Origin of the sequence: Pseudomonas rustica (genome assembly GCF_018336155.1) — a bacterium.
GTDB lineage: Bacteria > Pseudomonadota > Gammaproteobacteria > Pseudomonadales > Pseudomonadaceae > Aquipseudomonas > Aquipseudomonas rustica.
The window spans coordinates 168568-224450 of record NZ_JAGYHF010000012.1 but is presented as its reverse complement, the minus strand read 5'-3'; the positions used below and the strand labels follow the sequence as shown (position 1 = coordinate 224450).

At 59.7% G+C, this 55883-nt stretch carries 53 protein-coding genes and 1 pseudogene (2 of these 54 only partly in view); 25 read left to right on the top strand and 29 right to left on the bottom strand.

Going from position 1 to position 55883, the window contains the following annotated elements; translation table 11 throughout:
- Positions 1–692 carry the 3' portion of a class I SAM-dependent methyltransferase gene (locus tag KFS80_RS22640; protein WP_212545984.1) on the top strand. The gene continues 121 nt to the left of window position 1, outside the view, so the window shows 692 of its 813 coding nt (coding positions 122–813); its start codon lies beyond the left edge, outside the window; its stop codon occupies positions 690–692.
- A gap of 152 nt (positions 693–844) precedes the next feature.
- On the opposite strand, the gene pcsA is transcribed toward KFS80_RS22640, so the two are convergent.
- Entirely contained in the window at positions 845–1567 is a 723-nt protein-coding gene (gene pcsA, locus KFS80_RS22635; protein WP_053119275.1) for a phosphatidylcholine synthase, read from the bottom strand.
- A 260-nt stretch (positions 1568–1827) separates the two neighbouring features.
- On the opposite strand from pcsA, the gene KFS80_RS22630 reads away from it, so the two are divergent.
- Positions 1828–2589 carry a tellurite resistance TerB family protein gene (locus KFS80_RS22630; protein WP_212545983.1) on the top strand — a complete coding sequence of 254 codons (762 nt, stop codon included), beginning with the start codon at positions 1828–1830 and terminating at the stop codon, positions 2587–2589.
- An 81-nt stretch (positions 2590–2670) separates the two neighbouring features.
- On the opposite strand, the gene KFS80_RS22625 is transcribed toward KFS80_RS22630, so the two are convergent.
- Both KFS80_RS22625 and KFS80_RS22620 read right to left on the bottom strand, forming a co-directional pair.
- A complete protein-coding gene (locus KFS80_RS22625) occupies positions 2671–3129 on the bottom strand; it encodes an REP-associated tyrosine transposase (protein WP_212545982.1) in 459 nt (152 codons plus the stop codon).
- Positions 3099–3533 carry a hypothetical protein gene (locus tag KFS80_RS22620; RefSeq protein WP_212545981.1) on the bottom strand — a complete coding sequence of 145 codons (435 nt, stop codon included), beginning with the start codon at positions 3531–3533 and terminating at the stop codon, positions 3099–3101. The genes KFS80_RS22625 and KFS80_RS22620 overlap by 31 nt, the downstream gene beginning before the upstream one ends.
- 68 nt (positions 3534–3601) lie before the next feature.
- Here KFS80_RS22620 and KFS80_RS22615 point away from each other — a divergent pair, with 68 nt between their 5' ends.
- The 3 genes from KFS80_RS22615 to ligD are packed head-to-tail and all read left to right on the top strand — an operon-like array spanning position 3602 to position 8564.
- Complete coding sequence (locus KFS80_RS22615) at positions 3602–4978, top strand: iron-containing redox enzyme family protein (RefSeq protein ID WP_212545980.1); 1377 nt, start codon at positions 3602–3604, stop codon at positions 4976–4978.
- A gap of 11 nt (positions 4979–4989) precedes the next feature.
- On the top strand, positions 4990–5943 hold the full coding sequence (locus tag KFS80_RS22610) for a methyltransferase (protein WP_212545979.1): 954 nt from the start codon (positions 4990–4992) through the stop codon (positions 5941–5943).
- 17 nt (positions 5944–5960) lie between these two features.
- Complete coding sequence (ligD, locus tag KFS80_RS22605; RefSeq protein WP_212545978.1) at positions 5961–8564, top strand: DNA ligase D; 2604 nt, start codon at positions 5961–5963, stop codon at positions 8562–8564.
- Here ligD and KFS80_RS22600 read toward each other — a convergent pair whose 3' ends face one another.
- The 3 genes from KFS80_RS22600 to sodC form a co-directional block, all read right to left on the bottom strand.
- On the bottom strand, positions 8565–8966 hold the full coding sequence (locus KFS80_RS22600; protein ID WP_212545977.1) for a hypothetical protein: 402 nt from the start codon (positions 8964–8966) through the stop codon (positions 8565–8567).
- Positions 8967–9046: 80 nt separating this feature from the next.
- Positions 9047–9361 (bottom strand): DUF2388 domain-containing protein, encoded by a 315-nt coding sequence (locus KFS80_RS22595; RefSeq protein WP_053119287.1) that lies wholly within the window; start codon positions 9359–9361, stop codon positions 9047–9049.
- Positions 9362–9504: 143 nt separating this feature from the next.
- A complete protein-coding gene (gene sodC / locus KFS80_RS22590; RefSeq protein WP_212545976.1) occupies positions 9505–10026 on the bottom strand; it encodes a superoxide dismutase family protein in 522 nt (173 codons plus the stop codon).
- Positions 10027–10123: 97 nt separating this feature from the next.
- Between sodC and KFS80_RS27365 the strand changes: the two are divergent.
- The 3 genes and pseudogenes from KFS80_RS27365 to mqo form a co-directional block, all read left to right on the top strand.
- Positions 10124–11029: pseudogene (locus tag KFS80_RS27365) on the top strand (MCP four helix bundle domain-containing protein); the annotation flags it as partial.
- Entirely contained in the window at positions 11024–11887 is an 864-nt protein-coding gene (locus KFS80_RS27360; RefSeq protein WP_420851068.1) for a methyl-accepting chemotaxis protein, read from the top strand. The pseudogene KFS80_RS27365 and the gene KFS80_RS27360, both read left to right, overlap by 6 nt.
- A gap of 509 nt (positions 11888–12396) precedes the next feature.
- The gene (gene mqo, locus KFS80_RS22580) at positions 12397–14043 is read left to right on the top strand and encodes a malate dehydrogenase (quinone) (protein WP_212545974.1); all 1647 of its coding nucleotides are present in this window, start codon (positions 12397–12399) and stop codon (positions 14041–14043) included.
- A 215-nt stretch (positions 14044–14258) separates the two neighbouring features.
- Here mqo and KFS80_RS22575 read toward each other — a convergent pair whose 3' ends face one another.
- Complete coding sequence (locus tag KFS80_RS22575; protein ID WP_053119294.1) at positions 14259–14687, bottom strand: nuclear transport factor 2 family protein; 429 nt, start codon at positions 14685–14687, stop codon at positions 14259–14261.
- Positions 14688–15377: 690 nt separating this feature from the next.
- Here KFS80_RS22575 and KFS80_RS22570 point away from each other — a divergent pair.
- Positions 15378–16589: a helix-turn-helix domain-containing protein gene (locus KFS80_RS22570; RefSeq protein ID WP_212545973.1), complete on the top strand. Its 1212-nt coding sequence runs from the start codon at positions 15378–15380 to the stop codon at positions 16587–16589.
- Between the two features lie 30 nt (positions 16590–16619).
- Positions 16620–17252 (top strand): Vgb family protein, encoded by a 633-nt coding sequence (locus KFS80_RS22565; RefSeq protein ID WP_212545972.1) that lies wholly within the window; start codon positions 16620–16622, stop codon positions 17250–17252.
- A 121-nt stretch (positions 17253–17373) separates the two neighbouring features.
- On the opposite strand, the gene KFS80_RS22560 is transcribed toward KFS80_RS22565, so the two are convergent.
- Positions 17374–18237, bottom strand: a complete 864-nt coding sequence (locus KFS80_RS22560) for a CAP domain-containing protein (RefSeq protein WP_212545971.1) — start codon at positions 18235–18237, stop codon at positions 17374–17376.
- Positions 18238–18452: 215 nt separating this feature from the next.
- The gene (locus KFS80_RS22555) at positions 18453–19223 is read right to left on the bottom strand and encodes an alpha/beta hydrolase (protein WP_212545970.1); all 771 of its coding nucleotides are present in this window, start codon (positions 19221–19223) and stop codon (positions 18453–18455) included.
- Positions 19224–19335: 112 nt separating this feature from the next.
- On the opposite strand from KFS80_RS22555, the gene KFS80_RS22550 reads away from it, so the two are divergent.
- Entirely contained in the window at positions 19336–20280 is a 945-nt protein-coding gene (locus KFS80_RS22550) for an aldo/keto reductase (RefSeq protein ID WP_212545969.1), read from the top strand.
- A gap of 331 nt (positions 20281–20611) precedes the next feature.
- Positions 20612–20815, top strand: coding sequence for a hypothetical protein (locus KFS80_RS22545; protein WP_212545968.1), 204 nt, complete (start codon positions 20612–20614; stop codon positions 20813–20815).
- A gap of 9 nt (positions 20816–20824) precedes the next feature.
- On the opposite strand, the gene KFS80_RS22540 is transcribed toward KFS80_RS22545, so the two are convergent.
- On the bottom strand, positions 20825–21718 hold the full coding sequence (locus KFS80_RS22540; protein ID WP_212545967.1) for a LysR family transcriptional regulator: 894 nt from the start codon (positions 21716–21718) through the stop codon (positions 20825–20827).
- 98 nt (positions 21719–21816) lie between these two features.
- Between KFS80_RS22540 and KFS80_RS22535 the strand changes: the two genes are divergently transcribed.
- Complete coding sequence (locus KFS80_RS22535; RefSeq protein WP_212545966.1) at positions 21817–22293, top strand: (R)-mandelonitrile lyase; 477 nt, start codon at positions 21817–21819, stop codon at positions 22291–22293.
- Positions 22294–22405: 112 nt separating this feature from the next.
- On the opposite strand, the gene paoC is transcribed toward KFS80_RS22535, so the two are convergent.
- The 3 genes from paoC to paoA are packed head-to-tail and all read right to left on the bottom strand — an operon-like array spanning position 22406 to position 26174.
- On the bottom strand, positions 22406–24604 hold the full coding sequence (gene paoC / locus KFS80_RS22530) for an aldehyde oxidoreductase molybdenum-binding subunit PaoC (protein WP_053119311.1): 2199 nt from the start codon (positions 24602–24604) through the stop codon (positions 22406–22408).
- Entirely contained in the window at positions 24601–25554 is a 954-nt protein-coding gene (locus KFS80_RS22525; RefSeq protein ID WP_212545965.1) for an FAD binding domain-containing protein, read from the bottom strand. The genes paoC and KFS80_RS22525 overlap by 4 nt, the downstream gene beginning before the upstream one ends.
- A complete protein-coding gene (gene paoA / locus KFS80_RS22520) occupies positions 25551–26174 on the bottom strand; it encodes an aldehyde dehydrogenase iron-sulfur subunit PaoA (protein ID WP_159812444.1) in 624 nt (207 codons plus the stop codon). Before paoA ends, KFS80_RS22525 begins: the two co-directional genes overlap by 4 nt.
- A gap of 511 nt (positions 26175–26685) precedes the next feature.
- Between paoA and KFS80_RS27115 the strand changes: the two genes are divergently transcribed.
- Positions 26686–26817 (top strand): hypothetical protein, encoded by a 132-nt coding sequence (locus KFS80_RS27115; RefSeq protein ID WP_276516108.1) that lies wholly within the window; start codon positions 26686–26688, stop codon positions 26815–26817.
- Between the two features lie 33 nt (positions 26818–26850).
- Here the strand turns inward: KFS80_RS27115 and KFS80_RS22510 are convergent, their stop codons facing one another.
- A complete protein-coding gene (locus KFS80_RS22510; RefSeq protein ID WP_159812442.1) occupies positions 26851–27123 on the bottom strand; it encodes a hypothetical protein in 273 nt (90 codons plus the stop codon).
- Positions 27124–27479: 356 nt separating this feature from the next.
- On the opposite strand from KFS80_RS22510, the gene KFS80_RS22505 reads away from it, so the two are divergent.
- Together KFS80_RS22505 and KFS80_RS22500 are read left to right on the top strand one after the other, a co-directional pair.
- Positions 27480–28562, top strand: coding sequence for a hypothetical protein (locus KFS80_RS22505; protein WP_053119323.1), 1083 nt, complete (start codon positions 27480–27482; stop codon positions 28560–28562).
- 2 nt (positions 28563–28564) lie between these two features.
- Positions 28565–28918 (top strand): DUF1428 domain-containing protein, encoded by a 354-nt coding sequence (locus KFS80_RS22500; protein WP_053119325.1) that lies wholly within the window; start codon positions 28565–28567, stop codon positions 28916–28918.
- 108 nt (positions 28919–29026) lie between these two features.
- Here KFS80_RS22500 and KFS80_RS22495 read toward each other — a convergent pair whose 3' ends face one another.
- Positions 29027–29221: a hypothetical protein gene (locus KFS80_RS22495; protein ID WP_212545964.1), complete on the bottom strand. Its 195-nt coding sequence runs from the start codon at positions 29219–29221 to the stop codon at positions 29027–29029.
- A 106-nt stretch (positions 29222–29327) separates the two neighbouring features.
- On the opposite strand from KFS80_RS22495, the gene thpR reads away from it, so the two are divergent.
- Positions 29328–29849: an RNA 2',3'-cyclic phosphodiesterase gene (gene thpR, locus KFS80_RS22490; RefSeq protein WP_212545963.1), complete on the top strand. Its 522-nt coding sequence runs from the start codon at positions 29328–29330 to the stop codon at positions 29847–29849.
- A gap of 245 nt (positions 29850–30094) precedes the next feature.
- Here the strand turns inward: thpR and KFS80_RS22485 are convergent, their stop codons facing one another.
- The 5 genes from KFS80_RS22485 to KFS80_RS22465 all read right to left on the bottom strand — a co-directional run bounded on the left by KFS80_RS22485 (position 30095) and on the right by KFS80_RS22465 (position 35462).
- Positions 30095–31192 carry a polyamine ABC transporter substrate-binding protein gene (locus KFS80_RS22485; RefSeq protein WP_159812438.1) on the bottom strand — a complete coding sequence of 366 codons (1098 nt, stop codon included), beginning with the start codon at positions 31190–31192 and terminating at the stop codon, positions 30095–30097.
- A gap of 320 nt (positions 31193–31512) precedes the next feature.
- Positions 31513–32385: an ABC transporter permease subunit gene (locus KFS80_RS22480; protein ID WP_212545962.1), complete on the bottom strand. Its 873-nt coding sequence runs from the start codon at positions 32383–32385 to the stop codon at positions 31513–31515.
- Positions 32382–33263, bottom strand: coding sequence for an ABC transporter permease subunit (locus KFS80_RS22475; RefSeq protein ID WP_163005261.1), 882 nt, complete (start codon positions 33261–33263; stop codon positions 32382–32384). The genes KFS80_RS22480 and KFS80_RS22475 overlap by 4 nt, the downstream gene beginning before the upstream one ends.
- A 29-nt stretch (positions 33264–33292) precedes the next feature.
- Complete coding sequence (locus KFS80_RS22470) at positions 33293–34435, bottom strand: ABC transporter ATP-binding protein (RefSeq protein WP_053121089.1); 1143 nt, start codon at positions 34433–34435, stop codon at positions 33293–33295.
- Between the two features lie 265 nt (positions 34436–34700).
- Positions 34701–35462: a gamma-glutamyl-gamma-aminobutyrate hydrolase family protein gene (locus tag KFS80_RS22465; RefSeq protein WP_212545961.1), complete on the bottom strand. Its 762-nt coding sequence runs from the start codon at positions 35460–35462 to the stop codon at positions 34701–34703.
- A gap of 282 nt (positions 35463–35744) precedes the next feature.
- Here KFS80_RS22465 and KFS80_RS22460 point away from each other — a divergent pair, with 282 nt between their 5' ends.
- The 4 genes from KFS80_RS22460 (at position 35745) to KFS80_RS22445 (ending at position 41109) form a co-directional block, all read left to right on the top strand.
- A complete protein-coding gene (locus tag KFS80_RS22460) occupies positions 35745–37121 on the top strand; it encodes a glutamine synthetase family protein (protein WP_159812436.1) in 1377 nt (458 codons plus the stop codon).
- A gap of 247 nt (positions 37122–37368) precedes the next feature.
- Positions 37369–38859 (top strand): aldehyde dehydrogenase, encoded by a 1491-nt coding sequence (locus KFS80_RS22455; RefSeq protein ID WP_212545960.1) that lies wholly within the window; start codon positions 37369–37371, stop codon positions 38857–38859.
- 53 nt (positions 38860–38912) lie between these two features.
- Positions 38913–40196 (top strand): NAD(P)/FAD-dependent oxidoreductase, encoded by a 1284-nt coding sequence (locus tag KFS80_RS22450; protein WP_053121085.1) that lies wholly within the window; start codon positions 38913–38915, stop codon positions 40194–40196.
- Positions 40197–40560: 364 nt separating this feature from the next.
- The gene (locus KFS80_RS22445; RefSeq protein WP_053121083.1) at positions 40561–41109 is read left to right on the top strand and encodes a cupin domain-containing protein; all 549 of its coding nucleotides are present in this window, start codon (positions 40561–40563) and stop codon (positions 41107–41109) included.
- 85 nt (positions 41110–41194) lie between these two features.
- On the opposite strand, the gene KFS80_RS22440 is transcribed toward KFS80_RS22445, so the two are convergent.
- Both KFS80_RS22440 and KFS80_RS22435 read right to left on the bottom strand, forming a co-directional pair.
- Positions 41195–41626, bottom strand: coding sequence for a hypothetical protein (locus KFS80_RS22440; protein WP_159812434.1), 432 nt, complete (start codon positions 41624–41626; stop codon positions 41195–41197).
- Between the two features lie 254 nt (positions 41627–41880).
- On the bottom strand, positions 41881–42657 hold the full coding sequence (locus tag KFS80_RS22435) for an NAD(P)H-dependent oxidoreductase (protein WP_212545959.1): 777 nt from the start codon (positions 42655–42657) through the stop codon (positions 41881–41883).
- Between the two features lie 85 nt (positions 42658–42742).
- On the opposite strand from KFS80_RS22435, the gene KFS80_RS22430 reads away from it, so the two are divergent.
- Positions 42743–43636, top strand: a complete 894-nt coding sequence (locus KFS80_RS22430; RefSeq protein ID WP_212545958.1) for a LysR family transcriptional regulator — start codon at positions 42743–42745, stop codon at positions 43634–43636.
- Positions 43637–43890: 254 nt separating this feature from the next.
- Positions 43891–44676: a DeoR/GlpR family DNA-binding transcription regulator gene (locus KFS80_RS22425; protein WP_053121058.1), complete on the top strand. Its 786-nt coding sequence runs from the start codon at positions 43891–43893 to the stop codon at positions 44674–44676.
- A gap of 109 nt (positions 44677–44785) precedes the next feature.
- Here the strand turns inward: KFS80_RS22425 and KFS80_RS22420 are convergent, their stop codons facing one another.
- From KFS80_RS22420 to KFS80_RS22400, 5 genes are all read right to left on the bottom strand, one after another.
- Complete coding sequence (locus KFS80_RS22420) at positions 44786–46069, bottom strand: NAD(P)/FAD-dependent oxidoreductase (RefSeq protein ID WP_212545957.1); 1284 nt, start codon at positions 46067–46069, stop codon at positions 44786–44788.
- 155 nt (positions 46070–46224) lie between these two features.
- On the bottom strand, positions 46225–47589 hold the full coding sequence (locus KFS80_RS22415; RefSeq protein ID WP_212545956.1) for a glutamine synthetase family protein: 1365 nt from the start codon (positions 47587–47589) through the stop codon (positions 46225–46227).
- A gap of 545 nt (positions 47590–48134) precedes the next feature.
- The gene (locus tag KFS80_RS22410) at positions 48135–49031 is read right to left on the bottom strand and encodes a LysR family transcriptional regulator (protein ID WP_212545995.1); all 897 of its coding nucleotides are present in this window, start codon (positions 49029–49031) and stop codon (positions 48135–48137) included.
- 343 nt (positions 49032–49374) lie between these two features.
- Complete coding sequence (locus tag KFS80_RS22405; RefSeq protein WP_212545955.1) at positions 49375–50271, bottom strand: bestrophin family protein; 897 nt, start codon at positions 50269–50271, stop codon at positions 49375–49377.
- A gap of 291 nt (positions 50272–50562) precedes the next feature.
- Positions 50563–51405, bottom strand: a complete 843-nt coding sequence (locus KFS80_RS22400) for a CAP domain-containing protein (RefSeq protein WP_420851067.1) — start codon at positions 51403–51405, stop codon at positions 50563–50565.
- Positions 51406–51613: 208 nt separating this feature from the next.
- Between KFS80_RS22400 and KFS80_RS22395 the strand changes: the two genes are divergently transcribed.
- Positions 51614–52234 (top strand): cell wall hydrolase, encoded by a 621-nt coding sequence (locus KFS80_RS22395; RefSeq protein WP_212545953.1) that lies wholly within the window; start codon positions 51614–51616, stop codon positions 52232–52234.
- Here KFS80_RS22395 and KFS80_RS22390 read toward each other — a convergent pair.
- Entirely contained in the window at positions 52231–53118 is an 888-nt protein-coding gene (locus KFS80_RS22390) for a LysR family transcriptional regulator (protein ID WP_212545952.1), read from the bottom strand. The genes KFS80_RS22395 and KFS80_RS22390 overlap by 4 nt on opposite strands.
- A gap of 103 nt (positions 53119–53221) precedes the next feature.
- On the opposite strand from KFS80_RS22390, the gene KFS80_RS22385 reads away from it, so the two are divergent.
- Entirely contained in the window at positions 53222–54688 is a 1467-nt protein-coding gene (locus tag KFS80_RS22385) for an MFS transporter (protein ID WP_212545951.1), read from the top strand.
- Here KFS80_RS22385 and KFS80_RS22380 read toward each other — a convergent pair.
- A protein-coding gene (locus KFS80_RS22380) for a heavy metal sensor histidine kinase (protein ID WP_212545950.1) crosses the window boundary here: on the bottom strand, positions 54685–55883 show its 3' portion. It continues 208 nt past the right edge of the window; 1199 of the gene's 1407 nt are visible here — the last part of the coding sequence; its start codon lies beyond the right edge, outside the window — the gene reads right to left on this strand; its stop codon occupies positions 54685–54687. The two genes, KFS80_RS22385 and KFS80_RS22380, sit on opposite strands and share 4 nt — an antisense overlap.

Sequence of the window (55883 nt, the reverse complement as noted above, 5' to 3'; positions counted from 1 at the left end):
GTGATCTACGTTGCGATGAAGAGGTGCTGGACGTCGCTGCCGGCAATGGCAATGCCACACTGGCGGCGGCGCGGCGGGGTGCGTTGGTGACGTCCACCGATTACGTCGCAGCGCTGTTGGAACGTGGACAGGATCGGGCGCGCGCCGAACATCTTGACGTGACTTTTCAAGTCGCCGACGCCGAGGATCTGCCGTTCGAAGATGAGAGTTACGACGCGGTGCTGTCGACGTTCGGCGTGATGTTTGCTCCGGATCAGGACAAAGCGGCCGCTGAGCTGGGTCGGGTCTGTCGCCGAGGTGGACGGATCGGTCTGGCCAACTGGACGCCGGAAGGTTTCGTCGGCCAGATGTTCAAAACCCTCGGCCGGCATGTGCCGCCCCCAGCGATCGCCCAGCCACCGTCGAACTGGGGCACGGAAGCGTGGCTGCATGAGCATTTCGATGATCACGATTTTGTCGTGCAGGTAACACGCCGCGAGTTCAATTTCCGCTATCGCTCGGCGGCGCACTTTATCGATATCTTCCGCCATTGGTACGGGCCGGTGCACAAAGCGTTCGCCGCGCTGCCGCCGGAGAGTGGGCAGGCGCTGGAAAGTGATCTGGCGGATTTGCTCAATCGTATGAATCGAGCAGGAGAGGATTCGCTGGTGGTGCCGAGTGAGTATCTGGAGGTGGTGATCAGCAAACGCTGACCCGCACCCTCATTCAGAGACCCATGGAGATCAAAGTGTGGGAGCGGGCTTGCTCGCGAAGGCGGCGAATCAGTCTCCACATCAGTCGACTGAAACACCGCTTTCGCGAGCAAGCCCGCTCCCACATTTGGATTTGTGATGGTCTGCAATATCTACTTCTGATGCGCCCGATCAAACCATTCCAGCGCCGTGCGCCAGATGCAGATCCCCAGAAAGTAAGCCGACATCAGCAACCACAACCCCATCACCAACGGGTTGATCACCGGGTGATTGAGCACCAGCGACAAGCTGCACAGCAGCCAGATCGCCGTCACCGCAATGTTGATCGGCATAAACCGGCGCACGCGGAATGGATGCAAAAACTTCATCCGAGTCACCGTCAACAGCGCCAGCCCGATCACCGTCAAAAACGTGATCCAAGGCCCCGGGCCGATGATGTACAAACACAACGCAACCACATTCCACGCTGCCGGAAACCCGACAAAGTAGTTGTCTTTGCTCTTCATATTGACGTTGCAGAAGCAGAACAGCGATGACACGAGAATCAGCGACACGGTCAGCAGCAGGGTGTAATCCGGCAGCGGAATGTAGCGATAGATGAACAGCGCCGGGATAAACACGTAGGTCAGGTAATCGATCACCAGATCAAGGATCGAGCCGTCGAAACTCGGCAGCACCGATTGCACATTAACCTTGCGCGCGAGGGCGCCGTCGAGGCCGTCGACGATCAGCGCCACGCCCAGCCACATCAGGCAATGGGTCGGCTGGTTTTCCAGCAGGGCGAGGGTGGCAAGAAAAGCAGTGACCACGCCGGTCGCGGTAAAACCATGGGCGCCCCATGCTTTGAGCCTGGCGATGTGTACGGTCGATATCACGGGGGCGTTCTCCAGAAAGTGAAGCAAGCCGGGTATCACCCTTGAGTGGCAAGGGCGCCGGCAAACCGGGTCGGGGTTGCAGCTATCGACCGGTCTGGCCGGGATAAGGTTCACCACCCTTGAATCTTAGCTGGCCGATGGAAAAATTCCCGGGGCAAACCGGCGAGGGCCTTGAGTGTCGGCCAAACGGTGCTGGCGCTATGGCCGCAGGGGTCTAGAGTTGCCAGACGCAGTCACTGCCAATGTCTGAGGATGACGCCATGAACACCACTGATTTACTCGAACAACTGCTGCGAGGCCAGGCCTCGGCGGGACAACAAAGTAACGCCTCGGCCGGTGGCGGTCTGGGCGGGCTCGGGGGCTTGCTGGGTGGTCTGCTTGGTGGCGGCTCGGGCGCGGCCAGCGGCGGCGGGTCTGCCGGTGGTCTAGGCGGACTGGGCGGTTTGCTCGGTGGATTACTCGGCGGCGGTTCGGCTGGCGGTGGTGGGTTGGGTGGCGCGCTGGGTGGCGGCACGCAAAGTCGTTCCGGCGGCGGCACCAATTACGCGGCACTGGCGTCGCTGGGGATGATGGCGTACCAGGCGTATCAAGCCTGGCAACGCAGCCAGGCCAGCACGGCGCCACAACAGATTCCACAAACGGCCAACCTGCTCGCGGGGCCGGACGTCGAAGAACACAGCCACGCAGTGCTGCGCGCCTTGATCGCAGCGGCCAAGGCAGACGGGCGTATCGATGAATCGGAAAAACACCTGATCAGCGCAGAAATCGGCAAGCACACCGACGATCCACAATTGCAGCAATGGCTCGACGCCGAAGTCGCCAAACCGCTGGACGCCAGTGAAGTCGCCCAGTCGGCAAACGGTGACCCCGCCATCGCGGCCGAAATGTATTTGTCCAGCGTATTGCTCGTGGATGACCAGCAGGATGCCGAACGCAGCTATCTGGATGAACTGGCAGCAGCATTGCAGATCGATCCGGATTTGCAGGTGCATCTCGAGCAACAGGCCAAAGGGCAGGCGTAAGCCAACGTCAAAAGATCGCAGCACATTGAGTATTTGTACCTGTAGGAGCTGCCGAAGGCTGCGATCTTTTGATCTGGATTTTCAAACCCAAACCGCATCCCACAACGGATAATCCCCCAACCGAGCAACCAACCCGGCCCGCAAAGGGTTCATCACGATATACCGCGCAGCCGCTTTCAAGTCCTCATCCCGCCGCAATGCCCGATCGTAATACCCACGCTGCCACAGCCGCCCCTGACTGCCCCGTCTGAGATTGGTCGAACGACAACTCCGCGATTTGACGCGGCACATCAGTTGCGCCAATGAACCTTGTTTCAGCTCAACCAGCCAATGCAAGTGATCCGGCATGACGACCCAAGCTAGTGATTGAACCGATCCTGATTCTTCTGCAAAACGTAACTGCTGAACCAGTAACCGACCTAGCTGCAAATCGCAAAAAACGGGCAATCTCTGATCAACCACCACCGTCAGCAGATAAACCTGTCCCGACTCCGAATACCGCCCCTTCCTCAATCCACATCCTTTTGCCGCAACAGGCATTCCTTTGCCCTCCAAAAATCATCGTCGTTAAACCCTAGCCATCCCTCGCCCAATCGCGAATCCAACCCGTTGCACGATGTAACCTCATTACACGATCTAATCCCGTAATACGATGTTTGCCCATGTAGGAGCTGCCGAAGGCTGCGATCTTTTGATCCTAAAAAATCAGCATCAAAAGATCGCAGCCTTCGGCAGCTCCTACAGATAATTTCGGCAGTTTCAGCAGTTTCAGCAGTTTCGGCAGTTTCGGCAGTTTCGGCAGTTTCAGCGGTTTCATCAGTTTCATCAGTTTCATCAGTTTCATCAGTTTCATCAGTTTCAGGTGTAGCAGGAGATTCATTGGCTGCAAACGCTTCGAAAGGGCCGTCCGTCCGGGCAATTTTCACGTCGATTGAATTTTTCACAGGCGCGACGCCTCTGCTGCTGTAGAGGCGCGTGAACAGCGTCCTGCCAATTGACCGAGAAAACTGCCATGACTGTCCTGACACGCCTGCATTCCACGCCTGCCCAGCCGCAGGCGATCAATCCTGCCGGGAATATCCGATGCATTTATGACGCGTTGCTCAAGGATGAAAATCCGCAGGCGTTGGCGCAGTCATTCCTGCACGAGCAACTGCAAAACGCCGGGCAACTCCCGGATACCCTGCCGCAAGACCCGACGACGTGGCACGCCTGGGTGGCCGAACATTGCACCGATGTCGCGCAGCAATACGCCGAATATCTGCAACAACGTAAAGCCGGCGGGGCTCGGCAATTTTTCACCTGCAAGGCGCAGGCGCTGTACTTTCTGCAAGCAGTGGCGCCGACCAAACTGGTCGACGGCGCGTGGTTGTATGGCTTGCTGGCGCAGTGGCAGGATCCGCGTTTCGCCGGTTTGCTCACCACCTATCTGGAAGAACTCGGCGACGGCAACCCCGCGCAAAACCATGTGGTGATCTACCGCAAACTCCTTGCCGAACACGACTTGCAGGACAGCGCCGCAATCGCCGATGAACACTACCTGCAAGGCGCGTTGCAACTGGCGCTTGGCATTGCCGGTGTCGATTGCTTGCCAGAAGTGATCGGCTACAACCTGGGTTACGAGCAACTGCCATTGCACCTGCTGATCACTAGTTACGAACTCAGCGAGCTGGGCATCGATCCCTACTATTTCACTTTGCACGTGACCATCGACAACGCCAGCACCGGCCATGCGCAAAAAGCCGTGCAGGCGGTGCTCGATTTGTTGCCACTGGAGGCTGATCGCGCCGATTTTCTGCGTCGTGTATCGCTCGGTTATCGCCTTAATGATCTGGGGCAGGGCAGTCGCGCGATCATCGAAAACTTCGACCTTGAGCGTGAATTGTTGGCGATGCTTGAACGCAAGCGGCCGTTCGGCCAGCACATGCATTCTGACTACTGCCGCTTTGAAGGCCAGACCGTCAATCAATGGCTGTCGACGCCTGAGCAACTGCCCGGCTTCATGCAAGCGCTGCAGGACAAAGGCTGGATCAAACGCAACGAAGACCCACAGAACAGCCGCTTTTGGCAACTGATCGCGGGTGACGGTGCGGCGATGTTCGGCGTGTTCAACGCCTATGAAAAACAACTGGTGCATGACTGGATTGCCGGCGATTGGAAATCCTCCGAAAAGCCGAAAGTCGCTCGGCGTCGGCCTCAAACGGCGGCATCGATCGCGGTGCCCGAGCAGGATCCCGATGTGCAGCAATTGAACGCGGCGTTGCAAGGTCAGGACGGTCTCACGCAAATCGCGACGCTGATTCCGTGGCTCGCCCCGGATCGCCATGCACACCCGGCCGGGTTACTCGCCACCCGACGATTTATCGAACTCAAATCACGCCAGCCGTAAGGAAATTTTCAATGAGTCAGGAAGAACAATTCAGCAGCCATGATCTGGCGCTGCTGCAACTGGGCCGGCGCCTTCAGGCCGATGGCTACCGTTTCATCACCCCGACGCCGCTGACGCATCAGCGCGTCAATCAGCGCGACGAAGGGCAAATGGCTGACAGCCTGCGTGATGTGTTTGGCTGGTCGCGGCCGTTCGAACCCGGATTGTTGTCCGCCGACGAACAGCGCCAGTTACAGGCGGCGCAAGTCATCGACACCTACGAAGGCCAACTGAAAAGTCGCGTGCGCTGGTCGAGCCTGGATGATCTGTTGTTCGTGCATTCGGCGTTCCCGACCGACGCGGCGGACTCGGTGTTCTTCGGTCCCGACACCTACCGTTTCGCCCAGATGATCCACGCTCATCTGCAACAGAACTTCGCCCCGATCCATCGCGCGGTCGACATCGGTTGTGGCGCTGGCGTCGGTGCGATCGTGATCGCCCGAGCCCGTCGCGAGGCGCAAGTCCTGGCGCTGGATATCAACCCCGCCGCGCTGCGCCTGACTGCAATTAACGCGGCGCTGGCGGAAGTCGCCAACGTTGAAGTTCACCCCAGTGATCTGTTGCAAGGCGTCGACGGCGAGTTCGATCTGATCGCCGCCAACCCGCCGTACATGGCGGATCCGGCGGAGCGCGCCTATCGCCACGGTGGCGGAACACTCGGCGCGGGACTGTCACTACGGATCGTCGAGCAAGCGCTAAATCGGCTGGCTCCCGGTGGTTCGCTGCTGCTCTATACCGGCGTGGCGATGGTCGATGGCCGTGATCCATTCCTCGACACGGTGCTGCCGCGACTCGATGAAAAACGCTTCGCCTGGACGTACCGTGAAATCGATCCGGATGTCTTTGGCGAAGAGCTGCTGAACCCCGGATATCAACGGGTTGACCGAATCGCCGTGGTGGCGCTGACCGTCACCCGAATGGGCTGAAATCAGGCAGGTGCACGATGAACAGGAACCTCGACGACTACAACCGCATGCGCGATTTCTCGGCAACCTCGGAACCGGCGGCAGTCAAACGCTCGGGCCGCAAAACCGCCGCCGAGCACGCCTTGCAGTTCTGCATCCAGAAGCACGACGCTTCGCACCTGCATTATGACTTTCGCCTGGAACTCGATGGCGCGTTGAAGAGTTGGGCCGTGCCGAAGGGGCCGTCGCTGGATCCCAAGGTCAAGCGCCTGGCAGTGCACGTCGAGGATCATCCGCTGGATTACGCGACCTTCGAGGGCAGCATTCCCGAAGGGCATTACGGCGCGGGCGATGTGATTGTCTGGGATCGCGGCGTGTGGATTCCGCAGGAGGATCCGCAACAGGCCTACGCCAAAGGCAAGCTCAAGTTCGAGCTGCAAGGCGAGAAACTCGGCGGGATCTGGAATCTGGTGCGCACGCACATGCCGGGGAAAAAGGAGCAGTGGTTCCTGATCAAACATCAGGACAGCGCCGCGCGGCCGCAAGATGATTACGACGTGCTAGTCGCTGAGCCGGACAGCGTGTTGAGCGAACGCACCCTCGTCGACAAACCGAAACTCGCCGCCGAGCAAAGCAAACCGGTGAAGAAACCCGCCGCCAAATCGCGAAAAAAAGCCAGCGGCACGCTGACGGGCGCGCATAAAGCCAAGCTGCCGGCGCAGCTCAAACCCGAGTTGGCCACACTGGTTGATAGCGCGCCTGAAGGGCAGTGGAGCTACGAAATCAAATTCGACGGCTACCGGATCATGGCGCGGATCGATCACGACCAGGTGCAACTGTTCACCCGCAACGGCCACGATTGGACGCACAAGTTGCCGCAACAGGCCGAAGCCTTGGCCGCGCTGGGTCTGGAATCGGCCTGGCTGGACGGCGAAATGGTCGTCGCCAACGAACATGGCGTGCCGGATTTTCAGGCGCTGCAAAATGCTTTCGAGGCTGGGCGCAGCGGCAACATTCTCTACTACCTGTTTGATCTGCCGTATCTCAACGGCGTCGACTTGCGTGAGGTGCCGGTTGAAGAGCGTCGAGCCGCGCTGGCGACCATCCTCGGCGCGCAGAAAAATCCGCTGCTGCGCTATTCCGAAGCCTTCGACGAAACCCCGGATGCGTTGCTCAACAGCGCTTGTCAGATGCAGATGGAAGGCCTGATCGGCAAACGCCTCGGCTCGCCTTATGTGTCGCGACGCAGCGGTGACTGGATCAAACTGAAGTGCAAGCATCGGCAGGAATTTGTCGTCGTCGGCTACACCGATCCGAAAGGTTCGCGCAGTGCCTTCGGAGCGTTGCTGTTGGGTCTGCATGATCGTGACAGCGGCGAGTTGCGTTACGCCGGTAAGGTTGGCACGGGCTTCAACGAAGCGACGCTGAAAAGCATTCTGGCGCAGTTGAAACCGTTGCAGGTGAAGAAGGCTGCCGTGGTCAATCCGCCGAGCGGTTTTGAGGCCAAAGGCGTGCACTGGCTCAAACCGAAATTGTTGGCCGAAATCGCCTTCGCTGAAATGACCAAGGACGGCTCGGTGCGCCACGCCGTGTTCCATGGTTTGCGCGATGACAAACCGGCCAAGGACATCACTGAGGAGCGAGCGAAACCGGTGAAGACTTCAGAGACGAAAACTGCAGCGAAAAGCCCTGCAAAAAAAACGGCGAAAAAAGTGGCCGCAGAAAAGGCTGAGACTGCGCCGTCGCAACTCGGTCTGGCCAACGGCAAGGTTCGCATCACTCACCCTGATCGGGTGATCGACGCGGTCAGCGGCACGACCAAAATGCAACTGGCCGAGTACTACGCCAGCGTTGCCGAATGGATTCTGCCGCAACTCAAGGATCGCCCGGTGGCGCTGGTGCGAGCGCCGGATGGCATTGCGGGTGAACTGTTCTTCCAGAAGAACGCCGAGCGCCTGGCGATCCCCGGCATCAGCACGCTGGACAAAGACGTCACCGGCCAACCGGTGATGCTGATCAACAACGCCGAAGCACTGATCGGCGCGGTGCAGATGAGCACGGTCGAGTTGCACACCTGGAACGCGACCACGGTGGATCTGGATAAACCCGATCGCTTCGTGCTCGACCTCGACCCGGATCCGGCGCTGCCGTGGAAAAGCATGGTCGAAGCCACCGCGCTGACCTTGACCGTGCTTGATGAACTGGGCTTGAAAGCGTTTCTTAAAACCAGTGGCGGCAAGGGTATTCACTTGGTGGTGCCGATCACGCGCAAGCTCGGCTGGGATGAAGTGAAGGATTTCAGCCACGCGATTGTCAGCCATATGGCCAAGCTGTTGCCGGATCGATTTTCGGCGGTGTCCGGGCCGAAAAACCGTGTCGGGCGGATCTTCATCGACTACCTGCGCAACGGCCTCGGCGCCACCACCATCTGCACTTACTCGGCGCGTACGCGCGAAGGGCTACCGGTGTCGGTACCGCTGTTTCGTGAAGAGGTTGGGGAGATCAAGGGCGGCAATCAATGGAACGTGCATAACGTCCACGAGCGGTTGGCCGAGGTTGGCGATGAGCCGTGGGCTGACATGAAGAAGACCCGGCAGAGCATCACCGCCGAGATGCGCAAACGAGTCGGCATGAAAAAGTGATCAGCTGTCGCGCAGCAAGTCGTGGGCGTTAAGCAATTCAAAAGCGATTTCGGGGTTGTTGTTCAAGCCCCGTCGAATCGCCGTTGGAATCGACTTGCGCGTTTTGCGGCACAGACCTGGCAGCGCGTCGATTTCGATCTCGATGCCGAGCATGGTGCGCACTTCGTGAAAACCCGGAGCGACGTCAACGCGAATGCCCAACTGCTCGAACATGCGTTTTTGCAGATGTCGCAGGTCTTCAAGGTTTTTCAATTGCTCCAGCCGCGCGAGCAAGACTTTTTCTTCCTCGCGGGTCAGGCGCAGGATGCGCAAATCCGCGCCGGGCGTTTCCAGCAACGGGTCGCGCCCGCAATCGCAGGCGCCGGGCGGGCAGGGGGAGCGCAAAGGCGCAGTCGTCGTCATGGCCTCCATCATAGAGGCCGCCGGACAGTTTTGCCTATGCGCCTTCAGCAGCCATCCATCGGCTGCCTGCTCCGTACCGGTTACTGATTCAAGCCTTCGTAATGCACCAGAATCGCATTGGCGAGGTCTTCATCGCTGGCGTTTATTCCGGGATTTTCCTGGCGAACCTGTTGCAACACCGATTCAAGATAAACCCCGCGAATGGCTCCGCCGCTGGCGACAAAGGCAGACAAGTCGTCACGCGCCGGGATCACCATTTTGTGATCCTTGAAGGTCGAGTACAGCGAAGCGGAAACGCCGGCCGAAGTGGCCACATCCCCCGCATCGACCTTGGCCATAGCGGAGCCGACGGGCAGGCATAAGAGTAAAGAAGAAACGAGCAATAACTTGCGCATGACGGGGTTCCTCCACAAGCGCTAAGCAAAAAGGGAAGGACTGCATAATGTGAGAGGTGCGCGGAGGGCGGGAGTTCCGTGAGGCGTTAATTCTGCAGACGCGGGCACCCCATGGCGGGTGCCCGGTCTTGACGCGAGTTCTATCAAATCACGCCACAGGCCATGCGATCACCGCCACCACCGAGGGGTTTTGGCATGTCGGAATGGTTGTCGCCACCGGCGTGAATCATCAGCGCGTGGCCCTTGATCTCGGAGATTTTCTTCAGGCGCGGCGCCAGCACCGGATAGTTGGCGATACCGTCAGTGGTCACGTACACAGCCGGCAGGTCACCGAGATGGCCGTCTGCGTACGGGCCGAGATGCTTGCCGGTTTTCTGCGGATCGAAGTGCCCGCCAGCTGCCAGCGCGGCGCCTTTGACGCCGTCCTTCATGCCCGGCTCGCAACTGCCGTTTTCGTGCACGTGAAAACCGTGCACGCCGGCCGGCAGGGATTTCAGATCAGGAGTAAACAACAGGCCATACGGCGTCTCACTGACGGTAATCGAGCCGATCGCCTGCGGTGCACCGTCGGCGCTGACCAGATTGATCGCGACTTTTTCCGTCGCTGCCTGAGCAGTGCCGATTGCGAAGGTGCCGAGCAGGCCTAACCACAGTGCGCGTTTCATAAGCGTTTCCTTGTGCTGCATGAGTTTTCAGAACGACGGACTCAATAGCCTGCCGGCATTAACCGGCGATGAAGACCTTGTCCGCGTGCGTTGAAAAATGAGACTTGCCGCTCAAACTGAAAGTTTTATCGCCGTTGCCCTGCGCGCAGACATCTGCCGACACGCTCTGGCGCGGCAGACCGGCGCAAATAAGCTTAACTCTAGGACTGACAGGCCTTTACCGGCGTCCCCCAAGGAGAAACCCACGGTGTCGATCAAACTGCGTTTAGTGTTGCTGATTGTTACCAGTCTGCTGACGGCATTGATCGTGAGTCTGGTCAGCTACGTCGGTAACCTGCACATGGCTTCGGCGGTGAGCGACAACGCGGTGAGCATGAGCGCGCTGCGCAACCACATGGAAGCGGACATGATGCACGACGCCCTGCGTGCCGACGTCTATTCGGCAATGTTGGTGGGGCTGGGCAAAAGCACCAGCACGCCGGCCGAGGCGCGCAGTTCGATCGAGGAGCATGCGCGGCATTTTCGTGAAGTGCTGGAAGAAAACCTGAAACTGCCGATCAACCCGACGTTGCGATCGGCGCTGGAGCAGATCAAACCGAGCCTTGAAACTTACATCAATGCCGGGGAACGCATTGTCGGCCTGGCGCTGGATAACCCGGACGCTGCGCAGCAGGAACTGGGCACGTTCAATTCGGCGTTCAGCCAGCTGGAAACGCAGATGGCCGCGTTGAGTGAATTGATTGAAGCCAATACCCGTGAGACCAGCGCTGGCACCGAAGCCGCGATCCGCAATGCCAATATTGCCCTCGGCGTGGTCTTACTGGCGGGGCTGTTGCTGCTTTTGGTTGAGGGACGCTGGGTGATCAGCAGCATTCTCGGGCCGTTGAAAACCGCCAGCCGCATCGCCGAAAGCATCGCCCACGGCAACCTCAGCGAGCCGATCTCCGAACCGACCGGCAAGAACGAAGCGAGTGCCTTGATTCGCACGCTGGCGACCATGCAGCGCGATTTGCGCAACATGATCGACGTGGTGCGCAGCAACGCCCACGGCGTCAGCGGCATGAGCGAACAACTCAGCCACGGCTGCCATCAAGTCGCCGACAGCAGCCAGCAACAAAGCGTCGCCGCCAGCACCATGGCCGCTGCCGCCAGCCAGATGACCGCCAGTATTGAAGAAATCACCCGCCACGCCGAACGTGCCCTGAGCATGGCCAATCAGGCGGAAACCCTGGCGAAGGAGGGCGGCGGAGTGATCCATCAAGTGGTCAGCGACATGGACGACATCGCTCGCTCGGCACAACAGTCGGCCCAGGTGATCCGTACGCTGGATCAGGAATCCGAAGGCATCTTCAACATCATTCAGGTGATTAAAAGCATCGCCGACCAGACCAATTTGCTGGCGCTTAACGCTGCAATCGAAGCAGCACGGGCGGGCGAACAGGGTCGTGGTTTTGCCGTGGTGGCGGATGAAGTGCGCAGTCTGGCGGCACGCACCAGTGCCTCGACCCAGGAAATTGCTGCGATGGTCGCGCGCATTCAGCACAGCACCCGCGAGGCGGTGAGCAGCATGGAAGCGGGTGTGGCGCAGGTCGACAAGGGCATGGCGGTGACGGCGGAGGTTGAACGAGCGATCCGCGAGATTCTGGAGGCCACATTAAGTACCACACAGTTGGTCAATGACATTACCCGCACGATTGGTGAACAGAGCTTGGCCAGTAACGAGATTGCTCATCAGGTCGAAATGATTGCGGGGATGTCCGAGGGCAATAGCCGGGTGATCGGGCAGACGGCGACGACTACGGATGAGCTGTCGAGTCTGGCGGGGCAGTTGGCGCAGTCGGTGGATCGGTTTCGGTTGTAACAGAGTTTTGCAGTGATTGAGCGGCCGCTTTCGCGAGCAAGCTTTGCTCCTACGGGGATCGTTGATACCCGCTTTTCGTAGGAGCAGAGCTTGCTCGCGAAGAGGCCCGTCCAGTCACCCCAATACTTAAATGCCCGCCCCAAGGTTCATGTTCAACCCCCTCCAGCCGATAAGCCCCTGAACGCAAAAGGACTATCAAGTCGGGAACAGACGCGCGGGTTTGTCCTGACGTGATATTCTTCGCGCCAACTTGGTTTGACCTAATTCAGTCTGCTTGCCGCGTGGCGAGCTGACGGAATCCCTGTCGCTCAAGTAGCTGATGCCAATAATGATAAGAAACCAGTTCAGAAGGGACATTAACTGAGGTCGATGCGGTACGTCGGCCTTGTGTGCCCACCCGTCAAAATTGCAGTGTGCCGGAATCTGCGACGCCAGCCTGAGCGTCACCAAAGCGGATCGCATGCTGATAACAGCGACGGGCGGAAGGCGTTTTATCATAGGTGCTACGGATGTTTAAGAAAGTGAACACAGCTCTGCTGGGGCTGGCTTTGGCGATGGGGATGTCGTCCGCCAATGCTGAAGAAGCAAAGAAAGTCGACGTGCTGTTGATCGGCGGCGGCATCATGAGCACCACCCTGGGTGTGTGGATCAATGAGCTGGAGCCAAGCTGGTCGATGGAAATGGTCGAGCGCCTCGACGGCGTCGCCCTCGAAAGCTCCAACGGCTGGAACAACGCCGGTACCGGTCACTCGGCTCTGGCTGAGCTGAACTACACCCCGGAAGATGACAAAGGCAACGTGACGATCCCGAAAGCCGTCGAGATCAACGAAGCGTTCCAGGTGTCCCGTCAGTTCTGGGCCTGGCAGGTTCAGCAAGGCGTTCTGAAGAACCCTCGCTCGTTCATCAACACCACGCCGCACATGAGCTTCGTGTGGGGTGATGACAACATCAAGTTCCTCAAAAAGCGCTACGAAGCCCTGCAAGCGAGCCCGCTGTTCGCCGGCATGCAGTACTCCGAAGACCCGGCTGTGATCAAGAAGTGGGTTCCGCTGATGATGGAAGGGCGTGACCCGAACCAGAAAATCGCGGCCACCTGGAGCCCGCTGGGTACCGACATGAACTTCGGCGAAATCACCCGCCAGTTCGCTGCCCACCTGCAAACCAAGCCTAACTTCGATCTGAAACTGTCGAGCGAAGTGCAGGACATCACCAAGAATGCCGATGGCACTTGGCGTGTCAGCTACAAAAACCTGAAAGACGGCACTAAAACCGAAACCGACGCCAAGTTCGTGTTCATCGGCGCGGGCGGCGGTGCACTGCACCTGCTGCAGAAGTCGGGCATTCCTGAAGCCAAGGAATACGCTGGCTTTCCGGTAGGCGGCTCGTTCCTGGTGACCGATAACCCGACCATCGCTGAACAGCACCTGGCCAAGGCCTACGGTAAAGCTTCGGTTGGCGCGCCACCGATGTCGGTTCCACACCTGGACACCCGTGTTCTGGACGGCAAGCGCGTCATCCTGTTTGGCCCATTTGCGACCTTCAGCACCAAGTTCCTCAAAGAAGGCTCGTACCTGGATCTGCTGACCAGCACCACCACCCACAACATCTGGCCGATGACCAAGGTCGGCATCAAGGAATACCCGCTGGTCGAGTACCTCGCTGGCCAACTGATGCTGTCGGATGAAGACCGTCTGAACGCGCTGAAGGAATACTTCCCGAACGCCAAAGCCGAAGACTGGCGCCTGTGGCAAGCCGGCCAACGCGTGCAAATCATCAAGCGTGATGAAGCCGCTGGCGGCGTGCTGAAACTGGGTACCGAAATCGTTGCTGCACAAGACGGCTCCATCGCCGGCCTGCTGGGCGCATCGCCAGGCGCGTCGACCGCTGCACCGATCATGCTGAGCGTGTTGCAGAAAGTCTTCAAAGACAAAGTGGCTAGCCCAGAGTGGCAAACCAAGCTGCACCAGATCGTGCCAAGCTACGGCACTCAGTTGAATAGCGATCCAGCGAAAGTGGCTGAAGAGTGGGCTTACACCGCCAAGATCCTGGAGCTGCCGACGCCTCCAGTGATCGGTCAGGCTGCTGCTCCGGCTGCACCTGCGGCTGAAAAAGCTGAAGCACCGAAGGAAAACGCTGCACGTGACATGGCTCTGTAATTAGACCCCTGACACACAAAGCCCACTGCACCGGCGACGGTCAGTGGGCTTTTTTTATCCCTCGATATCCCTCGATATCCCTCTGTATTCCCTGTAGGGGCTGCCGAAGGCTGCGATCTTTTGATCTTGTTTTAGAATCAAAAGATCGCAGCCTTCGGCAGCTCCTACAGAATTGTTTCGGTGTTAAGACGTTAAGACGTTCAGGTGTTCAGATGTCAGGGTTTCGCGGAAGCCAGATAAGCGCCAAGCCGCCGCCCCATTTCCTCGCCCAACGCCTGCAACCCGCTCAACGGCCGCACCATCACTTCAAACTCGACAATCTTGCCCTGCTCATCAAAGCGAATCATGTCGATGCCTTTCAGTTCCTTCGTCCCGACCTTGGCGCTGAATTCCAGAATTACATTCAAACCATCCGCCGTCGCCAGCTCACGGTGATATTCAAAGTCTTGAAACACCTCGAACACCGTATTGAGGATCATCGACACCACCGGCGCGCCAGGGTAGGGCGTGTGCGCCATCGGTGAACGGAATACGGCTTTGGCGTCAAGCAACTCGGGCAGGGCGCTCAAGTTGCCGGTGCGGATCATCTCGTGCCAGCGTTTCAGCGATTCGGCGACGTTGGGCTGCAGGTTCAGTTCGGACATGGATTTACCCCAGAGTTTTTATTGTTTTTGCACGACCGCAGTCACTCTAGCCTGTAGGAGCTGTCGAGTGAAACGAGGCTGCGATCTTTTGATCTTGATGTTCAAGGATCCAGATCAAAAGATCGCAGCCTTCGGCAGCTCCTACAGATCAGATGTCATCTGATACGCTTTTTTCGATTCTATCTGCCTCTGTAACCGGTTCAGTCACCGGCTCAAAATACCCCGGCAGTGCGGTCACTCACGGCAGTCCTTCATTCCGAAGCGTCCAGTGCACCGCAAACCCTGCATTGAGGAGAGCTCTATGTTCAAGATGGCGATTTTCCTGGGTGGATTTCTGACACTGACCATTCTGATCGGCGTGCTCGCGACAATTTCTCCGGTTTGAAACGCGTCGTGAACAGTTTTCACGACCCGATCCAGCAACAAACCCTAAGGGGTTGTTAGAACTTTTGAAGAAAACCGAACAGCTCAAGTGACCGGTATTAGACTCCCCTGAAGCTCCAATTTTATTTAGGGCTGAGCCCCGATCCATTGTGGCGAGGGAACTTGCTCCCGCTGGACTGCGCAGCAGGCCCTGTTTTGAACTGAAGAGCGGGGGGCCGCTCGCACCCCAGCGGGAGCAAGCTCCCTCGCCACAGGTTCGGCGTCGTCCTTAACTTTTCGGGGAACGTCCGCCATGCGTCATTCACCATGGACTCACTGATCACCGCCGCCAGCCGTGCGCTTGCGGCGGGGGATCCGTTGGCGGCACTGAATATCGTCGCCCTGCGCGAGGATCCGCCGGCGCTGGCGTTGCGCGGTATTGCCATGGCGCAGTTGGGCGATCTGCCGCGTGCCAAGGCGTTGTTGCAGCGGGCGGTGAAGGCGTTCGGTCGCAATGAGCCGCTGTCGCGGGCGCGGTGTCTTGTTGCCGAGGCCGAAGTGGCGCTGGCGGCACGCGATCTGGGCTGGCCGGTGAAGGTGCTGGAGGCGGCGCGTCGGTTGCTGGAGGATCACGGCGACCGGCTCAACGCGGCGCACGCGCGTTACTTGCAGATTCGTCGATTGTTGTTGATCGGTGAGCTGGATGACGCTGAACGGTTGCTCGCTGAACAGGATCCTGCACCACTTCCGCCAGCCTTGCGTGCCGCCCATGCACTGGTGGCGGCGGGCATTGCGTTGCGCAGGGTTCAGGCGCACAGGGCGCAGGCGGCATTGGTTCGCGCGCAACACGCGGCGCGGGAGGCTGGCATTGAGGCGTTGAGCGTTGAAGTCGAGCACGCCGCGCAAATCCTTGAGGCGCCGGTTGCGAGATTGATCATCAGCGGAAAAGAGCAACCGCTGAAACTCGCAGAAGTAGAAACCCTGTTCGCTTCAAAAGCGCTGGTCATCGATGCCTGCCGCTACAGCGTGCGCGGCGCCGGCATGACGGTTGCGCTTGCCACTCGCCCGGTGCTGTTCCATCTCGCCCGGTTGCTAGCGGAAGCCTGGCCGGGCGATGTCTCGCGAGAGGCGCTGATTGCCAAGGCTTTCCGTTTGCAACTCAGCGACGAATCGCACCGGGCGCGGCTACGCGTTGAAATCGGCCGCTTGCGCTCAGCGCTGCAACCGCTGGCGAACATCCGCGCCACGCCTCGCGGGTTTACGTTGGTGGCCGAAGAGGTGGCGCTGCTGACGTTACCGGTCGAGGACAAACACGCGGCGCTGCTGGCCTTGCTCGCGGATGGCGAAGCGTGGTCGAGCTCAGCACTGGCACTCGCATTGGGCAGCAGTCAACGCCAAGTGCAACGAGCGCTCGAGACACTGGCCTCGGAAAACAAAATCCAGTCCTTCGGTCTGGGCCGATCACGGCGCTGGATGACGCCGCCGGTGCCGGGTTTCGCGACGATCTTGTTACTCCCGGTGTCGCTGGGCAATGGCTAGGCTGGTCTCAACCAACACGAGGAAGCCCCCATGAAACACGCAAACGCAGAAATCCTTCGCGAGTACGGCCCGTTCGAAGGGATCGACGGCATTCACGGCGTGACCTTCGACGGTCAGCAAGTCTGGTTTGCCAGCGATGGTCAACTCAATGCGCTGGATCCGGCCAGCGGCGAAACCGTGCGCACGCTCAAGGTCGGCGCTGATGGCGGCACCGCGTTCGATGGCAAGCATCTGTTCCAGATCGCCGACCGCCATATCCACAAAATCGACCCGGCCACCGGGCGCATCCTCAACACCATCGCCGCGCCCGGTGGCGGCAATGATTCCGGCATGGCCTGGGCCGAGGGTTCGTTATGGGTTGGTCAGTATCGCGACCGTAAAATCCATCAGATCAACCCGGAAACCGGCGAGATTTTGCGCACGCTGGAGTCCAACCGCTTTGTCACCGGCGTGACGTGGGTTGATGGCGCGCTGTGGCATGGCACGTGGGAAGGCGAGGAGAGCGAACTGCGGCGGATCGATCCGGGTAACGGTGAGGTACTGGAAAGCCTGACGATGCCCGACGGGACTGGCGTGTCGGGGCTGGAGGCGGATGGCAAGGATCGGTTCTATTGTGGTGGCGGGAATAGCGGGCGGGTGCGGGCGGTGCGTCGGCCCAAATAAATTGAGGGTGGCTGATCTGGCCCCTTCGCGAGCAAGCTCTGCTCCTACGATGATGGTTGATCACCGGAAAATTGTAGGAGCCGGGCTTGCTCGCGAAGAGGCCCGTCGAGTCAACGCAAAATCACGGTGCACCAAACAGCATCGTCCAGTAAACCCCTTCATCACTACGCGCCTCGCTGGCAAAACCCGCTCCCACCTGGGTAAACATCGGGTTCATCAAATTGGCGCAATGCCCCGGACTGGCCAGCCACCCGGCCATCGCCTTGCCCGGCGAACTCTGCCCGGCGGCAATGTTTTCACCAATTTGCCGGCCACGATAACCCGCCGCTCTAGCGCGATCTGCCGGCAAATCACCGTCCGGATCACGATGCGCAAAATAATTGCCATAAGCCATGGCCTTACTGTGCCCTTGTGCGGCCGCGCCCAGCGCAGCGTTCCAGTTCAGCGGTCGGGCGGCAGCGAAGCGTTGACGCCCACACATCCGTGGCCGGGCGCGAGCGGCATTGACCTCGGCGAGCAGCGCTTTGCCGACGCTACGATTATCGCCGACGCGGTTGTCGAGCACCGGCCGCGCCAGCACCACTTGCCATTCACTGCGCGAACGGCTGATGCCGATGTCGGCGTACTGACTGTCGAGCAATGCGCCGCAGTAGTGGTCTTGTAGCTGGTCGAAGGCTTCGTCGGCATCCTCTGCACCGACGATGCGGATGCTGCGTACCGTCATCGCTGCATATCCGGACGATTTCAGCGCCTCGCGCATGCCGCCGCCGTAGCCATAGCCGATGGGCAGCGCGAGATTTTCTTTCAACGCCAGCGGAGCCAGGCGCTGCGCGGGGCGACGGTCGCAGCGTTGCGGGTGGGCGCGGTAGTCGTTGATGGCCGCGACCAGTTGGCGTTCGGCGCCGGCGTGGGCGGATTGAGCAAACAAAGGCGAAAGCAGCAGGCACAGCGAAACCAGACGAAGGGGGCGGGCGGTGTGGCGCATGGAGTGGACGGCTCAGGAGAGGAAAAAGCGGCGCGTGTAGGACTGGGCTTTTTGGACTTGGTTCAGGGTGGCAGGTGTGGTTTTTTTCTGGGGTATTGATGTGATTTGGCCGGCCCCTTCGCGAGCAAGCCCGCTCCCACACTGGTTTGGTGTACACCGGACAAAATGTGGGAGCGGGCTTGCTCGCGAAGAGGCCAGACCCGCCAACACAAAACTCAGCGATTCAACACATCCCCCATCCACCGCAAATACTCCCCCCGCTCGGAAATCGAGTTATGCCCCGAATCCGGCACCACCTTAAGCACCGCCACCCCCTTGGGGAAATTCCCTAACAACCGCTCGGTACTGTCCCGCGCAATCACCTCGTCATCACTCGCCGCCAGCAACAACGTCGGTACGCGAATATGCGCCGCGTATTTGCCTGATTCATAACGATCCTTGAGCAACCACTTCACCGGCACCCACGGATATTGCTTCACGGCGACTTCTTCGAGGCTGTTGTACGGCGTCACCAGAATCAAATTCTGCACCGGCCGTTGACTGGCCAGACGCACCGCAACGCCCGAACCCAGGCTGCGCCCGATCACCGCCACCTGCGGATGGCTGGCGTACACCTGATCAAACAGCGCCAGCGCATCCTCGGCAATTGCCTCCTCGGAAGGCTTGCCGCCGCTGCCGCCAAACCCTCGATAATGCAGAAAGTACAGCGCGTAATCCGGGAATGCCGCGGCGAACTCCGGCAGATTGTGCGAGACATCCTCGGCATTGCCGCCGAAATAGATCAGCGCCCGTTGCCCGACACTCTCGCGAGTGGTTACCCAGACGTCGGCATCCGCCATCGATAATTTCAGCCGTGACTCCGCCGACTCCACCGTGCCGGCCTGCGGAAAATAGATCAGCGAGCGCTGAAAAACGAACAGCGCCGCGCACAGCACCAGGTACACAGCGACGATCAAAGCGACGAGTAACATCAGGGTTCGGGACATTCGGCTACTTTTAACGGGGTAAGGAAGTCGGCAGTCGCAGTGTAGTCCAGCGATTTCGCCAGACAGTCTGCGCACACAACATGCAACAGATTCACGCAGCAGGGGAACCAGCATGAGCCACACTGAGGGTTACTCCCGTCGCCGATTGCTCACGCTGGCTGCCGGGGTTTCGGCAGTCTTCACTTTTGATCGGGCGTTGGCCACTGCCGCGCCACCCGCGACTATCCGAGGCCAAGCCATGCAGACCCGCGCCATCCCCTCCAGCTCCGAGTCATTGCCCCTGGTCGGTCTGGGCACGTATCGCGGATTCGACGTCGCGCCGGGCGACCCGGCTTATCGGCAACTGCCGGCGGTGCTCGATGAGCTGTTCACCAAGGGTGGCACGGTGATCGACAGCTCACCCATGTATGGCCGCGCCGAGCAGACCACCGGCGAACTGCTGTCGATCCATGAACCGCGTTCGCCGGCGTTTCTGGCGACCAAGGTGTGGGTACGCGGGCGCGAGGAAGGCATCGCGCAGATGGAGCAGTCGTTCAGCCTGCTGCGCACCGAGCGCATCGACCTGATGCAGATCCACAACCTGCTCGACTGGCAAACCCACCTGCCGACCCTGCGCGAATGGAAAGAGCAAGGGCGCATCCGCTACATCGGTATCACCCATTACACGTCCTCGGCCTATGACGAAGTCGAAGCGGTGCTGAAGGCTGAACAACTGGATTTTCTGCAAATCAACTACGCCCTCGATGATCGAGGTGTGGAGAAACGTATCCTGCCGCTGTGCCGCGAGCGCGGGGTGGCGGTGATCTGCAATCGGCCGTTTGGTGGCGGTGCTTTGCTGGGCCGGCTCAAGGGCAAACCTTTGCCGGCGTGGGTGTCGGACGTCCAGGTCAACAGCTGGCCGCAACTGGCGCTGAAGTTTCTGCTGGCGCATCCGGCGGTGACCTGTGTGATTCCGGGGACGAGCAATCCGCGTTATATGGCCGACAACGTCAGGGCCGGATTCGGGCCGATGCTCACCGACGCGCAGCGGCATCAGTTAATTGCGTTGGTGGGTTAGTCCGTGGCGATATCCAGCTTGTCGATGTGCTTGAAACGCTCCACCAGAAAGTCGATCAGGCTACGCACCCGTGCGGAACTGATGGCGATCTTTTTGTGGGAGCGGGCTTGCTCGCGAAGGAGTCGTGTCAGCCAACATTTCGGGTGCCTGGCGCAGCGCTTTCGCGAGCAAGCCCGCTCCCACAGTAGATTGTGTTTTCTCAGAGAGGTTATGCCTGATTCAAATCCCGGCAACATCAAAAACATCTGAACAACTGTCAGATCTGACAGTTGGCGGAATTCTTTCTGCGATCAATCATGGGGGTCTACGGTTTCGACAAGGAAGACTCTCCATGAACATGGCCAGCCAAACGCTGACCGGCAGTGTCGCTGTCTGTCTGTTGGCAATTTCACTCAACGCTCGGGCAGAAACGGCGGAGTACATCTGTCTGGGTCAGGAGCGCGGACAAGAAGTAACGGTGATTGCCGGCTCGGAGGCACAAGCCGTCGCGCTGGTTAAAACTCACTGGCGAACCGCCGGTTGTTTTAAGAAGTGATCGGCGCAATCAACCGCGATAGCGCAACGCCTCCAGCAACAACGCAAACGCCGGTGCCGCCTGACGCCGGCTCGGGTAGTAGAGGTGATACCCGGCGAATGTCGGGCACCAATCCTCAAGCACTTGCTGCAAGCGACCATCGGCCAGATACGGGGCGACGATGTTCTCCGGGATGTAGCTCAAACCGAAACCATCCAGCGCGGCATCAAGCAACGGGTAGACGCCATTCAACGTAATTTGCCCGGATACTCGCACCTTAAGGCTTTCGCCATCCCTCTCGAACTCCCAGCTATAGAGCCCGCCGTTGGTGGGCAGGCGCAAGTTGTTGCAGCTGTGGTCGGTCAGGTCGCGTGGGGTTTGCGGGGCGGGGCAGCGGGCGAAATACGCGGGCGAGCCGACCACCGCCATGCGCATGTCCGGGCCGATGCGCGTGGCGATCATGCCTTGCGCAACGTCTTCGCCCAACCGAATGCCGGCGTCGAAGCCCTGGCCGGCGATGTCGACGAAACCATAATCACAGCTGACTTCGACGGCGATGTCGGGGTACTTGGGCAGGAACTCCTTGAGTACCGGGCGCAGCAGCCAGTCCAGCGAATGGTCAGTGGCGTTGATGCGGATTTTGCCCGCCGGGGTTTCGCGCAGGTTGCTCAGGGCCGCCAGTTCCACTTCGATCTCTTCGAAACGCGGGCCGATGGTTTGCAGCAGGTGCTCGCCAGCCTCGGTGGGAGAGACGCTGCGCGTGGTGCGCGTCAACAGGCGCAGGCCAAGGCGCGCTTCGAGGGCGCGAATGGTGTGGCTCAGCGCCGATTGCGAGACGCCGAGCTTGGCGGCAGCTTTGGTGAAGCTGCGTTCGCGGGCCACGGCGAGAAAGGCGAGCAGGTCGGTGGCGTTTTCCCGAAGCATTGATGAGTGTCCCGCATAAGTTTTTTCGAATTCTAGTCGATTATCTGAAGAGTGCGGGTCGGTAAAGTGATGGCATTGATTCTCTGGAGGAACTTGCCATGAACCCGATTGCTGCTTCTGCTCTGACCCTCTCCCTGTTGGCAGGTGAAGTGCAGGCCAATGAAAATCCTCGCGTGAGCGTTACGCCCAACGGCTCGCAACCTTCGGCCCGTGGCCCGGCGGATTGGTTCACCGGCACTGTGCGCGTTGATGCACCGTTCAAGGGGTCTGATGAAGCGCGGGTCAGTGGCGCAACGGTGACATTCGAGCCGGGCGCGCGCACGGCGTGGCACACCCATCCACTGGGGCAGACATTGATCGTCACCGCTGGGGTGGGTTTCGTGCAGGAATGGGGACAACCGGTACGCGAGATTCGCCCGGGGGATACTGTATGGATTGCGCCGGGTGCCAAACATTGGCACGGGGCGGCGCCAACCACGGCGATGACGCATATCGCGATTGCTGAAGTGCTTGATGGCAAGGTGGTGGAGTGGATGGAGCAGGTGAGCGCCGAGCAATACCCGCAGATCGACTGAGACTACCCCGTGATCCATGTAGGAGCTGCCGCAGGCTGCGATCTCTTGATCTTGCTTTTAAAAATCAAAGTCAAAAGATCGCAGCCTTCGGCAGCTCCTACAGGGATTTTGTTTAGATCATCTCGGGGAGTGAGGAGAGGATTTTATCCAGCGTAATCGGATACTCCCGCACCCGCGCGCCCGTGGCGTTATAGATCGCATTCGCCACCGCCGCACTCACCCCGCAAATCCCCAACTCACCCACACCCTTGGCCTTCATCGGCGAAGAAATCGGATCAGTTTCATCAAGAAAAATCACCTCCTGATGGGGAATGTCGGCATGCACCGGCACTTCATATCCCGCCAGATCATGGTTAACAAAAAAACCGAGCTTCTTGTCGATCGACAGTTCTTCCATCAACGCCGCACCGACGCCCATGGTCATCGCGCCGATCACCTGACTGCGCGCCGCTTTCGGGTTAAGAATCCGTCCCGCCGCACACACCGCGAGCATGCGCCGCACGCGGATTTCGCCAGTCGCCGCGTCCACAGCCACCTCAACGAAATGCGCACCAAACGTCGACTGTTGATATTGCTTGGCAAGGTCGGCAAATTCGATGCTGTCCTCGGCCACCAACACGCCGTTTTGCGCAGCATTACGCAGCGGCACACGCTTGTCGCCGACGCGTACTTCACCGTCGACAAACTCAGCCTGATCCGCCGCCAACCCGAGCTTGCCCGCCACCGCTTCACGCAGTTTCATGCACGCGGCATACACCCCGGCGGTCGAGCAGTTGGCGCCGAATTGGCCGCCAGAACCCGACGAAACCGGGAAGCTCGAATCGCCCAGGTGCACCGTCACGTCCTTCAAACCCACGCCCATCATCTCGGCGGCCGTCTGCGCGATGATCGTATAGCTGCCGGTACCGATGTCGGTCATGTCGGTTTCCACGGTGACTTTGCCGTCGCGTTCCAGCTTCACCCGCGCGCCCGATTTGACCAGCAGGTTGTTACGGATCGCCGCCGCCACGCCCATGCCGATCAGCCAGCGACCTTCGCGGCGGGTGCCCGGCTGAGCATTGCGTTGGCTCCAGCCGAACTTGTCGGCGCCGGTTTGCAGGCATTCGATCAAGCGGCGCTGGGAAAACGGCCGCTCGGTTTTCACCGGATCGACCTGAGTGTCGTTGAGGATGCGGAACTGGATCGGATCAAGTTTCAGCTGCTCGGCCATTTCGTCCATGGCGATTTCCAGCACCATCAGTCCGGGCGTTTCGCCGGGGGCGCGCATGGAATTGCCTTCGGGTAGATCAAGCGGCGCGAGGCGCATCGTGACCAGACGATTTTCAGCGGCGTAGAGTAATTGACTCGGCTGCGCCGCGACCTCGACTTTGCCGTCCTCCAGGTTGCCCGACCAGCCTTCGTGGGCGATTGCCGTGAGTTTGCCGTCCGCCGTCGCACCCATGCGAATGCGCTGAATGGTGGCGGGGCGGTGGGTGGTGTTGTTGGCCATTTGCGGGCGGGCGAGGGCGACTTTCACCGGTCTGCCGGCCATTCGTGCGCCGAGTGCAGCGAGGATGGAGTCGGCGCGGATGAACAGTTTGCCGCCGAATCCGCCGCCAATGTACGGCGAAATCAGGCGGACTTTTTCCTTCGGCAAACCGAGGGTGGTGGCGATATCGTCGACGCTCCAGGCGATCATCTGATTGGACGTCCACAGCGTCAGCTCATCGCCTTTCCACGCGGCCAATGTGGCGTGCGGCTCCATCATCGCGTGTGACTGATCCGGCGTCGTGTAGGTCTGATCGAACTGCACCGGCGCGGCTTCGAACGCCTTGGCGAAATCACCGTGGCTGACGTCGGGCAGCTCTTCTTTCGGCTCGACGCCTTTGTCGCGCACGCTGGCCAGATCGAACTCACCAGTGGCCGCTACATAATCAACCTTGACCATTTGCGCGGCGGCGCGCGCCTGTTCGAAAGTCTCGGCAACGACCAAGGCGACAGCCTGGTGATAGTGCTGAATCTCCGGCCCGGCGAGCAGGTGCGCGGCGTTGTATTTGCCCTTGCCGAGTTTGCCCGCGTTGGCGGCAGTGACGATCGCCAGCACGCCCGGCGCGGCTTTCGCGTCTTCAAGGTCGATGTTGTTGATCCGGCCCTTGGCAATGGCTGAGCCGACCATGAAGCCGTAAGCCTGATTGGCCACTGCCTCGTGTTGCTCGTAGGCGTACGGCGCCTGACCGCTGGTTTTCAACGGGCCTTCGACACGGTCGGTGGGTTTGCCGATGACCTTTAACTGGTCGATCGGGTTGGTGGTGGCGGGCGTGTCGAATTTCATGCTTGTTCCCTCGCTTGCGCCAACACCGAACCGAGCGTGCGCTCGACCAGGGTCAGTTTGAATTGGTTATCGTGGGTCGGCGTCGCGCCATCGAGCAGGCGTGCGCTGACGGCTTTTGCGCCGTCGGGCAGCAGCGCTTCGGCGGCTTCGACGCGCCACGGTTTCGGTGCGATCCCGCCGACAGCGATGCGGCCGCTGCCGTCCTTTTGCAGAATCAGGCCGACCGAGACCAACGCAAATGCGTACGACGAGCGATCGCGCACCTTGTGATAAATGTGCGTGCCGCCGACAGGCGCGGGCAGGGTCACGGCGGTGATGAATTCGCCGGGCGTGAGGCTGGTTTCAATGTTCGGCGTGTTGCCGGGCAACTGATGAAAATCGGCCATGGCGATGCTGCGGGTGCTGCCGTCGGGCTTCACCGTTTCGATCTGTGCATCGAGGGCGCGCATGGCGATGGCCATGTCACTCGGGTGCGTGGCGATGCAAGCGTCGCTGACGCCGATGATCCCCAGTTGCCGACTGACGCCGCCAATTGCCGCGCAACCACTGCCGGGTTGGCGTTTATTGCAGGCCTGATTGGTGTCGTAGAAGTACGGGCAGCGCGTGCGTTGCAGCAGATTGCCGGCGGTGGTTGCCATGTTGCGCAACTGGCCGGACGCGCCGGCGAGTAAGGCGCGTGAGAGCAAAGCGTAATCCTTGCGCACGCGGCTATCGGCAGCCAGATCGGTGTTGCGCACCAGCGCGCCGATGCGCAAACCACCCTCGGGAGTGGCTTCGATCTGATCCAGGCCCAAGTGATTGACGTCGATCAGGTGCAGCGGTGTTTCGATGTCGAGCTTCATCAAGTCCAGCAGATTGGTGCCGCCGGCAATGAACTTGGCGCCTTCAATCTGCGCCGCTTGCGCAGCGGCAGCGGGGGAGTCGGCGCGGCTGTAATTGAACGGTCTCATGCCGGCACCTCCGCGACTTCAGTCATGGCTTCGATGATGTTTGAGTAAGCACCGCAGCGGCAGATATTGCCGCTCATGCGCTCCTGAAATTCACTGGCGATCAGTTGCGGGGAATCCGTCAGGCTGGGGCTGACATGGCTGGGAATGCCATCGCGGATTTCTTTGATAACTGACACTGCCGAGCAGATTTGCCCGGGCGTGCAATAGCCGCACTGATACCCGTCGTGCTTGATGAACGCGGCTTGCATCGGGTGCAACTGGTCGGGCATGCCAAGGCCTTCGATGGTGGTGATTTCACTGCCTTCGTGCATCACCGCCAGGGTCAGGCAGGAGTTGATCCGCCGACCATCGGCAATCACCGTGCAGGCGCCGCACTGGCCGTGGTCGCAGCCTTTTTTGCTGCCGGTCAGGTGCAGGTGTTCGCGCAGGGCGTCGAGCAGAGTGGTGCGGTTGTCGACCTCCAGCGCCTGGGGTTTGCCGTTGACTTGAATCGTCACTTTGCTCATGGCGGGTTGCTCCAGGTTGGCCGCATAGGCCTTGAGGCTGATAAACGGGGGCATCGCGAAGGCTGTCGCGGTCACGGCGCCGAGGATTAAAAATCTGCGTCGGGAAATCGTCATGGTTCGATTCCTTGTCTCTCTCAATCAGGGCAGCGGGGTTGCGAATGGCCCAAACGGGCAGCCAGCGTGATCGCCGGTCTCGTTAAGGAGTGACCGCGGGGGGCAGGGAAAGGTTTTGTTGGATTTACGCCAGACTGTTATGTGTGGTGTTCGGTAATCTTTTGGCGGGTTGGGATTTTGCGGTGACGGGGCTGGCCTCTTCGCGAGCAAGCTCGGCTCCTACAAGGAAAGCGGCGATGCGATGCGCTTTGTAGGAGCAAAGCTTGCTCGCGAACGGCGCTACGCCGATCCGACAGGCCGACTAACGGTCGATAGTGGCCACTGAATCAACACGGTTTTGTCCGGTCGTATCTGCGGCTGCGCGCACCGTGTCCTGAAGGCAAGGGCAGCGTGGCCGATTCCGTCGTCAAGACCTTGGTTTTAGGGAAGTGTTGAATGAAGCGCGCTACAACGATATTGCTGACCGTGACCGCCGCCGTTTTGCTCGGTGGTTGTGTGGCGGATTTTGATGATGACCATCGCCATGGCTAGCACTACGACCGCGATCATGGCCGTGATTACGACCACGACCGGCGCTGGGACGATCGCGATGATCGCCGCGACGGCCGTCGCTACTACCGTGATCGCGATGATGATTGATTGAATGAAAAGGGCGTCCCATGGGACGCCCTTGTTGTTAAAAGTGAGCGCTCGCCTGGACGCGGGATCGCGTAGGCACGGAGGCCTCGATGTCCAGCAAATGGGTGGCGAGAATGTCGCTCAGAAAGCGGAACTGATCATTGATGCCGACCACTTCATTGCTGAAATGATTGATCGCGGCGGGCATCAGCAGATCTTCGAAAGCTTCGTTGAACACCAGCGCCTGCGTCTTGTGCGACACGTAGTTCTGGTCGTAGTAGTTGCTGCCGAACACCGGGAAACTCACGGAGAGTGTGATGGTGTGAATCATGATGTGAACTCCTCGTTGCGTCTCGGATGTGGCAATCGTGCCTTTGATGGGCGGTGGGCGGAAGGCAATCGTGGCGATGGTGGATATCGATGGCAGTGATGGTTGCGGTTTTTTGTTGCTGCTGATGGTTTCTTCGCGAGCAGGCTCGCTCCCACAGGGGATTGCATTCCAAATGTGGGAGCGAGCTTGCTCGCGAAGGCGTCCGGTCAGTCGATTGATAGGTAGCTGATACACCGCCTTCGCGAGCAAGCCCGCTCCCACAATGGATCAGTGGTGTTTTCAGGTGAGCGGGCCAACGGCCCATCCCCGCACCTATACTCAAATCTGCCTCTTCCTGTTCAAAGGACTCCACCACCGTGAACCTGCGTGCGCTGCTCGTCGCCGCACTGTTTCTGCTGGCCGGCTGCGCCACGTCGGCCCGTGCCCCGGTGTCAGCGCCTAAAGCCGTGTTCGTCTCGCCTGCAACCTGGCAGCAGATCGACCGCGAGATCGTCAGCGCCTCCCAGCAGGCCACCGAGCAGGTCAAGCTGTTTGCCCGCGGTTCGATGGAACATTGGCGCATTCGCGTCTATGAGCAAACTGAAGAAAATTTCATCCCGTGGTTCAGCAGCTACTGGACGCAGGAATGGCTATCGATGAAGGTCAGTTGGTACACCGTCAGTGCCGGTGGCGAACAGGACGCTTCCGCCAAGCGTCTGGCGGCGTATCTGCTTGAGCAGTATCAGAAAAAAGTACTGGCGCCGGTGGCGGTGGAGGTCGACCCGGACGCGATTCTCGGTCAGGCCACGGCGTTCTATGCGCAGTTGATGGCCCAGCAGATGCCGCTCATCGCCCAGCGTCATGGGGTGCCGGTTGCTCAGCTCAATGGGCGGTTGCAGAAGATTCCGGCGATCGCGCTCGGCCCTCCGCCAGCGCGCGATGCTTCGTTGTATCAAGTCATCAGCAGCGAACCGCTGAACACGCTGCCGGCGTATGCCGCGCTCATCGACAAGATCCATACCGACGGCGGCGCCAAGGGGATTGCCTCGACGGACGCCGGCATGGCGCCGGTGGCCAAACGCGCGAGCCAGCGCATGGAAGCGGAGATGGCCCCGCGCGGGGCTGCCAGTGCCGTGGCAGCCGCCGCTGGGAAGTTGGCCGGTGGACTGATTTCGGTGGGTGTCGCGGGGATCCGCGCGATCATTCAGGCCAACGATCGCCCAGACAGCGAAGCGTTGATCCGCAACAGTCTCGGCAGCACCTTTGATAAGGCCTGGCTGAAACTGGTGCAGAACCCGACGACCGGCGTCATGGCCGGCACGCTGCACATGGCCGGTCAGGTCGAACGCAATCTGGGTGCGCGGGAGGAACCGTCGGTCGGCTTGGGCGTGAACCGTGTCGAATGGCAGCCGCCGGATTCGACTACTCAGCAGATCGAACCCAACGTACAAGGAGAATGATCATGGCTTACATCGATATTTTCGTGGCGCCTGTGCCGACTGCCAATCGTGAACAGTACAAACAACACTGCGTGATCGCGGCAAAACTGTTCAAGGAATACGGCGCGCTGAGCGTGGCTGAATGCTGGGGCGATGACGTGCCGGACGGCAAGCTCACGTCGTTCCCGATGGCGGTGAAACTCAAGGAGGGCGAAACCGTGGTGTCTGGCTGGCTGATCTGGCCGGACAAAGCCACCCGCGATGCCGGCATGGCAAAAATGATGGAAGACCCGCGCATGCAACCCGACGTCAACCCGATGCCGTTTGATGGGCAGCGCATGATCTACGGCGGCTTCCAATACCTCCTTGAACCTTGACCCCACACCATCCCCTGTAGGCGCTGCGGCACGCTGCGATATTTTGATTTTGATTTTAAAAACAAGATCAAAAGATCGCAGCGTGCCGCAGCTCCTACAGGGATATCGTCACTCGGGTGAGGGAGTGATTCGGCAGCTTTTGCGCTGGCGAATTTCTTCGTCGCTTGGACGTTCGCGGACGAATTCAAAACGCGGTTCACCCTCGCTGTAATGCACCAGCCAGCCCCATTCCAGTTCCTTTTCATCCTGCCCGGGATTCGGCGGTCGGGCCCACCATGGCTCTTTGCTGAGGATCTCGCGCATGGCGGCCTCCGGTTGATGGCAATCCTTGAACTATAGCTGCCTGTCGCGAGTCGTCAGTTCAGGCTGTGTAGAATCTGGCGGATTGCGATGAACAAGGAGCAGGGACATGACCGATGAAGTGAAGCGACTGTTTTTCGCCCTCGACTGCCCGCCGGTGCAGCGCAAGGCGATTGCTCAGTGGCGCGGCGAGTTGGGTTTGCGCACCGGCAAACCGGTGCCGGCCGATAACTTTCATCTGACGCTGTTGTTTCTCGGTGCGGTGCCGTTGGCGCAGATCAATGAAGTTTGCCAAGCCGCCAGCAAAGTGCGCACGCCCGGGGAGGCGTTGAGGATTTCGCTGGATCGCTTGCAGGTCTGGCATCGTCCGGGCGTGTTGTCGCTGGCGCCTGAGCAGGCACCGCAGGCGTTGTTGCGCTTGGTCTATGCGTTGGAACAGGCGATGTTGCCTTTCGGTTTTGAAGAGACACCCCGCGAGTTTCGCCCGCACCTGACGTTGGTCCGTGATTACCGCGCGCCGGAGCCGGAATCCGCTATGCCACCGGAGTTCTTTTTGCGAGCTGAACGCTTTGCCTTGTTTGAATCGCACAAGGGCCGTTATCGCGTTTTGCAGGATTGGCCGCTGACCTGACGCGACAAAAAAAGGCGCCCGAAGGCGCCTGAGAATTCACCTGAGCCGAGGGAGCCAGGTGAGGCCGTTCATAGAGAGGTTGCAGCGGTGGTAAGGCGCTGCGCGAACGGGAAATTTTTACACTGATCGTTCCTACGCTCTGCGTGGGAATGCCTCTTGTGACGCTCCGCGTCACGCTTTGGGACGCAGAGCGTCCCGGGCTGCGTTCCCACGCGGAGCGTGGGAACGATCATCGCGCGTATCAGTTATTTACCGAGCTTCACCCGGGTCCAGCCGCGCGTCATGATCCGCTGCGTGGCAATCGGTTGATCCGGCACGGCGTACAACGTCGCCATCACCGCGTCTGTCGGGTACGAGCCCGGGTCGTTGCGGATCGCTTCATCCACCAGTGGCGTGGCCGCCGCGTTGGCGTTGCTGTAGCCGATGCTGTTGGTGACTTCGGCGATGATGTCCGGGCGCATCAGGAAATTCATGAACAGATAGGCGTTGTCGACGTTGCTGGCATCGCGCGGAATCGCGACCATGTCGTAGAAGCTGCCGGCGCCTTCCTTGGGAATGCTGTAATCGATCACCACGTTGTTGCCCGATTCCACGGCGCGGGCCTTGGCCTGCAGCACGTCACCGGAGTAACCGACCGCCACGCAAATGTTGCCGTTGGCCAGATCGGAGATGTATTTCGAAGAATGGAAATACGCCACATACGGACGGATTTTCATGAACAGCGCTTCGGCTTCGGCGATGTGCGCGGTGTCCTTGTCGTTCACCGGGTAGCCCAGGTAGTGCAGGGCGGCCGGGAGCATTTCGGTCGGCGAATCGAGGAAGCTGATGCCGCAGGCTTTGAGCTTCTCGGCGTTCTCAGGCTTGAACAGCAAGTCCCAGGAGTTGGTCGGGGCGTTGGCGCCGAGCACTTCCTTGACCTTGGCCGGGTTGAAACCGATGCCGATCGAGCCCCACATGTACGGGAACGCATGAGCGTTGTCCGGATCACTGGCGGCGGCGTTTTTCAGCAGCACCGGGTTGAGATTCTTCCAGTTCGGCAGCTTCGATTTGTCCAGCGTCTGATAGACGCCAGCCTTGATCTGTTTGGCCAGGAAACTGTTGGACGGCACGACGATGTCGTAACCGGATTTGCCCGCCAGCAAGCGCGCCTCAAGGGTCTCGTTGCTGTCGAAGACGTCATAGGTCACACGGATGCCGGTCTCGTCTTCGAATTTCTTGACGGTGTCCGGCGCGATGTAATCGGACCAGTTGTAAACACGCAGCACCTTGTCGTTGGCCTGGGCGCCCATGACGATTGCGCCCATTAAGGACAGTGTCAGCAGAGTCCTGCCAAACATTTTCATCGGTACAACTCCATTCTTTTTATTCACATTACGTAAAGCCCCCTCATCCGACTGACCGAGGGGCTGACTACATTTTTGTAGGAGCTGCGGCACGCTGCGATCTTTTGATTTTGTTTTTCAAGATCAACAGATCGCAGCGTTCCGCAGCTCCTACAGAAGCTATCGGCTGTACATGGAACTATGTGGCGAGGGGATTTATCCCCGCTCGGCTGCGAAGCAGTCGCAAAACCTGAATACAGAGTTTTCAGGTAGAACTGCTGGGGCCGCTTCGCAGCCCAACGGGGATAAATCCCCTCGCCACAGTTGTTCATCGGTGTTGCTTAGGCAGTCGCCGTTGCCGGCTGCTGCCACGACTCATTCGCGGTCTGATCCATTGCTTCCTGAATCGCACGCTTGCGGTTGGCTTCTGCCTTGCGGCCGAAGTACCAGACGAGGAAGGTCACCAGCGACACCGCCAGCAGAATCAGGCTCGCCACTGCGTTGATCTCAGGTTTCACGCCCAGACGCACGGCCGAGAACACTTCCATCGGCAACGTCGTCGAACCCGGCCCGGACACGAAGCTCGCCAACACCAGGTCATCCAGCGACAAAGCGAACGACATCATGCCGCCCGCGGCCAGCGACGGCGCGATCATCGGGATGGTGATCAGGAAAAACACCTTGAACGGCTTCGCACCGAGGTCCATCGCCGCTTCTTCGATCGACAGATCCAGCTCGCGAAGGCGGGCGGAGACTACCACTGCCACATAAGCGGCACAAAACGTGGTGTGGGCGATCCAGATGGTGACGATGCCACGCTCCTGCGGCCAGCCGATCAACTGCGCCATTGCCACAAACAGCAGCAACAGCGACAGACCGGTGATCACTTCAGGCATCACCAACGGCGCGGTGACCAGACCGCCGAATAGAGTGCGGCCCTTGAAGCGAGTTACACGGGTCAGCACGAATGCCGCCAATGTGCCCAATGCCACCGCAGCAATCGCGGTGTAGCAGGCGATTTCCAGCGAGCGCACCACCGAGCCCATCAGTTGCGTGTTGTCGAGCAGGCCGACATACCACTTGATCGACCAGCCACCCCACACCGTCACCAGTTTCGAGGCGTTGAACGAGTAGATCACCAGAATCAGCATCGGCAGATAAATGAACATCAGGCCGAAGATCAACATGAACTTGGAAAAACCGAAGCGTTTCATCCCCGTGCCTCCATCTCTTTGGCCTGGCTGCGGTTGAACAGCAGAATCGGCACAATCAGGATCAACAGCATCACCACCGCCAGGGCAGATGCCACCGGCCAGTCGCGGTTATTGAAGAACTCTTGCCACAGCACGCGACCGATCATCAGCGTCTCCGGGCCACCCAGCAGTTCTGGGATCACGAACTCACCGACCACCGGAATGAATACCAGCATGCAACCGGCAATAATCCCGTTCTTGGCCAGCGGCACGGTGATTTTCCAGAAGTTGTTGAAGTTGCTCGAACCCAGATCCGACGCGGCTTCCAGCAGGCTGCCGTCGTGCTTGACGAGGTTGGCGTACAGCGGCAACACCATGAACGGCAGGTAGGCGTAAACCACGCCTATATAGACGGCGGTGTTGGTGTTGAGGATCTCGATCGGGTGATCGGTGAGCCCCGTCCACATCAGAAACGCGTTGAGCAGACCGTTGTTGCTGAGGATGCCCATCCACGCGTAAACGCGGATCAGGATCGCGGTCCAGGTTGGCATCATGATCAACAGCAGCAGGACGTTTTGCGTTTCCTTGCCGGTTTTGGTGATCGCGTACGCCATCGGGAAACCGATCAGCAGGCACATCATCGTGCTCAGCGCGGCGACCTTCAGCGAACCGAGGTAGGCCGACAGGTACAGCTCGTCTTCGCCGAGCATGGTGTAGTTGCCGATGTTCAGCAGCAGCTGGAATTTCTGTTCGGCGTAGGTGTAGATCTCCGAGTACGGCGGGATCGACAGCGCGGCTTCCGAGAAGCTGATCTTCATCACCAGAAAGAACGGCAGCATGAAGAACAGGAACAGCCAGATGAACGGAATACCGATCACCAGTTTTCGTCCGCTGGGCACCAGGCGCAGGAATTGCTGATTGAAGGTTCTCATGAGCGCAGTACCACGCCGCTGTCGTCTTCCCACCAGACGTAGACTTTGTCGTCCCAGGTCGGACGCGCGCCACGGCGTTCGGCGTTGGCCATGAACGACTGGACGATTTTGCCGCCCGGCAGTTCGACGTAGAACACCGAGTGACCGCCGAGGTAAGCGATGTCATGCACTTTGCCTTCGGACCAGTTGTAGCGGAACTCCGGTTTAGTGGTGCTGACCAGCATTTTTTCCGGACGGATCGCGTAGGTGATCGACTTGTCCTGAACCGAGGTGCTGACGCCGTGACCGACGTAGATCTTCTGCTGCAAATCCGGGCTGTGAATGATCGCGTGGCCTTCAAGGTCTTCCACCACGGTGCCGTCGAAGGCGTTCACGTTGCCGATGAATTCGCAAACCATGCGGCTGACCGGTGCTTCATAAATGTCGATCGGGCTGCCGATCTGCGCGATCCAGCCCAGGTGCATGATGGCGATGCGCTCAGCCATGGTCATGGCTTCTTCCTGGTCGTGGGTCACCATCACGCAGGTCACGCCGACGCGCTCGATGATTTGCACCAGCTCCAGTTGCATCTGCGAACGCAGCTTTTTATCCAGCGCACCCATCGGTTCGTCGAGCAGCAACAGCTTTGGACGTTTGGCCAGCGAGCGGGCGAGGGCGACGCGTTGACGCTGACCGCCGGACAACTGATGCGGTTTGCGTTTGGCGTACTGGGTCATGTGCACGAGGCGCAGCATTTCATCGACGCGGGCATCGATTTCACTGGCCGGCAAACGGTCCTGCTTGAGGCCGAAGGCGATGTTCTGCGCGACGGTCATGTGTGGGAACAGCGCATAGGACTGGAACATCATGTTGATCGGCCGCTCGTACGGCGGCATGTCGGTGATGTCCACGCCGTCGAGCAGAATCCGCCCTTCAGTCGGCCGCTCGAAACCGGCAAGCATGCGCAGCAGGGTCGATTTGCCCGAACCGGAGCCGCCGAGCAGGGCGAAGATTTCGCCCTGATGGATCTCCAGGGACACATCGTCCACTGCCGTGGTTTCGTCGAACTTCTTGGTGACACGATCGACTTTCACCAGAACCTTTTTCGGTTGCTGATGACCTTCAAGTGCCTTCCGGTAAGTGCTGGAGGCGTTTGCCATGTGAAACTCCCAACAGGTTTCGTTCGCTCAGCCAACGTGGCCGGGCTTAAGTGGATTGCAAGCCTGCAGGTGCATTTCCGGTCGGATCACATCCCCCTGTGGGAGCGGGCTTGCTCCTGCCATCCGGCTTGTTCGGCGCCGCCGTCCTGGCTGCCTGGGTCGTACTTGTTGTTATTACAGGTGTTGCTGTTCACGAATGACGGATGTGCGCAGGCACACCCGACATCCGAGGGGGCAGTAAATCGTTACGTATTCTTGGGTTGGATCAGCGTTGGTTGCGCTGCGCCGCCCGTTGCCGGCAAGCCGCGCCGAATGCCTGGAAAATCTTCAGGTAGTTCGGGTTGTCCAGCACCTGCCATTCCGGGTGCCATTGCACGCCGAGGGCAAAGGTCGGGCTGTCGGCGACCGAGATCGCTTCGATCAAACCGTCCGGCGCCACGGCTTCGGCACGCAGGCCGGGCGCGAGGCGGTCGATGCCCTGGCTGTGAATCGAATTGACCTGAAACTCACCCGGCAACTCGAGCGCTTCGAACACGCCACCGCCCAGTACCGTCACGGCATGCGCCGGCGCGTACTGCACGGCGAGTTCCGGGCTGTCGGCCTCGCGGTGATCAAGCATGCCCGGCAGCTCATGCACCTTCTGATGCAGGCTGCCACCGAACGCGACGTTCATTTCCTGAAAGCCACGGCAGATGCCGAGCACCGGAACGCCCGCCGCGATGGCTGCACGTAATAAAGGAAGAGTCGTGGCATCCCGCGCCGGATCGTGATCCGTGCCGGGTGCGCTGGCCGGGCCTTGATAGTGGAAAGGTTCCACGTTCGAGGGCGAGCCGGTCAGCAACAGACCGTCGAGTTGACCGAGCAGGTCATCGATTTCAGTCAGGTTGCCAAGGGAAGGAATGACCACTGGCAACCCGTTGGCGCCAACGCTGACAGCACGTAAGTACTTGTCACCGCTGATGTGATAGGGGTGCAGGCCAATCTGTTTGACGCACGCTGTAACGCCGATCAATGGCTTGAATGCCATTTTTATTCACCTCGAAGTTTGACACTTGAACGAGCTTTTCCGGAGCTTATCCGCGTTTATTTTAATTAACAACTGCCATGTAAAAAATACTAAACGCCGTTCATCAAATCTTCATGAATCTAGGGGCTTTGGCGCCTGTGTTGGCACGAGAGTGTTAATAAAAGCCCTAAAAATAAACCCTTGGAGGCCAGCTGTTCGCTATTGACTTCACTTTGCCTTTCGGATTGACTGGCTGCGCAACACGGTAGTGAACATAATAATTAACAGCTAAATAGGTGCATCATGTCGGTCCCTCTGCGTACCGTTCAACTCAACGAAGCAAACGCATTCCTTAAGAAATATCCTGAGGTTTTGTACGTCGACCTTCTGATTGCGGATATGAACGGTGTGGTGCGCGGCAAGCGCATCGAACGCACCAGTCTTCATAAGGTTTACGAGAAAGGCATCAACCTGCCGGCCTCGCTTTTCGCCCTCGACATCAATGGCTCCACGGTGGAAAGCACCGGTCTGGGTCTGGACATCGGTGATGCTGACCGCATCTGCTACCCGATCCCCGGCACCCTGAGCATCGAACCTTGGCAAAAGCGCCCGACCGCACAACTGTTAATGACCATGCACGAACTGGAAGGCCAGCCGTTCTTCGCTGACCCGCGTGAAGTGTTGGCCAACGTCGTGCGCAAGTTCGACGAAATGGGCCTGACCATCTGCGCCGCGTTCGAACTCGAGTTTTATCTGATCGACCAGGACAACGTGAACGGCCGTCCACAATCGCCACGTTCGCCAGTCTCCGGCAAGCGTCCGGTGTCGACTCAGGTGTACCTGATCGACGATCTCGACGAATACGTCGACTGCCTGCAAGACATCCTTGAAGGCGCGAAAGAGCAGGGCATTCCGGCTGACGCCATCGTCAAGGAAAGCGCCCCGGCGCAGTTCGAAGTCAACCTGCATCACGTGTCCGACCCGATCAAGGCGTGCGACTACGCCGTCCTGCTCAAGCGTCTGGTGAAGAACATCGCCTACGACCACGAGATGGACACCACCTTCATGGCCAAGCCGTATCCGGGCCAGGCGGGCAACGGTCTGCACGTACACATTTCGATCCTGGACAAAGAAGGCAACAACATCTTCGCCAGCGAGGATCCCGAGCAGAACGCCGCGCTGCGTCACGCGATCGGCGGTGTGCTCGAGACCCTGCCTGCGCAAATGGCCTTCCTCTGCCCGAACGTCAACTCTTACCGCCGCTTTGGCGCGCAGTTCTACGTACCGAACTCGCCAAGCTGGGGCATCGACAACCGCACCGTGGCCGTGCGCGTACCGACCGGTTCACCGGACTCCGTGCGCATCGAGCACCGTGTTGCCGGTGCCGACGCCAACCCGTACTTGCTGATGGCGTCTGTCCTGGCCGGTATTCACCACGGTCTGACCAACAAGATCGAGCCGGGCGCGCCGGTTGAAGGCAACAGCTACGAGCAGAACGAACAGAGCCTGCCGAACAACCTGCGCGACGCATTGCGCGAGCTGGACGACAGCGAAGTCATGGCCAAGTACATCGACCCGCTGTACATCGACGTCTTCGTCGCGTGCAAGGAAAGCGAACTGGCCGAGTTCGAAAACTCGATCTCTGACCTTGAGTACAACTGGTATCTGCATACGGTCTGAAAAACCCCCTCACCCTAACCCTCTCCCAAAGGGAGAGGGGACTGATTCGGGGATGCTCGGGCAATCCGCCGACCTGAACGATTTTTGCCGAATCCATATTCGACTCGGTCGTTCAGGTCGGTGCCGATCCCAAGACACTTCGGTCGGTTCCCTCTACCTCCGGGAGAGGGCTAGGGTGAGGGCAGCCATCCAAGCCAGACATCGCAGCCAGACAACACCCCCAATTCCCCCTTGTCGAGCCACAACAATGACAACTACCCGCAACGACTGGGAACAACGCTTCCAGTCTCTGACCATCGAGTCCCGCGCGTTCATCAACGGTGAATATCGCCCGGCGATCAGTGGCGATACCTTCGAATGCTTGAGCCCTGTTGACGGCCGTTTCCTCGCCTCCGTGGCCAGCACCGATGAAGCCGACGCCAACCTCGCCGTTGAAGTCGCGCGCCAGTCTTTTGAGTCCGGCGTGTGGGCGCACAAAGCCCCGGCCGAGCGCAAGCGCATCCTGATTCGCTTCGCCGATCTGATCCTGCATAACCAGGAAGAACTGGCGCTGCTGGAAACCCTCGACATGGGTAAACCGATCAGCGATTCGATGAGCATCGACATCCCGGCGACCGCTAACGCGATCCGCTGGAGCGCCGAAGCCATCGACAAGATTTACGATGAAGTCGCCGCGACTCCGCACGACCAACTCGGCCTGATCACCCGCGAGCCGTCGGGCGTCGTAGCGGCCATCGTGCCGTGGAACTTCCCGTTGATCATGGCCAGCTGGAAATTTGCCCCGGCACTGGCGGCGGGCAACTCGTTCATTCTGAAACCTTCGGAAAAGTCGCCACTGACGGCGATCCGCATCGCGCAACTGGCGCTGGATGCCGGCATTCCGAAAGGCGTGTTCAACGTGCTGCCAGGCTTCGGCCACACCGTCGGCAAAGCGTTGGCGTTGCACATGGACGTCGACGTGCTGGCCTTCACCGGCTCCACGGCGATTGCCAAGCAACTGATGATTTATGCCGGCCAAAGCAACATGAAACGCGTCTGGCTCGAAGCAGGGGGCAAGAGCCCGAACGTGGTGTTTGCCGACGCACCGGATTTGCGCGCGGCAGCACAAGCAGCGGCCGGCGCCATTGCGTTCAACCAGGGCGAAGTCTGCACTGCGGGTTCGCGCCTGCTGGTCGAGCGTTCGATCCGCGAGCAATTCATTCCGCTGCTGGTGGAAGCACTGCAAGCGTGGAAACCGGGGCACGCCCTCGATCCAGCCACCACCGTCGGCGCCGTGGTCGATCAGCGTCAACTCGACAACGTGCTGCGCTACATCAGCATTGGTCGCGAGCAGGGCGCCGAGCTGATTGCCGGCGGCCAGCGCACCCTCGAAGAAACCGGCGGCCTGTACGTGCAACCGGCGCTGTTCGACGGCGTGACCAACGCGATGACCATCGCTCAGGAAGAAATCTTCGGCCCGGTGCTGTCGCTGATCACCTTCGACACCGTTGAAGAAGCGCTGCAGATCGCCAACGACAGCATCTTCGGCCTCGCCGCCGGTGTCTGGACCAGCAACCTGAGCAAGGCGCACACCTTCGCGCGCGGCTTGCGTGCCGGCAGCGTCTGGGTCAACCAGTACGACGGCGGCGACATGACCGCACCGTTCGGTGGCTTCAAACAGTCGGGCAACGGTCGCGATAAATCGCTGCACGCGTTCGACAAGTACACCGAGCTGAAAGCGACCTGGATCAAGCTCTAACTCTTTTACCGCGGCGGTCGCCGGCAGTGATCGGCGACCTTCGGAGAACAAACATGAAACAGCAACACGTCAACAGTTACTACGCCGCCACCCGCAACGAAGTCATCGATTTTCCGATTCTCGAAGAAGCGGTGGACTGCGATGTCTGCATCATCGGCGCCGGTTACACCGGCCTGTCCTCGGCGCTGTTCCTGACCGAAGCCGGCTATAAAGTGACGGTGCTCGAAGCGGCGAAAGTCGGCTACGGCGCCAGCGGTCGCAACGGCGGCCAACTGGTCAACTCCTACAGCCGCGATGTCGACGTGATCGAAGCGCGCTATGGCGACAAGACCGCAGAGATCCTCGGCAGCATGATTTTCGAAGGCGCCGACATCATCCGTTCGCGCATCAAGGATTACGACATCAAATGCGACTACCGCCCGGGCGGCATCTTCGCAGCGATGAACAAGAAACAACTCAACGGTCTGGCCGAGCAAAAGCGCGGCTGGGAACGTTATGGCAACAACAACCTGAAGATGCTCGACGCGGCTGAGATTCGTCGCGAAGTCGGTTCCGACGCTTACGTTGGCGGCTTGCTCGACATGCAGGGCGGCCACGTTCATCCGTTGAACCTGGCACTCGGTGAAGCGGCAGCCATCGTGCGTCTGGGCGGAAAAATCTACGAGCAGTCGGCTGCGGTGGAAATCAAATACGGTGAGCCAAACGTTATCCGTACTGCCAAAGGCCAAGTGCGCGCCAAGTACCTGTTGATCGCCGGCAACGCTTATCTGCCGCAAGGTCTGGACAACCGCGTCACGGCGAAAAGCATGCCGTGTGGCTCGCAGATCGTTGTCACCGAACCGTTGACTGAAAAGCAGGCGCGTAGCCTGATCACCAACAACTATTGCGTCGAAGACTGCAATTATCTGTTGGATTACTACCGCCTGACTGCCGACAACCGTCTGTTGTACGGCGGCGGCGTGGTCTACGGCGCGCGTGAACCGGACGACATCGAACAACTGATCCGCCCGAAGATTCTCAAGACCTTCCCGCAGCTCAAAGACGTCAAAATCGACTACCGCTGGACCGGCAACTTCCTGCTGACCATGTCGCGCATGCCGCAATTCGGTCGCATCGAGAAAAACGCCTATTACATGCAAGGCTACAGCGGTCACGGCGTGACGTGCTCGCACTTGGCCGGCAAGCTGATCTCGGAAATGATCCGTGGCGATGCCGAGCGTTTCGATGCGTTCGCCTCGTTGCCGCACATGCCAATGCTCGGCGGCCGCACGTTCTCCGCGCCGTTGACCGCTCTTGGCGCCGTGTACTACTCGCTGCGCGACCGTTTCGGCATCTAAAGTTACCTCCCCGGCGACGGTCGCCAAGACCGCGCCGGTTTTTATTCTCGTATCATCTGGTACTGATACAGCAGAGATCCAATTGTGGGAGCGGGCTTGCTCGCGAAGAGGCCATTTCCGCCAATACAGATGTCGCCTGACACATCGCATTCGCGAGCAAGCCCGCTCCCACATTTGCTGTATTGCCAAGGCGAGAAGGACTTTTGCCCCACCGTCCATCGAACCTGCTGAGCAACACCACCAAACGTGATTTAATAGCCGCCTTTCACGGTTCCGGGACACGGGAGCAACGTGATCCGCGCCCTCGGCGCGTCACCCGCCACCCACCCCCATCGCCCTTAAGTCGTTCTCACATAAGGCTGTCATGGATACGGGTTCTCGACTCAAACTAGTACGCGAAAGCTACAAACTCTCCCAGCGCGAGCTGGCCCGGCGTAGCGGCGTGACCAATGCCACCATTTCCCTGATCGAACAGAATCGCGTCAGCCCCTCCGTCAGCTCACTGAAAAAGCTGCTCGAAGGCATCCCGATGTCCCTGGCCGACTTCTTCACCTTCGACCAGCCGCCGCGCGAACATCAATACGTCTTCCGCGCCAATGAACAGCCGGATCTCGGCCGTCATGGCCTGCGCCTGCTGCTGATCGGTGCCTCGGTGCCAAGCCGCCAGATGCGCTTGCTGCGCGAGCAATACGCGCCGGGCGCAAGTTCCGGTGAAGAGCCGATCGTGCACGCCGAAGGCGAGGAGTGCGGGCTGGTCACGCGCGGCACTGTCGAGTTGACCGTCGACGGCCAGGTGAGCGTTTTGGGCGCGGGGGATGGTTACTACTTTCCCACCACGTTACCGCACAAGTTCCGCAATATCGGCGCCGATGAAGCCGAGATCATCAGTGCGAACACGCCGGCGAACTTCTAAGGCAGTCACTCTGAGCACACTAAAAACCGCAGCGATGCGGTTTTTTTGTGGGCACAAATCGAGCGATCAAAGTTTCAACGTTTAACTACTTCGCCTTCCACTGCCCGCCGCCATTCTCACAATCAATCCGCGCCTGGGCCAAATGCTCAACGTCGTAGTAATACGTGGTCACTTGCGCATTGTCGGGGATGTTTAGCGCCTTGGCGTTTTTGTCCTTGCTGGTGGAGTGCGGGTTGGCGAGCGATTCCTGAGTGATGGTCGCGATGCACGCGGCCTGATAGTGATCCGCACAGTTTTCCACTTTGTTTTTTGTGCTGCTGAGCATGTCTTTGCTTTCGTTGCTGCACGACCAGTCGATGGCATTCACCGGCATGCCTTCGTATTCGTAGCAGCTATGGGTTTCGATGGCCGGCACCGAGGCGCTGGAAGATTGGGTCTGGACGTCGCAACCCTCGGCCATGACGCAAGTCGGGATGATGGCGAACGTGGCGATCAGCAACAGAAATCGAATGTTCATCGGGATTTCCTCGAAGAGGGCGCCGCGTCTAACGATGAATGGGCGCTATAGAGTTTCGAGGCAGTCCGGAGGAAGGAGGTTCAATCGCTTTGCGGGCGATCGGACGCCTGTGGCGAGGGGATTTATCCCCGTTGGGCTGCGAAGCAGCCCCAAAACCATACAACTCGGTCTGTCTGGAAAAATCCGTTTGCAGGGTTTGGCGCTGCTGCGCAGCCCAGCGGGGACAAATACCCTCCAAAGGTTTGCGGCAAACATCAAATAATGTGCGCGGAAAAACCCTGTTGATCGGGCGCGACATCATCCTTCAACGTCAACGCCGGAATCTCGTACTCCCCGGCATTCTGCTGGCGAAACGCAATCGGCCGCGTGCTCCACAATTCATCCAGCCTCCGCCCCAATTCTTCACACGTCTCGGCATAGCGCGCCTCATCCATGCGGCTGGTGCGATACACCACGAACGGCGGCACCACTTCAAAACCGGGGTAATACAAAATCCCGTGCTGGATCGGAAACAGCAGATCATCCATCGGGCCGTTGATCCCGCGTGAAGCGTAGTGCGACTCCCAGCCGCCGGTGGTGACCATCAACATCGCCCGCTTGCCTTGCATTTTCCCTTCGCCATAACGCTCACCCCAGCGGCTGTCGGAGTGTTCGCCAACGCCGTAGGCAAAACCGTAGGCGTAGACGCGTTCGACCCAGCCTTTGAGGATCGCCGGCATCGAAAACCACCACATCGGGAACTGCAGAATCAGCGCGTCGGCCCACTGCAGTTTTTCCTGTTCGCGAGCGATGTCGGCGGCTTGGCTGCCTTCGGCGTACGCCACTTTTGAGTCGAGCGAGGCGTGGAACGGTTTTGTGGTGTCGCGCTCCGGGGCGTCGTTGGCGTCAAGGGTGGTTTTCCAATTCATCGCGTAGAGGTCGGAGACCTGCACGGTGTGGCCGGCGGCTTGCAGGCGCTGGACGCTGAAGTCGCGGAGCGAGCCGTTGAGGGAAGTCGGTTCAGGGTGGGCGTAGACCAGTAGGACATTCATGTTGTAGCTCCGTTGGCTGAATGACGGCAGGATCGGCGTTCAAGCGGTATATTGGAAATGAATGTCTGATATGTCTGGTATAGCCATGAATAATTTGAGACGCCTCGATATCAATCTGTTGCTCACCCTCGACGTGTTGCTGTCCGAGCACAACGTCACCCGCGCGGCGCAGCGGCTGAACCTGTCGCAGCCCTCGGTGAGTGTGCATCTGGCCAAGTTGCGCGACATTTTTGGCGACCCGTTGCTGCTGCCCGGGCCGCGCGGGATGCGCCCGACGGTGCGCGCCGATGAATTGCGCGAGCCGTTGCGCGAAGCGTTGGAGGCGTTGGAAAGGGCGGTCGCGCCGGCCAGCGCGTTTGATCCGGCGCAGGCGACGCACACCTGGAAAGTCGCTGCCACCGATTACGGTGAAACGACGGTGGTGTTACCGGCGCTCAGCGGATTACGCAAAGAGGCACCGGGCACGCGATTGGCCGTGATCGATCTGACACCTGCGCAGTTGGTGAAACAGGCGGAGCAGGGCGTCTTCGACATCGCCCTGCACATCAGCGAAGACGCGCCGCTGGAGTTGCACTCGCGGCCATTGTTCACCGAACGCTATGTGCTGGCCGGTCGCGTCGGTCATCCGGATTTGCAGCGCGTGCCAACGCGCAAACAGTTCTGCGCGTTGGAACACGTCCTGGTGTCGCGGGAGGGCGGAGGGTTTTTCGGGGTGACCGACAAGGCGTTGGCAGAGGTCGGTTTGCAACGAAAAGTGGTGCTGTCGGTGCCGCATTTTCTGATGGCGATGTCGGTGCTGGTCAGCACCGATCTGGTGGCGATGTTGCCGTCACGTCTGGTGCGCGGCAATCCGGCATTGCAAGTGGTCGACGCACCGCTGCCAGTGCCCGGTTACGAAATGGCGATGTTCTGGGGCGAACGCGCGCATCGCGATCCGGCGCACAAATGGCTTCGTGAACACCTGTTGGCGTCGGTCTGAGATGCTGTCAGGCGTGACCGAGAGCCACCGCAAACGACACGACGATCATGCACGCAAACGCAAAATTGAGATTCATGAGGTGTTCATCCTGAGCCTTTTAAAGTCGGGCCATTCTGAACAGGCTGAAAGCAAAGAAAAAATTCGCCTTGTTGATTGCAATGATCGAAGTAATTGATACCCGCCGGTTTGTGTTTGCTCGAGGGTTTCGCTAGTCTCGCATAAACCTGCAACTACAAGCACAAACAGGCATATCCATGCACGATCATTCCGCAGCCGAACTGCCTTCATTGCGCCGGCAAAAAATCCTTCTGCTCCTCGAACGCGACGGCAAAGTCATGGCCTCCGAGTTGAGCCAACACTTCGCCGTCTCCGAAGACACCATCCGCCGCGACCTCGCCGAGCTGGATAACGCCGGCCTCGTGCAGCGGGTTCATGGAGGGGCGTTGCCGCGTCCGAAAGATTCAGGCAAGGATTACTTCACGCGGCTGGATGAGACCGATGAGGTGAAAATCCGTCTGGCGCAACTGGCGGCGCAGCAGGTCGAGGACGGGCAGATTGTGCTGTTTGATTCGGGTTCGACGACGTTGCAGGTCGCGCGGTCGCTGCGCGCGGATATCCAGATCACGGCAGTGACGGCTGCGCCGATGACGGCGATTGCGCTGGCGGAATTCAAGGGTGTGAAAGTGATTCTGGCAGGCGGGACGTTGAATCCGCGAACGATGTCGGCGGGTGGGCATGAGGCGCTGCGCTTGCTGGCGGGGATCAAGGCGGATCTGGCGATTACCGGCGTCTGCGCGATTCATCCGGAGGTGGGGATTACTTCGCTGCATTTTGATGAAGTGCCGGTGAAGCAGGCGATGCTCGATGGCGCGACGCGGGTGATTGCCGTGACTACGGCGGACAAGTTGGGCGCGGTGGAGCCGTTTGTGGTGGCGCCTTGTACGCGCCTGCATACGCTGATTACCGAACGGCATCTGGCGTCGGGGAGTGTTGAGGATTATCGACGGTTGGGGATTGTTGTGGAGCAACTACAAGACTGAAGCCGCCTCCTGTAGGAGCTGCCGAAGGCTGCGATCTTTTGATTTTGATTCTAAAAACAAGATCAAAAGATCGCAGCCTTCGGCAGCTCCTACAAGGGAAGGTGTCGGTTCAACGCAACTTTTCAAGCATCTGGTAGTACCACATCCCCGCAGCCAGCATCGGATTCCCGAGCAAATCGCCCATCGGTACACGAATGTGCTGGCAACCCGCAAACGTGTCGAACTGCTCCATCTGCCCGGTGATCGCGCGGCTCATGATTTCGCCCATGATGTGCGTGGTGGCGATGCCGTGGCCGGAGTAGCCCTGGCAGTACCAGACGTTGTCCGAGAGTTTGCCCAGTTGCGGGATGCGGTTGATGACGATGCCCATCGCGCAGCTCCACTGGTAGTCGATCTGCACGCCTTTGAGCGCCGGGAAGGTTTGCTCGATGCACGGGCGCAATTCGCCGGCGATGTCCCTTGAATCCTTGCCGCTGTAGTTGGCGCCGCCGCCGAACAGCAAGCGCCCGTCGGCGGTGAGGCGGTAGTAATCGAGAACGAAGCGGCAGTCGTAGACCGCGAGGTCTTCGGGGTTGATCTGTTTGGCCAGATCACCGAGCGGCGCGGTGGTTACGATGCCGCCCATGGCCGGGAAAATCTTGCCCTTGAGTTTGCCAGGTTCGAGCTTGTGGTAGACGTCGCCGGCGAGCATGACTTGCTTGGCGTCGATCTGGCCGTGAGCGGTTCTTATACCAGGCTTATCGCCATGAATGATCTCCAGCACTTCGCTGTTTTCGAAGATCAGCGCGCCGAGACTTTCCGCTGCCCGCGCTTCGCCGATGCACAGATTGAGCGGGTGCAGGTGCATGTTGCGAGTGTTCTTGATTGCGCCGTGATAGAGGTCGCTTTGCAGCAGATCGCGCACCTGGCTACGGTCGAGCAGGCTGACTTCATCGCCCAGTCCGCGCCGCACGGCTTCTTCGTAATCGTTGCGCAAATCCGGCATGTGACTCGGCTTGTAGGCCGCGTGCAGATGACCGTGTTTGAGGTCGCATTTGATGCCGTACTTCTCGACGCGTTGCTTGATGATTTCGTGGCCGCGCCAGCGCAGGTGCCAGATGAAATCGTCGACGTCATCGCCGAGTTTCGCGCGCATCTGTTTGCGCATCGCACCATCGCCGGAGAGGCTGCCGGTGACTTGCCCGCCGTTACGTCCGGTGGCGCCCCAGCCAATTTTGTTGCTCTCGACGATGGCGACTTTCAGGCCTTTTTCGGCGAGCTCGACGGCGGTGGCAACGCCAGTGAAACCACCACCAATGATCACCACGTCGACCGTGTGCCGACCTTGCAGGGTCGGGTAGTCGGTGTCCTGGTTGAGGGTGGCGTTGTAGTAGGAATTGCAGCGTTCGGTCATGTCAGTGTCCACACAAATTCGAGTTCGTACGCAATCCCCTTGTGGGAGCGGGCTTGCTCGCGAAGGCGTCAGCACATTCAATATTTCTAGTGACTGACACTCCGCCTTCGCGAGCAAGCCCGCTCCCACAGGGGGGAGGGGGGAGGGGTGAGGGTTTAGGCTTCGGTCAGGTACCAACGCCAATCCTGCTCACCCACTTCAGCCATGAACTGCCGATACTCGGCACGCTTCACCGCCAGATACACCCCAAGAAACTCCTGCCCCAAGGCATCCCGCGCCCACGCCGATTTCTCCAGCGCCTGCAACGAGGTCAGCCAATCAGTCGGCAGCAATTCCTTCGCCTGCGCATAACCGTTGCCTTCAACCGGTGCGCCCGGCTCAATGTTTTCACTGATGCCGCGATGAATGCCGGCAAGGATCGCCGCCGCTGCCAGATACGGGTTGGCATCGGCGCCGCAGATGCGGTGTTCGATGTGGCGGGTATTGGCCGGGCCACCCGGTACGCGCAGGCTGACGGTGCGGTTGTCGACGCCCCAGGTCGGCGCCAACGGTGCGTAACTGTTGGCCTGGAAGCGGCGGTACGAGTTGGCGTTCGGGCAGAACATCAGCAGCGTGTCGAGCAACGACGCGAGCATGCCGCCAATCGCCGTGCGCAGCAGCGGCGTGCCGGCCGGGTCTTCGGAAGCGAACAGATTGCGCCCCTCGGCATCCGCCAGACTGACGTGCATGTGCATGCCCGTGCCGGCTAGATCATCGAACGGTTTAGCCATGAACGTCGCTTGCATGCCGTGCTTGTGTGCGACCGCTTTGACCAGACGTTTGTAACGCACAGCCTGATCCATCGCTTCCAGCGCATCGCCGTGTTCGAGGGTGATTTCCACCTGGCCCGGGGCGTATTCGGAGATCGCCGTGCGCGCCGGAATACCGTGCAGTTTGCAGGCGCTGTAGAGGTCGGCGAGGAACGGTTCGATCTGTTCCAGCTCGCGTAAACCGTAGACCTGTGTGTGTCGCGGTCGCCCACCGTCGGCATCCAGTGCCGGTTGCGGACGACCGTTGTGATCGCGTTTGGCGTCGAGCAGATAGAACTCCAGCTCGCAGGCCATCACCGGGTGATAACCCTCGGCTTTGAGGCCGTCGATAACCTTGATCAGCAGGTGACGCGGGTCGGCGATGCTCGCTGGCATGCCTTCTTTCGGGTGCATGCTGACTTGCACGGCGGCGGTCGGAATCTGCCGCCACGGCAGGCGCACCAGGCTGCCTTCCAACGGATAGGCGCGGCAGTCGATATCGCCGACGTCCCAGACCAGACCGGAGTTTTCAACGTCTTCACCTTGCACGGTCAGACCGAGGATGGTGCTTGGCAGCGGCCGACCACTTTCGTAAACGGCGAGCAGTTCTTCACGGTGCAACAGCTTGCCGCGCGGCACTCCGTTGGCGTCGAGAATGAACAGCTCGATCATGTCGATATCAGGGTTTTGGTCGAGGAACAGGCGTGCGTCTTCAATCGCTGCGAATTTCATGGCAATCACTCAGAGTTGCGCCGCACAGGCGCGCAGATTCGGGCCAAGAGACAGTAATGGGCGAAAGCCCAGGTGTCCTGGCAGGGATATCGAAAGAGAAAAGGCCTACACGTTTTTCAGACGTGATCAGGCAGAAACGCAGACATCCGGCGGGCGTGCGGAGTGACGCAACTTGGAACGGCGCAGGGCCATGGGGAGATTGACGATACGATTCATGCGCGGCCCCTATGACAGAGGGCGCACACAGCGGAGACGTTCAACGATTTTAGTTGTTGTAGATACGTACTCATAACGCGTGTTTCCGTTGGCGGAAAACGTCGGTGTCGGGGCTGACCCGTCGACCGGTGTGCCCGGATAGTAAGGGGGAATCCGCGGGCGTGTAAACGATCAATGTGAAATATCTTGAACACTCAAGTCGCAAGGTGATTCTGTGGCGAGGGGATTTATCCCCGTTGGACTGCGAAGCAGGCCCAGATTCTTTTGGGGCTGCTGCGCAACCCAACGGGGATAAATCCCCTCACCACAAGTTTTGCATTCAATCTTTGTCAGTGCGGCGACTCTTGCTCAAGCATCTTTCGCGCTTCAGCAAAACATTTTTCAGCAATCGCCGAACGCGGTTCGGTCTTGCGCATCACCATCCCCAACGGTGCGAGCACGCTGGCGTCCGGCAGGGTCATGAACGACAGGTGTTCAATCGGCTCCTCCATTCCGCTGTCCAGCGGCATGATTGCGCAGCAGAAACCCTGGTGAATCGCCTGTAACAACTGATAGGTCGAATCACTCTCCATGATCGGCTGCGGACTCAAGCCGCGACTGCGAAAACTCAGGTCGATGGATTTGCGGTAATGCATGCCGGTGGTGATCATGCCCAGCGGCAATTGCGCGGCTTCTTCCCAACTCATCTGAGTGCCTTCGAACTGGAAATGCCGGTTGTCGTAGAGCAATCCGACGCGGGTTTGACCGATCTCGAAGAACTCGAAATAGGCCGGATTGACGTGATCGAGATAGCACACGCCCAAGTCCAGCTGATTGTTGCCCAGACTGGCGATGATCTCATCGGAGCTGAGCGAGGACAGGCTGAACTTCAACTCGGGATAAGACCCTGACAATCGCTGAATATAATCGACCGGATTGAAGCTGCTCAGCGGCACCAGGCCGAGGCGCAAACTGCCGACCAGTTGCCCGCGACAGGCTGCGGCTTCGGCGAATAAACCATCATGCGCCGCCAGCAACGTCCGGGCCCAAGCCAGTACGCGCTCGCCAGCCTCGGTGAACCCCTCAAAGCGCTGACCACGGTTGACCAGCACCAGATCCAGCTCCTCTTCGAGATTGCGCAGGCGCATCGACAGGGTCGGCTGAGTGATGTGGCAGCGGGCGGCGGCCTGACCGAAGTGACGGGTTTCGTCCAGTGCGATCAGGAATTTGAGTTGTTTGATGTCCAGGACGGCACCTGCTCGATGGGATTTCTGGGTGGAGTATTGACGCAGATGCGTACAGCGCACCAAGGGTGCAGGGCGCGACGATCTCATCTGAGGGCGTATTCGTCCAATCGGAAGTGTTTAAAGGCTTATCGACCGCCGGCAAAGTGGCCGATGCGCAGCGTCTGGCGGACAGCGAACTCTTCAAAGCCCTGCAAAAAACACAACAGTAGGAGTGAGCCTGCTCGCGATCGCGGCAAGTCAGGCGACAACGATGTTGGCTGGCAATCCGCTTTCGCGAGCAGGCTCACTCCTACAAGGGTTTTGTGGTGCTCGTCTATATTGGGGTGTTTGGGGAAATTTGGGGTCAGCTCAAGACATAGTCCACAGGCTTAAGCGCCGGCGGCATTTCTGCGCCGAGCTCCCAGAGAATATCGCGCTCCAGCGTGCGCACCAGCGCATCCGTTGGCAGATCATTCTCGTCGCGGCCAAAGGGGTCTTCCAGCTCATCGGCAATCGCGTCGAGGCCAAAAAACGTATAGCTGACAATCGCCGTGAACAGTGGCGTCAACCAGCCCAACGGTTCGGCCATGGCGAAGGGCAACAGGATGCAGAACAGATAAATCGTGCGATGCAGCAACAGCGTGTAGGGAAACGGCAGCGGCGTGGTTTTGATCCGGTCGCACACCGCCTGCGCTTGGGTCAGGCTGGTCAGGTGATTGGCGAGCAGCATGTAGCGCCACTCCGTCAGCTCACCGTTTTGATGCAAGTCGGAACACTGCTGGCCAACTGTTTGCAGAATTCGCCCGCTGTAGTCGGGCGTCTGCGGATCGGGCTTGGGCATGACCCATTGGCTGCTGGCATCCGCTTCGCTTTCTTTACGTAACCGGGCGTTCAGCGCATGGGCGAAGCCACACAGATTGAGCAGCAACGGCTTGCGCTCGGCGGAGTCACGGATGCCGTGGGTTTCGCGAATGATCGAACGAATGTGCACGATCACCTCGCCCCACGCCTTGCGCGCTTCGTACCAGCGGTCATAACAGGCGTTGTTGCGAAAACTCATGAAGATCGACAGCGACAAACCGAGCAGCGTAAACGGCGTCGCGCTGACACTGGCGAAATAGCTCGGATGGAGGATTTCCACCAGCACAATGGCCGACGCCAACAGCGTGATCATCAGCGCGCGCAACGCGATGCGTTTGGCGATCGAACCCTTGAGGGTGAACAGGATGGCAATGGGATGAATCTTGGGTCGGACGATCATGCTGTTCTGCCCTGGTTATGCATGGGGGCGTGGCGGATCAGCCGGTTGTGCAGCGCCACGCCGATGAGTCTAGTTGGCTGCAATGGCGGCGCAGAGTAAGAGCGCCAGAAAGGCGCGTCCAATCAGTTTGAATGACCGCACGATTGATCAAATTGATGACCCCTGAACCCCCTGTAGGAGCAGAGCTTGCTCGCGAAGGCGTAAATACAGTCAATGCATATTTCGACTGGATAGACGCCTTCGCGAGCAAGCTCTGCTCCTACGGATTTTGCGGTGTTTGAGGACGCGGAGTTACTGCGCGCCGAACATGGCGGTCCAGTAGATGCCTGCGCTGCTTTTCGGGTCGGTGGCGTAGGCGGCGCCGAGTTCTTTGTATTGTGGGTTCATCAGGTTGGCGCAGTGGCCGGGGCTGGCGATCCAGCCGTCGACGACTTTGCGCACGGTGTCTTGGCCGGCGGCGATGTTTTCGCCGACCAGTTGACCGCTGTAACCGGCCAGTTCAGCGCGGTCGCCGGGGGTGCGGCCGTCGCGATCCTTGTGGTCGAAATAATTGTTGTTGGCCATGTCGCGGCTGTGATCCTGGGAAATCGTGCCCAGCGCAGCATTCCAGGCCAACGGTGCGGCAGCGGCGAAGGCCTGACCACCGCACTGACGCGGCTGACTGCGGGCGACGTTGAGTTGCTCCAGCAGTTTTTGCCCTTCACTTTGCGCATCGCCGAGTTTGGCCGACAACAGCGGTCGCGCCAGCACGATGCGCCAATCGCGATCGGCGCGGCTGACACCGACATCGACGAACTGCGGATCGAGCACCACCTGACAAAAACTCTCCTGAATCGCCTGCATCGCCGACGCCGCATCGCGCGGGCCATTCAGCGTGATCGCCTGCACATTGACCATCGGGTAACTGGCGCTGGCCATGGCTTGCTGCAAATCCACAGCGCCACTGGCCGGCAGGCGCAAGCGGGGATCGGCCGACAGCGGCGGCAGCTCATTGGAGGCTTGCGAACCGCAGCGTTGCGGCTGGCTGCGGTAGCTGTTGATCGACTCGATCAGTTGCGATTCATCGCTGGCCAGCGCCGGGATGGCCAACACAACGCCAGCGGACAACGCGGCACAACGTAAAACGAATGGCATGAAGCGCATGGAAATCTCCCTTGAGCTGAATGCGCCCATGATGCGCGAAAGGCCCCCGGTGGGTGCAATGTCTTTTTCTTCATTCGACGGTTTTTTCTGCGCAACTTTGTCTGGCGTTTTGCCGTCTACACTCACCGAAGACCCCGGGAGCCGGGCGTCTCACCCACGCAACACGTTGCCCTTAGCGGGCGCTGCCGGAAGAACTGACATGGGATTTAAAGGCTTGGCTGGCTGTTTGGTTTGCATCCTGTTGGCGGGCTCCGCATGGGCCACCGATCAGGCCCCGATCAAGGCGAAGGCTGAAGAGAAAGCGCAGGTGCTGGAGGAGAAAGCGGCGGACAAAGTCAGCAGCGCACCGGCGCCGAAAGCCGAAGCGATTACCCCGACCGAGGCGCAAGCGGTCGACCCAGCCGGCGCTGCACCGCTGGATGATCCGCTGACCTGCCTGGCGCGCAGTATCTACTGGGAAGCCAAGGGCAAGGACACCCCGGAAATGGAAGCGGTGGCCAGCGTGGTGATGAATCGACTCGGCCACGAAGGTTTCCCCGACACCGTATGCGCAGTGGTCAAACAAGGATCGGAAACCAAGAGCTGCCAGTTTTCCTGGTGGTGCGATGGCAAGGCCGATCAGGTCAAGGAGGACTCCGAATACGCGCTGGCCAAGGAAATCGCCGGCAAAGCGCTCAACCGGCAACTCCCGGATCGCACCCGCGGCGCGCTGTACTTCCACGACCGCAACGTCCACCCGAGCTGGGCCAAGGAATACCGCAAAACCGCCGAAACGAAAAAATTCCTTTTCTACAAACCGGCCGGTGGCGACGCGCGTTAGGCGCAGACTTGACGCACACAATCGCGCAACCAGCGGTGTGCCGGATCAGCGTCCATGCGCGGATGCCAAAGCATTGAGACGCTGATCGGCGGCATCTCGAAGGGCAGAGCGAAACTGTGCAGGCCGCTGCGCAATTTGCTGGTGTGGCGCTCCGGGACAGTGGCGATCAAATCCGATTCACGCACCAGCGTCAGCGCCGCCGAAAAACCGCCGAACGAGGTGACGATGTCCCGCGTCAGCCCGAGCGCGAGCAGCGCTTCGTCTACCGGGCCGCTGCTGCGCCCGCGTCGTGAGATCAGAATGTGCTCGCCACCGGCAAAACGCTTGCTGCTGACTTTTCCCGAACTCAAGGGATGCCCCTCACGCACCACACCGATCCAGTGATCCTGAAACAGAATGCGGCTGTGCAGCGTCGGGTCGGTGCTGTCGTCGATCACGCCGGTTTCAAGATCGACGCGGCCCTCGCGCAGCGGCGTGCTGTCCTTGTCGGCCTTCTGCACAAAGCGCAGGCGCACGCCGGGCGCTTCTTCAACGATGCGTGCGAGCAGGGCGGCGGCGAAGGTTTCGACAAAACCGTCGGTGTTGCGCAGGGTAAAGGTGCGTTGTAAACGGCTTGGGTCGAGCACCTCGGCAGGGCGCAAAACCGCCTCGGCTTCCTGCACCAGATGACTGACGCGTTCGCGTAATTCCAACGCACGCGGCGTCGGCACCAGACCGCGACCGGCCCGCACCAGCAGCGGATCGCCGGTGGTCTCGCGCAGACGGGCCAGGGCGCGACTCATCGCCGAAGGACTCAATCGCAGGCACTTGGCCGCGCGGGCGACGCTGCCTTCACGCAGCAGCACGTCGAGGGTGATCAACAGGTTCAGATCGGGTGCGGACATGACATGGCGTTCCATGCAGGTATCGAGTGCAAAGCATGCGTCTTGTGCCTTGTATTGTCGAGGCTCAGGCTATGCAGCATCACCTCTGCCAAGTGAACGCACGATGCCCCGAGAACCCCTGAACACTTCAGCCCGCTGGGCGTTGACCAGTCTGGCCCTGTCGATGTTGATGCCGTCGCTGGACACCAGCATTGCCAATGCCGGCTTACCGATGCTGGCGGCGGCGTTTGATGCGACGTTCCAACAGGTGCAGTGGATCGTTCTGGCTTACCTGCTGACAGTCACCACGCTGATTGTCAGCGTCGGGCGGCTGGGCGACGGCATCGGTCGGCGCCGATTGCTGTTGATCGGCATCGGCGTTTTCACCGCGGCCTCGTTGTGTTGTGCGTTGGCACCGGGACTGGGTTGGCTGATCGGCGCGCGAGCGGTGCAAGGCGTTGGCGCGGCGATCATGTTTGCCTTGACCGTCGCGCTGGTGGCCGATGCGGTGCCGAAGTCGCGCGCGGGCAGTGCGATGGGTTTGTTGGCGACCATGTCAGCGACCGGCACCACCCTCGGGCCGTCGCTGGGCGGGTTGTTGATGGCGCATCTCGGTTGGCATTCGATTTTTCTGCTCAACGTACCGCTGGGTTTGCTTAATGCGTGGCTGGTGTACCGCTATCTGCCGGCAGATCGAGCGATCAGCACACGGGTTGCCTTTGATTATTTCGGCACCGGGGTGCTGGTGTTGACGCTGGCAGCTTATGCGCTGGCGATGACGCTGACAGGCCTTGCCCTGCCGTTGTTGCTGGTCAGCGCGTGCGGTGCGGGGCTGTTTGTTTTTATCGAGATGAGAGTCAAAGTGCCTTTGATTCGCTTGTCGCTGTTTGCCGACCGGCGATTGAGCAGCAGCCTCTTGCTGACGTTATTGGTGACTACCGTGATGATGACCACATTGGTGTTTGGGCCGTTTTACTTGAGCCGAGGTTTGGGTTTGAGCAGCGCCACGGTCGGATTGGTGTTGTCGATCGGGCCGTTGTTGGCGGCGTTTGGCGGTGTGCCGGCCGGGCGTCTGGTGGATCGCTTTGGCGCGCGCCGGATCGTGCCGGGTGCGTTGCTGGGCTTGGCTTGTGGTTGTGGCTTGTTGGCGTCGTTGCCGATGAGCCTTGGCGTGTTTGCGTACGTGTTGCCGATTGCGATGGTTGCGGTCAGCTATGCGTTGTTTCAGGCAGCCAATAACACCGGGTTGATGGCCGGCGTAAGTCAGGATCAGCGCGGAGTGGTCTCGGCGTTGCTGGGGCTGGCGCGTAATCTGGGCTTGATCACCGGGGCGGCGGTGATGGGCGCGGTGTTTGCACTGGCGGCGGGGGATCCGACGGAGGCGCCGGCAGCAGCAATTGCCAGTGGTTTACACACCACCTTCGCGGTAGCCACGGCAATAGCGTTCATGGCATTGATCATAAGCCGAACGCAGTTCAACTGTGGGAGCGGGCTTGCTCGCGAAAGCGGTGAATCAGGCAACACTGTGCTGACTGACACGCCGCCTTCGCGAGCAAGCCCGCTCCCACAGGGGAATGGCGGTGATCGTTAGTCTCGGGTTTGGCGGGCGGGGAAGAACAGTTCGAAACAGGTCACGCCATCCGCACTGCTGGCGCTGTACCGGCCCTGATGCAACTGCATGATCGTCGCAACAATCGACAGGCCCAAACCATTCGATTGTGCCGAACGCTCGCGCGACTGATCCACGCGATAAAAGCGCTCAAACAACCGCGCCAGATGCTCAGGCGCAATGGTCGCGCCGTGGTTGCGCACCCGCAGATAACTGCCCTCAGGCTCAGCGATCGCTTCAACCTGCACTGTCGAATCCGCTGCACCGTACTTGATCGCATTCGCGCAAAGGTTCGCCAGCGCACGCCGCAATAACATTGGCTCCGCCCAGATCACACCGCTGCCACGCGCCTCAATGCACACGCCCACATCCGCCGCCAACCCTTCAAAATAATCAGCAATGCGCTGCATCTCGTCCGCCGCATCCAGTTCCTGACGCTGGCTCAGCGCACTCGCCGGATCAGTGCGCGCAAGAAACAGCATGTTGTCGAGCATCCGCGTCAGCCGTTCCAGCTCTTCGACATTGGAGGCGAGCAACTGTTGATAGGCTTCGATGCTGCGGTTCTGATGCAGGGCGACCTGGGTTTCGCCGAGCAGGTTATTGATCGGCGTACGCAGTTCGTGAGCCATGTCGGTGGACACCTGACTCAACTGCGCAAAACCTTTGGCGAGGCGATCGAGCATGGCGTTGAACGCATCGATCATCGGCAGCAATTCCCGAGGCGCGCCCTGGCTGTCGAGGCGTTCGCCGAGATTGCCGACACCGATGCCATGAGCGTGCTTGGCCAATCGGCGTAACGGCAGCAAACCGCGATACACCAGCAAACAACCAATCACCGCGAGCAGCAGCGCCGCCAACGTCGCCAGGCCATAAACACTCAAACGATAATTGGCGAGCATCGCCGTGCGTTCGCTCATCAGGCGTCCGGTTTTGACTTGCAGATTGCCCAGTTCACCAGAGTCGATCTCAGCCGCCACCGCCGAAAACGGTACGCCGTTAACGTTCGGCAGATGCTGTACATCGTTCAGCGTCATCGTGTGATTGATCGGCACCGCTGGCAATGTCGGCGTGGTCAGGTTGCCCGGATTGACCACCAGCAATGGCGGTTCACCCGGCGCGCCGATGGTCAGCAGTGCCTCGCGGTTGCCGAGCATGTTCTGGAACAGCGCCGGTTTAT

What these genes read in the sequence shown, in the direction of transcription:
- KFS80_RS22500 (WP_053119325.1), top strand. Translation starts at nt 28,565, where the DNA reads ATGGCTTACATCGATATTTTCGTGGCGCCTGTGCCGACTGCCAATCGT.
- KFS80_RS22470 (WP_053121089.1), bottom strand. Translation starts at nt 34,435, where the DNA reads ATGGCAAACGCCTCCAGCACTTACCGGAAGGCACTTGAAGGTCATCAG.
- KFS80_RS22550 (WP_212545969.1), top strand. Translation starts at nt 19,336, where the DNA reads ATGAGCCACACTGAGGGTTACTCCCGTCGCCGATTGCTCACGCTGGCT.
- KFS80_RS22460 (WP_159812436.1), top strand. Translation starts at nt 35,745, where the DNA reads ATGTCGGTCCCTCTGCGTACCGTTCAACTCAACGAAGCAAACGCATTC.
- KFS80_RS22485 (WP_159812438.1), bottom strand. Translation starts at nt 31,192, where the DNA reads ATGAAAATGTTTGGCAGGACTCTGCTGACACTGTCCTTAATGGGCGCA.
- KFS80_RS22595 (WP_053119287.1), bottom strand. Translation starts at nt 9,361, where the DNA reads ATGCGCAAGTTATTGCTCGTTTCTTCTTTACTCTTATGCCTGCCCGTC.
- KFS80_RS22625 (WP_212545982.1), bottom strand. Translation starts at nt 3,129, where the DNA reads ATGCCTGTTGCGGCAAAAGGATGTGGATTGAGGAAGGGGCGGTATTCG.
- KFS80_RS22615 (WP_212545980.1), top strand. Translation starts at nt 3,602, where the DNA reads ATGACTGTCCTGACACGCCTGCATTCCACGCCTGCCCAGCCGCAGGCG.
- paoA (WP_159812444.1), bottom strand. Translation starts at nt 26,174, where the DNA reads ATGACGATTTCCCGACGCAGATTTTTAATCCTCGGCGCCGTGACCGCG.
- KFS80_RS22400 (WP_420851067.1), bottom strand. Translation starts at nt 51,405, where the DNA reads ATGCCATTCGTTTTACGTTGTGCCGCGTTGTCCGCTGGCGTTGTGTTG.
- KFS80_RS22570 (WP_212545973.1), top strand. Translation starts at nt 15,378, where the DNA reads ATGGACTCACTGATCACCGCCGCCAGCCGTGCGCTTGCGGCGGGGGAT.
- KFS80_RS22430 (WP_212545958.1), top strand. Translation starts at nt 42,743, where the DNA reads ATGAATAATTTGAGACGCCTCGATATCAATCTGTTGCTCACCCTCGAC.
- KFS80_RS22545 (WP_212545968.1), top strand. Translation starts at nt 20,612, where the DNA reads ATGAACATGGCCAGCCAAACGCTGACCGGCAGTGTCGCTGTCTGTCTG.
- KFS80_RS22535 (WP_212545966.1), top strand. Translation starts at nt 21,817, where the DNA reads ATGAACCCGATTGCTGCTTCTGCTCTGACCCTCTCCCTGTTGGCAGGT.
- KFS80_RS22415 (WP_212545956.1), bottom strand. Translation starts at nt 47,589, where the DNA reads ATGAAATTCGCAGCGATTGAAGACGCACGCCTGTTCCTCGACCAAAAC.
- KFS80_RS22560 (WP_212545971.1), bottom strand. Translation starts at nt 18,237, where the DNA reads ATGCGCCACACCGCCCGCCCCCTTCGTCTGGTTTCGCTGTGCCTGCTG.
- KFS80_RS22450 (WP_053121085.1), top strand. Translation starts at nt 38,913, where the DNA reads ATGAAACAGCAACACGTCAACAGTTACTACGCCGCCACCCGCAACGAA.
- KFS80_RS22555 (WP_212545970.1), bottom strand. Translation starts at nt 19,223, where the DNA reads ATGTCCCGAACCCTGATGTTACTCGTCGCTTTGATCGTCGCTGTGTAC.
- KFS80_RS22425 (WP_053121058.1), top strand. Translation starts at nt 43,891, where the DNA reads ATGCACGATCATTCCGCAGCCGAACTGCCTTCATTGCGCCGGCAAAAA.
- KFS80_RS22575 (WP_053119294.1), bottom strand. Translation starts at nt 14,687, where the DNA reads ATGTCCGAACTGAACCTGCAGCCCAACGTCGCCGAATCGCTGAAACGC.
- sodC (WP_212545976.1), bottom strand. Translation starts at nt 10,026, where the DNA reads ATGAAACGCGCACTGTGGTTAGGCCTGCTCGGCACCTTCGCAATCGGC.
- KFS80_RS22540 (WP_212545967.1), bottom strand. Translation starts at nt 21,718, where the DNA reads ATGCTTCGGGAAAACGCCACCGACCTGCTCGCCTTTCTCGCCGTGGCC.
- KFS80_RS22610 (WP_212545979.1), top strand. Translation starts at nt 4,990, where the DNA reads ATGAGTCAGGAAGAACAATTCAGCAGCCATGATCTGGCGCTGCTGCAA.
- KFS80_RS22395 (WP_212545953.1), top strand. Translation starts at nt 51,614, where the DNA reads ATGGGATTTAAAGGCTTGGCTGGCTGTTTGGTTTGCATCCTGTTGGCG.
- KFS80_RS22510 (WP_159812442.1), bottom strand. Translation starts at nt 27,123, where the DNA reads ATGATTCACACCATCACACTCTCCGTGAGTTTCCCGGTGTTCGGCAGC.
- KFS80_RS22445 (WP_053121083.1), top strand. Translation starts at nt 40,561, where the DNA reads ATGGATACGGGTTCTCGACTCAAACTAGTACGCGAAAGCTACAAACTC.
- KFS80_RS22480 (WP_212545962.1), bottom strand. Translation starts at nt 32,385, where the DNA reads ATGAAACGCTTCGGTTTTTCCAAGTTCATGTTGATCTTCGGCCTGATG.
- mqo (WP_212545974.1), top strand. Translation starts at nt 12,397, where the DNA reads ATGTTTAAGAAAGTGAACACAGCTCTGCTGGGGCTGGCTTTGGCGATG.
- KFS80_RS22405 (WP_212545955.1), bottom strand. Translation starts at nt 50,271, where the DNA reads ATGATCGTCCGACCCAAGATTCATCCCATTGCCATCCTGTTCACCCTC.
- KFS80_RS27115 (WP_276516108.1), top strand. Translation starts at nt 26,686, where the DNA reads ATGACCATCGCCATGGCTAGCACTACGACCGCGATCATGGCCGTGATT.
- ligD (WP_212545978.1), top strand. Translation starts at nt 5,961, where the DNA reads ATGAACAGGAACCTCGACGACTACAACCGCATGCGCGATTTCTCGGCA.
- thpR (WP_212545963.1), top strand. Translation starts at nt 29,328, where the DNA reads ATGACCGATGAAGTGAAGCGACTGTTTTTCGCCCTCGACTGCCCGCCG.
- KFS80_RS22455 (WP_212545960.1), top strand. Translation starts at nt 37,369, where the DNA reads ATGACAACTACCCGCAACGACTGGGAACAACGCTTCCAGTCTCTGACC.
- KFS80_RS22465 (WP_212545961.1), bottom strand. Translation starts at nt 35,462, where the DNA reads ATGGCATTCAAGCCATTGATCGGCGTTACAGCGTGCGTCAAACAGATT.
- KFS80_RS22440 (WP_159812434.1), bottom strand. Translation starts at nt 41,626, where the DNA reads ATGAACATTCGATTTCTGTTGCTGATCGCCACGTTCGCCATCATCCCG.
- KFS80_RS22385 (WP_212545951.1), top strand. Translation starts at nt 53,222, where the DNA reads ATGCCCCGAGAACCCCTGAACACTTCAGCCCGCTGGGCGTTGACCAGT.
- KFS80_RS22630 (WP_212545983.1), top strand. Translation starts at nt 1,828, where the DNA reads ATGAACACCACTGATTTACTCGAACAACTGCTGCGAGGCCAGGCCTCG.
- KFS80_RS27360 (WP_420851068.1), top strand. Translation starts at nt 11,024, where the DNA reads ATGCAGCGCGATTTGCGCAACATGATCGACGTGGTGCGCAGCAACGCC.
- KFS80_RS22525 (WP_212545965.1), bottom strand. Translation starts at nt 25,554, where the DNA reads ATGAGACCGTTCAATTACAGCCGCGCCGACTCCCCCGCTGCCGCTGCG.
- KFS80_RS22600 (WP_212545977.1), bottom strand. Translation starts at nt 8,966, where the DNA reads ATGACGACGACTGCGCCTTTGCGCTCCCCCTGCCCGCCCGGCGCCTGC.
- KFS80_RS22420 (WP_212545957.1), bottom strand. Translation starts at nt 46,069, where the DNA reads ATGACCGAACGCTGCAATTCCTACTACAACGCCACCCTCAACCAGGAC.
- KFS80_RS22565 (WP_212545972.1), top strand. Translation starts at nt 16,620, where the DNA reads ATGAAACACGCAAACGCAGAAATCCTTCGCGAGTACGGCCCGTTCGAA.
- KFS80_RS22390 (WP_212545952.1), bottom strand. Translation starts at nt 53,118, where the DNA reads ATGTCCGCACCCGATCTGAACCTGTTGATCACCCTCGACGTGCTGCTG.
- KFS80_RS22495 (WP_212545964.1), bottom strand. Translation starts at nt 29,221, where the DNA reads ATGCGCGAGATCCTCAGCAAAGAGCCATGGTGGGCCCGACCGCCGAAT.
- paoC (WP_053119311.1), bottom strand. Translation starts at nt 24,604, where the DNA reads ATGAAATTCGACACGCCCGCCACCACCAACCCGATCGACCAGTTAAAG.
- KFS80_RS22435 (WP_212545959.1), bottom strand. Translation starts at nt 42,657, where the DNA reads ATGAATGTCCTACTGGTCTACGCCCACCCTGAACCGACTTCCCTCAAC.